Here is a 57,671-nt window from a genome sequence, read left to right as displayed (position 1 = left end):
AACAGCAATATCTCGATGCCGTTAGCAAGGGGCTGCAGGACATCAGAAAGTACAATGGTATGGCTCATGGTTTGTACGGTGGAGACGAGGCCCTGCATGGCAATAATCCAACCCAGGGTTCAGAACTTTGTACCGCGGTGGAGATGATGTACAGCCTGGAAAGTTCACTGGAAATTACAGGTGCTGTACACTATGCAGATCAACTGGAGAAAATTGCTTTCAACGCGCTCCCTACGCAGATATCAGATGATTTTCAGACGCATCAATATTTTCAGCAGGCCAATCAGGTCATGCTAACCCGGAAAATGCACAATTTCGGGGACAATCATGACGGAACAGATATCTGTTATGGATTACTGACCGGGTATCCATGCTGTGCATCCAATATGCATCAAGGCTGGCCAAAATTTGTTCAAAACCTTTGGTACACTACCGCGGATCAAGGTATCGCAGCGTTGGTCTATTCGGCAAGCGAAGTAACGGCAAAGGTAGCCGGCGGTACCGAGGTAAAGTTTAAAGAAGAGACAAATTATCCCTTTGACGAAACGGTAAAGTTTACTTTAAACACCAAAAAATCCGTTTCATTTCCTTTTCACCTCAGAATTCCGGCCTGGTGCAAAATGGCAACGGTTAAGGTTAATGGAAGGATTCATCAGCAAGCCGTTGGTGACCAGATCATCAAAATCAATAGGAAGTGGGCATCAGGTGATGTGGTGGAGTTAATATTGCCGATGCATATTTTCAAAAACCAATGGTACGAAAACTCTATATCTGTCGAACGGGGTCCTATTACTTACGCGCTTAAGATTTCTGAGAAATCCAGCAAAGTTTTAAATACTGTAGATCCACAGGTTTATGGTGAGTCCTACACTGAGGTCCGACCGGGCAGTCCATGGAATTATGGATTGTTTGACGTCAGTGATAGTAAGTTAAATGATAATTTTAAGGTAGAATTCACCGGTAAAAACTCAAGCTATCCCTGGAATCTTGATCATGCGCCGGTACAGATTAAGACCACAGGAAAGAGGATACCATCATGGAAACTATACAATGATATGGCAGGCCCCTTACCTTACAGCCACATTTATGGGCTCGAGGCAGCAAATGATGAAGAGGAAATTGTGCTGGTGCCGTATGGCTGTACAACCCTTAGAATCTCCCAATTTCCTTTGGTTGGCCGTAAATAGATTTTCAAAAGTCTAAAAAACAGCATACTTCAGCATGCATCGGATAACATGGGATCTATCGAATCAATACTGGCTTTATGGCGATTTCGTCTTGCCTGGATTCAACAGTATCAATTCAGGATAAATTTTTTATAAATATTTGAACGAACCAAGCTATTTGAAGTTCCTCCCGCCGTGGAAAGCAGTTTTGGTTTTTTCACTGGCATCTTCCCGCACCTGGGTCCTTTTGTTCTGGGAAGGATAGGGTGCGGTTTTTTCGTCGCCCCTCGCAAGGGTCAATACGGGCAATTCATCTGCTTCGCGCTGCACCAGCTTGCCCAGTATCTTTGTAAAATCAAAACACTTGCTTACAATCACATGCACGACCTGGCCCTCACGCTGCAGCCGGCCTTCGACCATAAGCAGCCTGGAATGCAGTATTTCCTTCCGGTAGGTTTCAAACAGCTTTTCAAAAACCACCAGATTGGAATATCCTGTTTCATCTTCGATGGTAATGAAACAGACTCCGCCCGCAGTTCCGGGGCGCTGGCGAACGAGCACCAATCCGGCTACTTTAACCAGTTGCCCGTCGGTTGAATCATGGTTGATGTGATGGCAGGTCCGGATGTTCAGCATATCCAGCTGCGGGCGGACAAAGCTTACAGGATGGGCTTTAAGCGATAAACCTACCGTGGCATAATCCTGCACCACATGTTCGCCCTTGCCCATAAGCGGTAACTCCACCTGTGTTTCCAGTGCACTTTCAGAGGCCTGACCTCTAAATAATTCCACCGGCATATCCTGCAGCGCGGAAACTTCCCAAAGTGCCTTGCGCCGGTCCATTCCCATTGACCTGAACGCATCTGCATCGGCCAGCCGCTCAAGCGCTGCAATAGATACGCCCGCATCGCGGAGTGCGGTAATACTGGTGTATCCACCAGCCCTTTCCCTGACCAGAATCTCCATTTCATCTTCCCGTATTCCGCTGATCTGCCTGAATCCCAAACGCAGGGTAAAGTATCTGCCGGATTTTTCTTCGAGCCTGTTGTCCCAGAGCGAATGGTTGACATCTACTTCCCGGACAGCTACCGTGTGTTTCCGCGCATCAATAACGATCTGGGCCGGCTGGTAAAATCCCATCGGCATACTGTTGAGCAGTGCGGCTGCAAAAACATCCGGGTAATAATGCTTCAGCCAACAGGAGACATAGACCAGCAGCGCGAAACTTGCGGCATGGGATTCTGGGAAACCATAGCTGCCAAATCCCTCCAGCTGCCTGAATATACGTTTGGCAAACTCGAGGCTATAACCTTTGGCCAGCATGCCGTCGATGAGTTTCTGTTCATACTGGTTGACCAGGCCCTTGAACTTGAATGTGGCCATACTTCGGCGCAGCCCATCAGCTTCAGCCGGGGTAAAGCCGGCAGCAACGATTGCAATCTTCATCGCCTGTTCCTGGAAAAGCGGTACACCGAGCGTACGCCCTAGAATTTCCTTCAGTTCGGGCGAGGGGTAGGATACGGGCTCTTCGCCATTTCTCCTGCGTAGATAAGGATGGACCATATCGCCCTGTATCGGCCCGGGCCTGACAATGGCCACCTCGATCACAAGGTCGTAAAACTCCCTGGGCTTCAGTCTGGGCAGCATGGACATCTGCGCCCTGCTCTCGATCTGGAATACGCCCAGGGTATCGGCCAGGCAGATCATGTCATAAACCTCGGGGTCGTCCTGTGGGATATTGGCCAGCGTATATTGTACACCATAATGATCACGGCAGAGGTCAAAAGCCTTTCTGATGCAGGTAAGCATACCGAGCGCCAGTACATCTACCTTTAAAAACCCGAGCGCATCGATATCATCTTTGTTCCATTCGATATTGGTGCGGTCCTCCATCCGGGCATTCAGGATAGGGCACAGGTCGGTCAGCTTCCCTTGCGTCACCACAAATCCCCCGGTATGCTGGCCCAACTGCCGCGGAAAGCCCATCATCTGCGCGGTAAGCTCGAGTGTCTTTTTAAGGTGCGGATCGTTTGGGTTCAAGCCTTGTTCGGTAAGCCGATTGCCCTCGAACCATTCATCGGTAAACTCCCATATCGAACCGGACAACCGGTTGATGGTGTCTACCGAAAGTCCCATGGCCTTGCCGACATCACGTATCGCGCTCTTTTGGTGCTGCTGGGTAACCGTAGCTACGATTGCCGCCCGGTTACGCCCGTATTTGTCATAAATGTACTGTATGATTTCTTCCCTTCGCTCATGCTCAAAATCCACATCGATATCAGGCGGCTCATTTCTGGCCGGGGAAATAAAACGTTCAAAAAGCAGGTCAAATTTCATCGGGTTTACCGATGTGATCCCTAAAACAAAACAGATTGCCGAATTGGCTGCTGAACCCCGGCCCTGGCAGAGGATCCCGCGTGATCTTGCTTCACGGACAATATCTTCCACAAAAAGAAAATAGTTGGCATAATCCATCTGCTTCACAAATTCCATTTCGTGGCCGATCATCTTAAGCACTTTATCCGGGATGGTTTCACCGTAAAATGCATGTGCGCCTTTCCAGGTAAGGTATTCCAGCTCTTCCAGGGGTGAACGGCCGTTTTTATTGATTTCCTCCGGATAAACATATTTAAGTTCATCCAGTGAAAAATTGCAGGACTCGGCGATTACCATGGTATTTTCAATGGCACTGGGGTATTTCCTGAACAAACGTTCCATCTCCGCCACCTCTTTCATATAGCGCTCTGCGTTCTGGTGCAGGCGGAACCCGGCTTCCTGGATCGTGCATTTTTCCCTGACGCAGGTCAGTACATCCTGTAATTCCCTGCGCGAAGGCGAATGGTAATGGATATCGCCCGTTGCCACCACCGGGATCCCGTAAGCTTTCGAAAGCTGCGAAGTGCGGAAGATCAGTTTATCATCATTTCCCATGTATGACCTGGTGGCGGCAAGATACAATTGGCCGCGCAGGGCTTCACGGTATTCTGCCAATGCCTTGACAAAACCTGGCTCATATTCAAACCTGCGGTTTAGCTCACCGGGCATCACCACCGTAAATATCATGCCCTTGCAATGGGCGTATACATCTGCTCTGGAGATATGGCAGGAGCCTTTTTCTGCCCGCATATTGCCCAGGGTAAGCAGTGCCGATAGTCTGCCATAGGCTTCCTTGTCTGTAGGGTAGGCCAGTAAGCTTGGTCCGTCCAACAGGTCCAGCCTGCATGCCGGAATCAGTTTTACGTTTTTGTCCCTGCATGCAGCATGGGCCCGTACGATCCCCGCCAGCGTATTCCTATCGGTAATGGCTATTTTCTTATACCCGAAAATCTCGGCCTGTCCGACCAGTTCGTGTGCGTGCGAGGCTCCCCGCAGGAAACTGAAATTTGATGTAACCTGTAATTCGCTGTATCCCATCATCTTCACTATGCAAAAAAACCATGTATAAACCATTTGTACTTTTGTTCCCCACCATAGTGCCCCGAACGGAAAAGCCAGTATCGGCCGCCCTGCTCGTCCTCCACCTGATAATAATCCCTGTGCACGCCCTGGTCCAGCCACCATTCGCGTTCGATGCGCTCGGGTCCATCGGCCTTTGTCACCAAGTGCTGCACGCCGTTATAGATAAAAAACTTTGGCGGGTGATCGGGGATAATCGCCATTACCTCTATCGGCACGGGCGTTTTGAGCAGCTCGGTAGGCCTGGGCTGGGTCACGCGCCAGGTAGTAGCCGGTTTTTCAGTTACCGAAAGCGCCTTTTGCACCGATCGTTCCGGCCAATACCGGGTTGCAGGCAGGTAGCGGTGGATGACCTGAAACCCTACTTTTCCGGCCACGCGGTCCAGCAGACGGATCAGGCTTTTATCATCAAGCCCGGGGGTTGATGTCCACATTTCTTCCTGTGGAACCTCCACATCATCCACTTTGGGTGCATCCATAACAAAAAGCTCTATGCCGAGCGCTGGCCGGATCTGGTCGATCTTCAGTTGAAAAAGCTTGAACAAATGGCTGATGCTATGCGTAGCCCCACTTGTACCGATATCCGCCTGCACCACTTTTCCGTCAATCCGGTGGCAGGTCAGTATGCCTGTACGCAAGCCTTTCCCCTCAGCCCGCAATCTATTGCACAGATTTTCCAGTAGTTTATGGATGGCGGTTTCTATTCCGTTCCGGGTTTTGATGGGTTCCAGACAGGCCAGCCTTTCGCTGAATGGCACAGGCACCTGCAGGGGAACGAGCACCTCGTTTTCTGTGCCGGTGGCCTGTGCCAGGCGGAGCAGAAAATCCTCTCCGAACCTTCTGCGCAGTACCGACCTGGGCATCCCGATAAAACTTTTGATCTGATAGAATCCCAGTTTGCGCAATTTTGCCAGCACTGGTTGCGTTAAACGCAGGGCATCGGGGACCAGGTCCAGCAGGGCATCGACTTGCCCGCCGGTCGGGATCAACGGCGTAATCTTGCCGTAACGGGACACCGCCCATGCGGCGCCTGGTGTATCGGCAATGGCAAGGCGTACGGTATAGCCTTTGCTTTTTAACCTGGAAACGATTTCTTTTAGATAGCCCCGTTCTCCGCCCCACAGATGCGTGCATCCGGAAACATCGAGCAGCAGTCCATCCATCCCGAATTCATCTATCGCGACTATCGGGGAATAGCGCACGCACCATTCGCCAAGGCCTTTGAGGAGGTTTTTGGGCCGCCCAGGTTTATCGTCAAGCACTTCCAGCCCCGGGCAGATGGCTTTGGCATCGGCTGCGCGCATGCCTGTTTCCACGCCAAAATTGCTGGCTATGGGGCTAACGGCGGTGATGATCATCCGGCCGTGATCGGGCGCAGCGAAAACAAAGGGTACGTTCTTTAGTTCTGGCCTGCGGATAAGCTGCCAGTCAGCCAGGAGCTGTCGGAACCATATGGAAACAAAACGCTTTTGCATGATTTCTATCCAATCTGCCTGCCCTCCAGTTCAGACCATACGGTTTGTTTTTCAACTTTCCTGACTTCTTCGAATTTTTCGCCTGCCCACTCCAGTATAAAACTTCCGGGCTTGCCATTTCGGACTTTTAGCAATTCAACCTGCCAGCGCGGGAAGCCAAGGCCGGGCATTCCGTCTTCGGTATGGGAAGGCAGTGGGCTGATCCTCCACCTTGCGGTAGCCACTGTACTTGCTGTTTTATTTTCGTCTTTGCGGAGGATAAAACCGGTAACGCCACTGGATTCTACCGCAAGTTGCAGCCTGCGTGATTCGATAAGGCTTAGGTTGCTGACCTCGGCCACTACTGCTGCAAGCCCTTCGCATTTCAATGCCTCTTCTGTGATCCATAGTACATCCTTTTCCGTTTGCACATCCATAAAAATGATGCGCTCTGGTGCTACATTGAAAAGACTAAGTGAAGCCGGAAACAACCGGCGCGAGGTACTGGCCCATACGCAGGCGGTACCATTTTCCATCAGCACGGCCAGGAGCCCGGCAATAAAGCCATCGCTTGCCGCTGAATGTTCCGGTAGTACGGTGATGAATTCATGGATCGCCTTTTTGGGGAATACGCTGCCGGGAAAAGAATTTTCTATTTCTCCAAGGCCGATGCGTTCAGTCTTTCCCGCGGACACGGGCTTAAAGCCCTGCCACAGCAGTATATCCTGTTGCAATTTTTGAAACAACTCCCTTTTGGCATCCATGACGCAATAAATTTTATGCTATTATATTTAGTATTTAAAATAAATAACAAACATAAAGCTAAAATTGTTGGTAATTTGTATGATGTTGAAAAGATTCTGTTTTTGGTGGATAAGTCGGGCGTGAGGATTCAGGGTGCTTATCGCTTTGGATATGATGCGGGATTATGGACACGATAGTATTTTTCCAAGAATAACTGGATTTCCCCAGTGGGGTATTGAGAGGTGGAAAGGATTCTTTATGCGTATTATGGTTGGAAGTTATGCTTTTTTTGACTGTCCCCTGCGGGCCGGGCCATTCGCTGTATCTTTTGTTCCAAAAGGATGCCGCTGCTGTCCCTGACAGGGTAAGGGGGGAGAAAAATAATAAATTGGGAAAGAGATTTTTTGCCTGGACACGGCAGGCTGATAAATGGTCATAAAGGCTCTTCCCCTAAATCATTGCATCAAAGATACGGTCGGATAAGCCGCATAAAGTCAAGACCAGGTTGTATAAGTTGAACTTGCTTGAAATGAATATCTGTCTTGCGTTTTGTTGAGATGGTAAAACCGGTCCCCATTTTAATATATGCGCATATTGTCTGAAAATTTTGTAACTTTCGATTATGAAAATTTCTTTATTAACTTTCTTTTGTCTGTTCTCTCTGTGCGCTTACAGTCAGGTGACATCCTTCCTCATTAATGATGATGAATTGAACAAGCCTTTAAAAGATTCATTGGAATCCATATTTAAATCCGACCAGTCTGTTAGATTCGCAGTCGCCGAAGCACTGGAAGCTAAAAAACCAAAAGAATATGTAGATAGTCTTAGAGAAGTCATGCGCCAGACCGATAACATCAATTTAAAACGTGTAAAAGAAATCATTAAAGAAAAAGGTTGGCAAAGTCCTCAAAAGGTTGGTATGACCGCAGCTCAGGGGTTGTTCTTGGTCATACAACATGCTGACCTGCAAACACAACTTGAATACTTACCGCTGATACAGGATGTTGAAAAAAAGGGTGGGATATTATCCAGCAACCTGGCTATTTTGGAAGACCGGATCAATGCCCGGCAGGGAAAAACACAAAGTTTCGGTAGCCAGCTATTTACTGATAGAAAATCTGGAAAGAAATATCCTTACCCGATTGCTGACGTTGATAATCTAGATAAACGCCGCAAATCCATGGGGATGACTCCAATGCAGACCTACCTGGAGGATTGGAATGTGGAAAGCTATAAAAAGGATCTTCCCATCATTGAACGAATATTCACAGCACAGGGCATACGATAGCAAAAGATGTAAACAAAAGGTTGCATCAATAATCTTTTTTCATTTGAAAATTTTTATTGGCTATGATCAAACATTTTTTACCCCGGTTTATCCTTGGGGCATTTGCGTTTTTTTTTCTTGGTCTTCAGTTCATTGAAACAGATAAAGGTGGTGGTAACAGCGGAATGGATATCAAATTATGGTTATTCATTTCTCTGGCTATCCTGTTGCTTGAAGGCATTTACCTGATCGGGGAGATGTTTTATCTATTTTCGAAATCTCGCTACAGACTGGCTTGGATTGATTTCTCATTGCTGTTGATTGGGGGGATTGTGTTTTTAATCCTGATGAGATTAACATAAATTAGCCGTCCGGTTAATTTGTTTTACAGTTGGATTTTAGTAGAAAGTAAGAAAGTCAGTTCAAAAGTAATTGTGAAAGGTTTAGGGTGATAGGTTTATGCTTCAGGACGTGTCATTATTATCTTTGGCTTATCAGGGTTGGTGCCATTCAAAAGTTCCTGTTTTGATGTTACACACTTATAGTAAAATCCGCTTGTTTTAAAAACCGTATTATTCTCCTGGCATCATTAGTCCCCATTGGTATAAGATCCAATGGATGATTAGATTTTCTTTCCATGCCAAAAACTTTGGAATATGGATAGCGGTAGCATAAGCGTATAAAAATTTTTGATCATGGCATTGATCATATATTTCCTTCACGAAAATCTTTTTTGTCTTCCTTGATTTTAAACTACCAAGCTCTTTGTCTATCGCTTAAATCATGATAATGGAGACGCTAACCGGACTTTCCAATAGAAACGGTAAAAAAGGCCGTGAATTTCGGGCACTCCATTCTCTGCGAGCGCATAATGTTCTGGCTGCGCAAGAACACCCTCCGGGACTTATAGCTCTCCGTTCTTTATGCACCCGTTTTTCAGGACTTTCTTTTTTTCCGTTTTTTCTTTTGAAAAGATTTTTTGGGAAAAGAGAGATGAACATAGTTAACAGGATTTTAGAACTAAAGACGGTATGGTGCAGCCGGAGAATTGCATTTTGGACTATGAAACATGATTTTCATCAACGCAGGGTGAACCGCATTGCAGGTGCGGAAGAAAGAGCTTCAAAGAATGAAGCTGAATCGGATAGGTTATATCAATTGAGCCAGAAAATGGCGGATGCGATCCCAATGGGACAGCCTATTCTCATAGGTCACCATTCTGAAAAGTCTGACCGAAGGTACAGGGAAAAGATATCGGTCGCAATGAAGCGATCGGTTGAGGCAGATCATAAAGCCGCTTATTATTCGGAGAAGGCGGCGGGCATCAAAAATAATGGTGCCATCTTTTCGGACGACCCAGAGGCGATCGTTAAACTGGAAGAGAAGCTGAACAGTTTAAAAGAGATGCAGGAGTTTATGAAGGCGGCCAATAAGTGTATCAGAAAAAATAATAAAAATGCTTTTCTGAATTTGAAGTTTGGGAATGACCGGATGTGGGATGAGCTTATACAGCCTAAGTTTGGGGGGCAGGGATTTGCTCAGTTTACCTTAACAAATAATAGTGCAAACATCAGGCGTATTGAAAAGCGGGTGTTAGCTTTAAAAAATCAGGGGCAGACCGTGGCAGTTGATATGGTGATCAAAGGGGTGCGCATTTTGGAGAACAGGGAGGCAAATCGCTTGCAGCTTTTTTTTGATGGCAGGCCGGTTCAGGAGGTTATCGCAAAGCTAAAACAGCACGGCTTCCGTTGGTGCAGGTCTGAAGGGGCATGGCAACGGCACATCAGTAATAATGCAATTTATTGGGGAAGGATCATAGCTGGAACGGTAGAAACTTAGGATGACCTTCAGGCGGTAGATTTGTATTGAAACCGTTTGTGGAAGGGCAGGGCGATGCAATCCGTTATGTCATTGGCCTGCCTGATACAAAGATTTTGAATGCCTTGCATTTTAACTCAATAAACCAATGGGAATTTGAAACGTAGTGTTTAATTATCTCCTGGAGGGACGAACTTAAAAAAATAATGATGAAAGTTATAGATCTTGCGGGAAGGCCGATCAGGGTAGACGATCTCGAAGTAGCAATCAAGCGGGCAGACATTTATAGAAACCAATATCATCAAGATCCAAGGTTTACAGAACTGGATAAAAGGCTACGTGCATATTGGGAGGATTTTTATCAGAAACTGATTCTGTTAAGATAGTGCAGGGAAATCGGTGACGGCCGTCCACTGGACGGCCGGAAGCCTCGCGTCTGCGGACACTCGGCTGCGGCATCTGTTAGCTTTTTTAGGAATGTTTGACACCTATCGGCTTTCGTATACATCACTGAGGCAGAAAAATATTACAGGTTCATCTACGAACGAAAGTTTACAAATCACACAGATTTAGCCGGGGAAGTTAAGCAAGGAATTCAGCGCTAAAATATTGCACTTAAAGAAGTGTCCGCGGTGATCCGTTTTGATTATTCCGCCGGGTTGTAAGTTATCTTAGTCTGAATTTCTTTTTGCTAAAAATTTTAGCATAAATTTGTGTTCAATAAGAGAAAGTTGGTTTATGATCAGGTCATTCGAGAACAGGGCAGAGCAGAAGATTTCCGGGTTTCAATCACCCGCGGCAGATTATTTGGAGGGAAGGCTTGATATTGCCGAAAAGCTGGTCATTGATCCCCATTCAACTTTCTATTTTCGGATGCAGGGTATGGAAATGCAGTCTTTCGGTGTTTTGGATGGCGATATCCTCATCACTGACCGGTCCCTGAAACCTGCCCATGGCGCATTGGTCATTGCATTTTCATCGGGTTGTTTTACCTGCCGGATCTGTCTGATGGATAAAAATGGCATTGTACTGAAGAATGACCACAATGTGCTCACTGAAACAGAAATCGGAGTTTTGCAGATTTGGGGTGTGGTAACCGCAGTATGCAGGAATGTGTTACCGAATGCATTAAAGATTGGGAGGTATAGTCATGTTTGCGCTCTGTGACTGTAACAATTTCTACGCTTCGGCTGAACGGCTGTTCCGTCCGGAGCTTAATGGTAAGCCCGTGGTGGTACTTAGCAACAATGATGGATGTGTGATTGCCAGGAGTGAGGAGGCGAAGGTTTGCGGCATTAGAATGGGCGATCCTGAATTTCTGGTGAGGGACCTCATTAAAAAGTTTGATATACAGGTCTTTTCCTCCAACTACGTACTTTATGGAGATATGAGTGAGCGTGTGATGCACAATCTGGGCAGATGGTTCCCCAGGCTGGATGTCTATAGTATTGATGAGGCTTTCGGATGGCTGGGAGGGGTAACGGACCTGCAGCATTATATCCCCAGGGTTAGAGAATCGGTTGTCCGCAATACCGGTATCCCGGTGTCAATCGGGGTTGCACCAACCAAAACCCTTGCTAAACTGGCCAATAAGCTGTCAAAAAACGCAAATGGTGTCATGGTACTGGACAGCGATGAAAAGATAACAGCAGCGGTAAAGGAATTTCCCGTTCATGACCTTTGGGGCGTAGGGAGGCAGCATTATAAAAAATTTGAAGCGCTGGGCATTCGTACAGTTGCTCAATTGAGGGAAATGCCAGAGATGTGGTTTAAGCAAAATATGACGATCATGGGACAGCGGATGTGGAACGAACTTTGGGGCAGGCCCGCTATTCCGCTTGATGCAGTGAGGGAGGTGAAAAAAGGAATCACGGTAAGCCGCTCTTTTAGAAATTATATCACGGAGCCCGAAATTCTTTCGGAGGCGCTGACACTATACGCAAGCCGTTTGGCAGAGAAGCTGCGTAGGGAGCAACTGCGTTGTCTCTATTTACAGGTGTTTCTTTACACGAACAAAAATAGGGAAGATCACCCCCAGCACTTCCCCAGTCATACCCATAAATTACTGATCGCCAGTAACAGTACAATAGATCTGGTCAGTATCGCAGTAAGGGTATCGGCAAAACTGTTCAGGGCCGGGATGAAATATCGCAAAGCCGGGGTGATTGCCACTGGCCTGGTACCGGAAAGCGAACTACAGCTTAATGCTTTTACCGCACATGATGGGGGTAAGAAAGATACAGTCTCTGCACTGCTCGACAAACTGAATCTTGCCTATGGCAGGGGAACATTGCGTATGGCCACTGAGGGGTACGAGAAAAAATGGCGGCTCAAGCATGAATACCTCTCAAAGGGTTATACCACCAGGTGGAGCGACATTATAATGGTTAAATAGGAACATTTAAAGGAACAAAGATATGTGCGGAAGAACATTGATTGGTGAAAGTTTGGCAATGGCTGCCAAGGCAGGGGTGTTGCTTGGCGGAGATGCAAGGGAAAAAGATACCAACCGCCCGCCCGGAACGGATATGCCCGTCATCCTGGATGCAAGACCAGGCAGGTTACACTATGTAAAATGGGGCCTGATACCGTCCGGTTCTAAAGAGGTACCTAAATTTTCTACCACTTATTGCCGTATAGAGACGATGTTTTCGCTGCCCAGCTATAAAAGTCTGATCGGAAGGAGACATTGCGTATTTGTGGTTGAAGGGTTTTATGAATGGGATCGTAGAGGAGATAAAAAACAGCCCTACTATTTTGAGCGTACAGACGGCGCGATACTATTACTCGCAGGCTATTGGGATAGCTGGAAAGACCCCAAAACCGGAATCGTTATACCGTCCTGTACGATGATCATGCAACCGGCCAATAAATATGTAGGAAAAATCCATGACCGCATGCCCTGCATCCTTACGCAAAGTGAAAGTGCAATATGGCTGGACCGTGAGCTGCCTGTTGATCAGCGGTTAAAGGTACTCCATCCTGCCGACAACTCTTTATTGAAGGGCTGGCAGGTTGATTCCAGGATCAACAATGCCCGTAACAAGCATGAAAACAACAACAGGCAATCAGGGCCTGACCTCACACTTTTTGACTAAAAATTTGCGTTTTGGTTGAGTGCAGTTAACATCCTTTATTATTTGGGTGGAAGATCATTGAGCTGCAGACTGCATAGGTGTCAACAGATACCCGGACTTAATCTCTGTTAAATTGAAGGATAAATTTTGATTTGTAATGGAAATGAATTTTGCAATTTTTAAACCTGCCCTTGAAAGGCAGATCCAAAGTTGGTTCTGGCTGAATAACTTCATGCGGCCCTGGATTCTCAGTCTCGAGAAACTGGTCGAGGTGCATGGGACAGATATTGTCATTGATTTGGTTGGATTTAATGAACGCTACACAGATCGTTATTTCAAAGGTCAGATTGATCAGGTTGCACCCCGTATGATAGATCGGGTTTTAAAGGACAATCTTGGTCATTTCTTAAAACATACCGGTTACCAAGGTTACGTGTTTCAGATTATCATCCGGGGGAGGGGGATGTCATATACCAAGACATTGAATGTCAAAAATCCGGATTGGGCATGAGTTCAAATAAATGCGTAAGTTGAAGACGCTGCATAATTGATCAGAGGGAACTACGGGTGGAATTAGTTTGCCGGCGGGATAATAATTATTTCGGATCATGATGTCTACCCAGATCTTTTGTAACCTTTGTAAATCCTATCACATTGTCGTCTTTATCATGGATAGCGGTAATCACTACGTTAGCCCAAAATGTGCTTCCGTTTTTTTTTACCCTCCATCCCTCATCTGTTGCCTTGCCGAGGGCTTTTGCTTCTTGTATTAGTTTTTGGGGCTTGCCTTCCTGAATATCTTTTGATGAATAAAATATGCTAAAGTTTCTGCCAACTATTTCCTCCTCGTGATATCCCTTAACGATTTGTGCGCCCCGGTTCCAGTTTTCAATATTTCCTTCTTGATCTAACATTAAAATAGCATAGTCTTCTATCTCCTGAACCATTCTATTAAACCTGGCAAGCTTTAGGTCTTTTTCATTGATGGTTTCATTCACTATTGCCTTTATTCGGCCATCCAAAGTAAAAGCTGCATCAGAAAGCATTTCGAACCATTTTTTATCTAGCCTCATCTGGCCATTAGAGCCTAGGTTGACCAGAGCCATGATTATTGTTAAGGGATGCCTTATTTCATGAGACTGAATGAACGCGATCTCCTGTAATGATTTGTTCTGTGATTCTGCACGTTGGAGTTGTTCCTTAAGCTGTTCAGTAGTCGATTGAATTTCCATCAAATACATCATCTGACGAGATAATATCCCAAACATCTGTAGTTGCTGAGGTGTTAGTTCTCCAACTTTCTGATCTAATAGGCATAGTGCACCGATACTTTCACCGCCTTGCGTAATCAAAGGGGCCAACGCAAAAAAACCTACATCCAGTTCCCCGGTAACCAGCGAATTACTACTTATCCTTTCATCATTACATACGTCAGAGACAATCATTATAGCCGAAGATTTTATGGCATTTCGGTAAAAATCGCTTTCCTTGACAATTTGATCTGGATGAATCCCTTTGGCAATCTTCACATAGTTCCGGCTATCATCGATCAAAGTGATAAAAGCGATTGACTTACTGCATATATCAGTAACCATATCTAGGATAGATTGGAATTCATAATTTCCAGCCAAATTTAAATCAATGAATCTATTAACCGTTCCTGGCGTAACAACATCTTCTTTCTTCATGCGCACCATTTTTTCCCCGAAATAAGCAAAAATTATACAAATTATTTTCAGAAAAGTATTAAAACGATTTAGCTCCCTTAAATGATAAATCTACATACCCCAGAAGTTAAAACCCTGATCATTTTTCTTCATTTGACACGCTGAACAATCTGATTTGACCAAACAAAAATAATTTTAAAACCTTTATATCACCAAGTTACGTACCTGATGAGTTAGTTGTTTATGAAAAAGATTCTTGTGATTGATGATAGTGATGAGATTTTAGCTATCTGCCAGTTTAAATTCTATATTCCTGTTTGATTTTCTTTCCGGGGAACTTGCAATCAATTATCTTTATCACCCTGATAATAAAGACAAACAATTTTTAATCCTCCTTGACATCAATATGCCCGGCATGGATGGATGGGCATTTTTGGAACATTTAAAGCAACATTCAACATTATCCTCGATTCATGTGGTAATTGTATCCTCTTCCAAGGAATCCAGCGATGGAATTCGTGCTGACGGGGTTAATCATGCTAAAATGGAAGCTATCCGAAGCATAAGACATGTCTAAACATTTAGTTGATCATTTTGTTAATTCATATAGGTCATGTTCTCATTCCTTTGTAAACCTTCGTGTATTAAAGCTTACCATTAGACCCTGTAGTACATGTTCCATATTTTAAAATATTTAAACCATGCGCATCCTATGGAAAATGTACTTTCCCAAAAGGCAAAAATTGTTGCCATGAATATTAGATTGGTTAGAGAATACAGAGGTTACACCCAGGGCTATCTCGCTTCAAAGCTTAGCATATCCCAAAATGCTTATAGCAAAATTGAACTTGGTTATAGTAAGTTAACCATTGACCGTTTATTTCAGCTGGAGGTAATCTTAAGGGTAGAGGTAGTACAATTGGTGATGTTAAATCATCGCGACTTAATCAAAACTATCGCTCAGGCCGAAAAACAAATGTAACATCAGGTTAGGGTTCATCGTAAAAAGATGATCGTTTAATGCTTGTCGGCAAAGGCTGCATTTATCTAAAAAAAACACGTTCGTAAGCGCTTTATATGCATTTACATACGGAATAAGAGGGGAAAACTTAAAATTTCTGTGTGTTTGAGAGATTTTTGCTGTAAAACTAAAGGTATTTAAGCTAATCGATTAGTAATTATCAAAAATCGGGAAAAAAATAATATTAACTATAATCGTCTTATTCAAACCTTTACAGATTCATCATGTTAATATCATGGCTTTACCTAACGTAAATCAAAATTTAAATCTTATATGGATCCTGAAGAAGTCAAGTTAAATGATTTTCAAAGAATTTTATTCGGAGAAGCTCCGGAGATCTTTTTAATTGAGACCCTGATCAGGACACTGCTCATGTATTTGTTTTTATTATTGATCATCAGGTGGCTTGGAAAAAGGATGAGCGGTCAGCTCTCCATAAACGAGATGGCTGTGATGCTTGTTTTGGGAGCCATCGTTTCCGTGCCGATGCAGTTGCCTGGAAGTGGACTGGCACAGGGCATGCTGCTTCTTGTATGTACCTTAACTTTTCAACGGGGAATGAGTTGGTTTGGGTACAAGAGTGCCACTTTTGAAAAACTATATATGGGCGAACCAATTATGCTCGTACGGGATGGTGTATTTGAGTTAGCCGAGTTACGTCAAAATAAGATCACCCGGCAAATGATTTTTTCACAACTCAGGCAAAATGGGGTAATGTCACTCGGTTGTGTAGAACGCCTGTATATGGAAACTTCGGGGATTTTCAGTATTTACTGTTTCCATCACTCAAAGCCGGGGCTGTCGGTTTTCCCTCCAACAGATCATATGCTTTGGACTGAACAGGATAAGCATGAGAATTTAATGGCCTGCAAAAATTGCGGTTACACGGAAGAGGTTGAAGCAATTCATAAATGTTCAAATTGTACGCACGATGAATGGATCGAAGCCGTGATAATAGCCAAATGATGAAGAAAGAAGATATACACTTATACGATTGGCAAAGAATTCTTCTTGGGGATTTACCAGCTGAGTTTTACGTAGAACTATTAATCAGGGTTACTTTTGTTTTTATCTTGTTAATCTTTTCGATGCGCGCAATGGGCAAGAGGATGGCCGCACAATTATCCCGTAATGAGATGGCAGCTCTGGTTTCCCTGGCAGCAGCAATAGGCCTTCCTATCCAATCGCCTGATAGGGGTATTCTACCGGCTCTGGTGGTGGCGTTGGTTGTGATAACGATTCAAAGGGTTATCGCAACAAGAGCGTATGGAAATCAGCTAATGGAACAATTTGCTCATGGCGATGTCAGTTTACTGATTGAAAATGGGGTAATTGATAAAAAGGAAATGCTTAGGGTCCGTCTGACTGAAGATCGGTTATTTGCCCAGTTGAGATCACATGGCATACGCCATCTTGGCGAAGTTCAAAGATTATATCTGGAGGTAGATGGCGAATTTACAATGTTGAAAAAAGATCAGCCAACTCCCGGGCTATCGGTATTGCCGGCTTTTGATGAAGAATTTCTAAACCGTCAGTCCCGGCAAAAGCATAAGGTTTGCATCAATTGTGGAGAGTTGCCGAATAATGAAAAAGAGATTAGCTGCTGCAATTGCGGGGGAGAAACGTTCACCAGTCCAATCTGCTGATGCAATATTTTATCCGATGAGCGAATTAAAATTGTGGATTTGATTGGCTGGGATGCAAATCAACATCAGGCTACGCCTGCATATATTATGTCATTTTCATTAACCAGTACTCAAGTTGGAGAAATGTCTTGCTTGCCTGCAAGCTAATGAAAATGCAATAAGACCATCAGAATTAATTTGTCCAGGTACCTACAGCATCTATTTTCGTTTAGGTCCTTAGTTCTGTGAGCAGGATTTACCCATATTGCTCACATTTGTAGCTTGTCGCGGATCGCATGTATATTGGCTGGGACGTCGTCAATTGAACACCCTGTTTTCTCTCCATTTGCCCGCCAATTTTTTGCTAGGGGATGGCGCTGTAAGTGATTGAATAGAGTGTTTTGGCTTTTCCTTCGCGAGGTTCAAAGCACTCTTAGTTAGGGCTCCGAATCCCTTTCTTGGTGGGTATATTAGTGGTTATGCTGATATACACTTCATAACGGTCATGATGAGTGGCCTGGATTATATGTTCTGTAGGATTGGGGTGGATAATGATATCTTCAACTTTGAGATGAGCGGTCTTTTATTGTTTTGACAGGATGATATGAATCTGCAATTTTGCAACTACTTTGAAAGGCGTTTGAAATTGCTTCATTTTTATCCATTTCTCTTTTTGCCATCTTATCAAGTAGACGCAATACACACTCTCTATTGATATATACTCCAACCATTTTTCCAATCATAAGCGCTGGCAGGATTAGATCACGTCGTCTGAAAAAAGGCTCAAAGACGTGAAGATAATTCTTCCTGGTTAACACTATACAGTATTTATTCGTCGTTTACCATTTAATTGCTTCTATACCAGAAGAATTGAATTGGTCCAGAAAAATTTTGAAAAAAATTCAAGACTTATCTTTTGATATTTTTTAATTTTTATCTTCTAGCTGATAGCTGGACCAGAAGAATCCCTTATTATCTGGCGGATTACTAATTTATTGCGATTTGACTAATCGTTATTTGCAACAGTAAATCAATTATGCCTCCCCATTTTACCATTCTATACCCCATTAAAGCACTAATAAATAATCTCCCTTCTTCAAGTTGAATAATGTCGCTAATAATTGCTGACCTGGTGTTTTGATCTTTCCTGCGAAGCAGTATTTTGTTCATTTCTCCGAATCCGGAATTTCCGCCTTCCGAATCTTTACTTTCTCTGAACCAATCTTTATCCACTACACCATTTCCATCTAATACCTTCGCGAGCAAATAAATACACTATCTTAAAAATAATTCCGACCCAAGAAAAATTGCACCCTTACTTTGTAAAGGGCTTTGAGCAGAAAAGTGGCGCAACATAATCGATTTTATAAACGATTCTTAATAAATGGATTGTTTATGGGGAGCGGACTATCTCGAATTAAATATTGTTCAAAGCGAATGCGGAAGCCATAATGGTTAATACAAGCTATTCAGGATTTCTAGAGCGGTATACGATTCCGTCCGCTGTCTAAATGCACACAGCGATTCACCACCTAACGTTCTCCTATCTTCTACATTTGAGCTCCTGTGGTTGGTCCATCGCATACCGCCCTTGATACTGATTATTTCTTCTCTGGAAAGAATAGCTAATTTTTTGCTAAGCTTTTCATGATTATTGTTTTATTTCAATTAATATAAATATAACACATGTAAAAGTTAATTAGATAGGTTGATTGACATAGTGAATCACATCCTTCGGCACATCTGTGGAAGACAGGTAATGCCGATGCTTCTTAATAAATACCCATTGTTTTTTGAGACGATGTTGTTTAGTTTCAGCTATCAAAAATTCTGAATTCTATCTAGTGATCGAATAGCACAAAGAGCAAAATTCTCAACAAAAGAGTGTTTAAATGCATTGTTTATAAATGTCTTTTATTTATTCAAACAAAAGACATTAGGCCTTGTTGAATTTATATATGCAAATATAGCAACCCCCTGATGAGAAATGATCAAGGGATTATATAAATAACTTAAAAACATCAAGATGCCGGAAAACAAGAAAAAAATTGAAAACCCATTAAACAAATATCCCCGCCCCCCGTTCATAAAGCAGCCACAGGAAGTGCCGGGACTAGCTTCAAAAATGGATCCTATTCCTGATCATGGTGAGGAATCATACAAAGGTTCTGGGAGACTACAGGGCCGGAAAGCGCTAATTACCGGTGGTGATTCCGGAATCGGACGGGCAGCTGCAATTGCCTATGCCCGGGAAGGCGCAGACGTGGTGATCAACTATTTGCCACAAGAACAATCTGATGCAGATGAAGTGCTCAGGCTTATCGCTGCAGCCGGAAGAAAAGGGTACGGTATACCTGGCGACATTACTTCGGAGGAATTCTGCAAAACATTAGTTACCCAGGCAGCAGAAAAGCTGGGAGGTATAGACATCCTGGTAAATAATGCCGGTTATCAACAGGCAATAGAATCCCTTGAGGAAATAAGCACTATCCAATTTGATACCACAATGAAAACCAATATTTATGCACCATTCTGGATTACAAAGGCTGCAATTCCCATACTTCCGGAAGGTGCGGTGATCATTGCCACCAGTTCGGTTCAGGCTTACGATCCCTCAGAAAACCTTTTCGATTATGCACAAACAAAAGCTGCAAACGTTGCGTTTGTAAAATCATTAGCAAAGCAACTCGGGCCAAAAGGAATCAGGGTAAATGGTGTGGCACCTGGTCCTGTATGGACGCCCCTACAAACCAGTGGCGGACAGCCTCAGGATGCGATTGTAAAATTTGGAGAGGTTACTGCGCTTGGGCGTCCCGGACAGCCCGCTGAGTTGGCATCAATTTACGTGCAGTTAGCAGATAGTACTGCCAGTTATGCTACCGGGCAGATATATGGATCTGCCGGCGGAAACGGTCACCCTTAAATTGGTTGACTATTATATTATGAATAAACCTGGTGCAGGACATGATGATTCATTCCAGTATCAGGTTTTTGTTATTCAATTTGGATTTAGTCACTAACTAGTTCATATCACACATCTGGCTGGGTACATAGGATGTTCAGTAAGATAGGTGTAAGGCTTTATTTCTTTTTATTTAGGGTTTCTGATATCATGGAGGCAATAAGGGTAGGATTTTCCAGCGGCATCAGATGACCAATAGTATCAATAGTTAAAATTTCTACATCGAGAGGTAAATTGGGTAGAGTTTGTTCTCGGGTCATCGCCCAATTGATTGCAGGATCATCTTTTGAAACAATAAGAGTTACAGGAACATTTAATTGCCTGGTATTATCAGCGATAGATTCACGTGTACCTTCATCAATCCACCATTTCCTGGCGTCCGCGGCTACTTCCAAAGGGGTATTAATGGCTACATCGGACCCTTCATCCGTTAATCTGATCACCGTATCCGCCTCAACTTTAGACTTTGACTGTTCTATATCCGGAATTTCCCGCATTTTTGCCTGTTCGCTTTCCGGAATATCTTCAAAGCTGGGTGGCGATGGTGCAACCAGGATCAAACCCCGTAACTGCTCATTTTTGTAATCATCCACAGCACACTGCAAAGCAATCTTACCACCCATCGAATGGCCTATCAAGATATAGTGGGTTACTCCTTTAGCGATTAACTCCTGCCGAACAAAATCTGCGTAACTATTAAGCGAAGATTTAGCAATCATAGCAGTGTTTCCAAAACCTGGCAAATCAATCGCAATACACGAATAATAGCTTTCCAGCTTTGAAATAACAAACTGCCAGCTCTTAGCCGAGCCGCCAAAATAGTGTAAGAGTACCAGAACAGGTTGTATGTGGTCTTCCCCGTTTTTTTCCATAGCACCTGATACAAAAGTGATGAACTTCTCTTCCAGTTCCCCATTGGTGATGATTTGCGTCAGTGATTAGTGCTGCGTCCCTCATCCAAACATACCAGTAATCATAATTACGTTCACCGCCAATTACTTCGGGTAGGGAAGTGGTGGCAGCTGCTGTAATCCCTCCGGTAGGTTCTTAAACCATCTGTTGCCATGCTCTGAGAGAGTACCGCACCTGGTTTTCATAAGGACCATGATAATCCAAGAGCATTTCCAGATTCTTCCATTTTTGGAGCATTGTCTGCAGCAATTTTCGCAGATCACCTTCGCTAACTTTATTTGCCTTTCCTAAGTAGGCCCAGCCACTTTCTCCCGCAGTAATTTCGAAACGGATGATATCGTTCTCTACGTACACCGGATGCGAAGTGTGAAGGTAAAGCCCGGATTTATCCAATCTGATGCGTGAGGTAGATATAGTCATTTAATCTTCTGCTGCGAGCCCATAATCTGGCCTGATCGTAATCTTGTTTTCGATAACTGATGGTGCATTGCTAAAAAGTTTACAAATGCCCTTAAAATTTCATCTAAAGGCATAAAATCGGTCATGGTCAGTCCCTTTCCTCCGATAGAAAAACACGAATGCAGTACGCTGCTTCTCCCATCAAATTGGCGAGTTAGAAATTTTTTATCTTTTGCACTGACCGACCAATAACCGCCCTGTTCATTATCGAGAAGTTTAGAGAATATGGCCTCAGTATCGAAACGCTCAGGGCAATACCAGTTAATGGTTCCCGCTTTATCTAATAGAGCGCAGCTTCTGCGATCGCTGATGATGGCCAGATCTTCGATCATGGCTTGTTCCGCCTTCATAAATTTTTTAAAGTTTGCCCTGGAATTAGGAATGATATAATTGGGGTTTCTTGTATTTACCGTGGAATACTGCCGATAAAATTATTCTGCAATTTGCTCATGATTATCTTATTGTGATGGATAACAAGAGATATCACAGCTTTGTTCTTAAGCATACAGCTTTATCTAAACCATTTATCTCTAAACTTCAAAAGCTTAGGATTATCCCATTCGGATATAAATTTAGAAGCGCTATCCGGTTTGTCTTACTGCTTACTGTTTCAGTCTTTTATAATGAAGAACTCGATATGAATAATCTTTTCAGCTTGACTTTGATTCTGTCATTAAAAAAATTAATTCAATTCATTTTATACCACATTTGTTGAAGCAATTTATTGTTGGCTTAATAAGAATAATTTCATTTTGGTGGTATAAAATGATAGTTTTGATTAAAGTCTTTACCACATTTCTACTATTTGAAAACTGCGCTTAGATTATTCGTATTCCTATCTTGTGTAAATTCGTTATTGTAATTTGTTGGAGCTAATTTAGAACACTAACCAACTAGTTATGATAGATACTTTTAATACGTTTGGCGGCATACTGATTATTATATTATTAGCCTTTTGTTTTATCAAGTTGTTAAAAAGTCCGAATAATAGAATTTGATAACATCACTACGCGCTTTTAAAAAAGAAGTTTTACCATTTTAACAAATTAGCATTCAAGTAAGAGCTTATTTTCCACACGATACTAATCAACACATAGCATGCAAGATATCAATATTAAGGATTCAAACGGATATATTTTTTACTCCGAAAACATAGAAGTCAAACAACCTAATGAAGATGAGGACAGCCGAGAGGTTGTTGAATCTATGGCAAGGGTAAACAAAATAATGTTTGAGCGCTACCGGCATGCAGTGCGTGACGCACATGCCAAAAACCATGGGATTTTACGCGGGGAACTCAAGGTCTATGATAACCTTCCAAAGCATTTAGCGCAGGGTTTATTTCGTGAGCCGAAGACCTATCCGGTTGTGATTCGTTTTTCAACCGCGCCAGGTATGATTGAGCCTGATAAGAAATCCTCTCAACGCGGCATGGCTCTAAAAGTCATTGGGGTGGACGGTGAGAAATACCTGCCTGAAGAAAAAGATGCATTGACTCAGGATTTTCTGTTAGTAAATTATCCGATAATTCCGGCAGGCACGGTTAAGGATTACCTTGACCAACAAAAGCAGATAGAAGATCATATTAATACACCAGAACTTATTCAATCCGTCCAGGGTGCCATGCTTGTAGCGGGCCGCAAAATTAAAAACCTCTTGGGACAAGAGGAGGAACCAAATCACTTTGCGACGCCAGGTTCTCATATTCTCGGTGATCGCTATTTTTCTATGGCAGCTATACGTTATGGGGACTATGTAGCAAAAATATCCATTGGACCCAAATCTGAAAATGTTCTGGCACTACATGGTAAAGAAATGGATGAGGAGTTAAGGAAGAATGAGCCTGAAACTTTTCTAACCACAATTGTAAAAAATTTCTTTGAACAACAGACAGGAGTTTATGAATTGTCTGCACAGCTATGCAAGGATCTTGAAAAAATGCCAGTCGAAGATGGGTCTGTCCAATGGATGGAAGAAGACAGCCCCTTCCAGCCAATCGCCAGTCTAACGATTTTGCCACAGGATAGTTTTAGCCCTGAAAGGAGAGTTTATGGCGATGATGTATTAAGTTTCAATCCTTTTCATTGTCTGCCGGAACATCGTCCGCTAGGAAATATTATGAGGGTTAGAAGACTCGCTTATGAAACCTCATCAAGCTATAGACATAAGATGAATGCCCAGCCAAGGATAGAACCATCAAGTATCGATGAGCTACCTGATTAACTTTTAAATTTATTTTTGTTTTATAGTACAGTTTTGTATATGTACGTACCGTCGGTAATATTTAATCATGTTAAAACAATTATAAATGAAGCTAAAATATGATAGCATAAAGGCGCTGGGCTTAGGGTGATCTGAGTTAATAAGAAAATGTATATCGGATTATAAGAATATGTTTTCTGGTACCGTATTGCAAAGTTTTATGTTTGAATTTTCGCTGTAACTTTAGTGGGGGGTGTATATAATATAATTGATAACAAATTAAGTTATAGCCCTTTCACTGTATGTGTAAAACATCTAAGACCATGAATCTACATTGGTCGAGAAGGGCAGACTTATCTTAATTCCTCATTCGACCGCTATGGGATGAACGGACAATAACATTATTGTTGGAGATATTTCTCTGTTTTGTGAGATATTTTATCTCATTGCCGTATTTTAAGCAAATAAATCAACAGCGCAAAGAAAAAATGTGCAGTAGAGAATGAATACTTTCGTTTTGTAAGACATTTTTATTTTTACCATAAGTATTGTATATAAACTGACAGCTGAAAAACAGATATATATAAGGATTGTATACCACTGCATCGAGCTTAAATTTTTTTAGTTATAATAATTATTTGAATACAATTATCAAGATTGATTGAGTATTTATGCTGTATATAGATATTTAAATATGGGGTTCATTTTTATTTTGCAGACTGAAAGCTAGAGATTGTTTTTAAGCAAAGAAGATGTTGCTAGATCTTTATTCGTTTAATATAGGTTTTTGCAGATTATCAATTGGAAAAGACTTATTATGAAAGGCATACGTATAGAATATGATATGAAAAAGCCCTATATTTCTATAGGGCTATGATATCTGTTTTATTGACATCCATCTTTAAAACTAAACCAAACCAAACTAACTGTTATTCGTACAATTAACTCAGTATATTGTTTTGAATATTTTTGTGAGTCTTATTTACTAAACTACAATAAAGTATTTTGTGGAGATTACGATTGTATATCTTATCAGATCGGTCTTCTCTACAAAAAACTTTCGCAAACTTTTTCCATAGGCCGCTCGCATCCATTTGTTAGAAGTGATAAAAAACCAATAGACCTTAATTTTTTAATATCCGATGGCCTAATTCTTACAATAAACTATAAATATCTCCTGTACGAGCAAATGTATTATACCCTATCTTCTCTAATGCAGCGCTATCTAGACCCATTTTTTGTAACTGGATATAAGGGGGATTTCCAATGATTGCATCAAAGCCAATGAAGTTTCCTTCATCATCCAACGTTTCTGGAAGCTCGAAACGCCATTCAAACGCGTTCCTATACATTACATTGTTAAGAATCTCTCCCTTTCTCTTTTAAGGTTTTATCTGCCTTCTCCTTCAGTTTTCTTAGATTGTCTTTTTCAGACTTTTTCGGTTTTTCATTGAATAAACGAAGATTTTCTAATCGTTGTTCTTCTTTTGATAATCACCAACTGCTTTGGATATCCTATCGTTTATTTTATTGTCTGATGTTGATTTAGCATTACTTTTTACCGTATCTATAAATTCCTCTATTCCTCTTTTTTTAATCTTCGAGTTAGTTGCCTTGTAGTCTTAAACCGCTTGTTTGTATTCTTCTATAGAGTAATTGATTTCCTTGTTTTTAAAAAACTGATTTCAAACTGTCATCTCAACCAAAACGACTAATCAGAGAGTTGCAACATTTAATAATTATGTCAATATTTGGAAGAGTTTGTAATTGTCGTTCATCCGTATAATAGGCATTTTTCAACAACTCAATCCGCAAGCGAAGTCGGCATATGTTAACGGAATTTGAATTGATATTTACTCCAAAAAGAGAATTCTCTATGACAGTTTGTTTTTCTTGGAATATTGATTTTTGTATTCTCAGGCTCTTAGGATCATTCCTTTGATGCTCGAACAAATCGCCATTAGCATCCGAAATATAAAGCTCATCATTTTCAATTTGAATTCTACAAGGTAGTGTGTTTCCATTCTGATCAGCCAAAATATGCATCTCGCTTTTTATAGCAAATTAAAATGCATGATATCAACTTTCTTGAAAAATTTTCCACAGTAATCTTTTACATCATCAAACGTCACTATATGATCACTTACCTTATCAAATAACAAACGTATATTATCCTGAAAGAATACGAAAATCAATCATAAACCATAAAAGAAGTTAAAATATGAACAAAATAATTTTAGGAATGCTGGCCCTTACTGTGCCATTTGCGGTAATGGCACAGAGCAATTACAGTATCACGGCACGAGTGGGCAAATTGAACAAGCCTGCAAAAGCTTATCTGCTGATCAAAACCGGAACCACTTCAAAGGTTGATTCCACTATGATTGTGGATGGTAAGTTCGAATTTAAAGGAAGTGTAGCTTCTATTACTGAAGCCAATATCAGGGTGGTCCATGATAACCGTCCGATGGTTCCGTCAAAACGTTCTCAGATGGATGTCAGGGCATTCCTGCTGGGCAACAATGAACAAATGGTACTGACAGCAAAAGATTCTGTTAAGAATGCAGTGATCGCCAGTTCTCCACTGAATACCGAAAGTGACCGTGTAGATGCTTTTTTGAAGCCTATCTATGATCAGTTTGGTGCTTTGGACAAAGAATTCAACGAGCAGCCGGAAGCGAAAAAACAGGATGAGAAATACCTGAAAACACTGGACGATCGTGCGAATGCCATCCAGAAACAGATGATCGATACCAAACTAGATTATGTACAGAAGAACCCCAACCAATACATGGCGGTAATGGCTTTCAACTCAGCCGTAGGCAAAGAGTTCGATGCCATCGCAATGGAAAAGATTTTTCTAGGCATTAACGAAACCCTGAGAAATACATACCTGGGTAAGGAAGTTGCTGCAAGGATCGCTTCTGTAAAGAAAACGCAGGAAGGGGTCGAGGCTCCTGAATTTGTGCAGCCTGATATCGATGGCAAAATGGTGAAACTTTCGGACTATCGGGGTAAATTCGTTTTTGTGGATTTCTGGGCTTCATGGTGCGCACCTTGTAGACGTGAAAACCCAAACTTGGTGAAAGCTTATGCACAATATAAAGACAAAGGTTTTGAGATCCTTGGGGTTTCCATGGATAAAGCTGCTGATAAAGCGAATTGGCTGAAAGCGATACAAGAAGATAAACTGACCTGGAAACAGGTCGGTGATCTTAAAGGTTGGGAAAATGAAGCCGGGATGCTATACGAGGTAACTGCAATTCCTATGAACTTTTTGATTGATCCGAATGGGAAGATCATCGGCAAATACCTGCGCGGTGAGGAACTTGAGAAAAAATTATCTGAAGTAATCAAATAGAAAGATACCAAAAGTAAATTTCTGTCGTCAAGCTCAAAATGATTCTAAACCAAAAGATCGATAGGTTACTGAACTATACTATATTCGAAGATTAATTTTCGTTCAAATATTTACAGAGTCAGAAGATACTTTATTGATCACAATCTAGGGAGAGCAGGTGATAAGTGTACTCCATTTTGGTGTGGGGCTTTCACCTGTAAACTTAGGCAGGGTTCAGAACCTGGGGGGAAATTGAATTATCTTATCGCGATAATATCGGAGAGTTTGGATAACCGGTCAGAGCAACTATTCTGATGTTAAAAAAAAAATTATTCAGAGATGGGCCTAAACAGGCTTTTTGTTTACCGGCAAGCCACAGGAAACAGTATTGGCGCTGGTTTTTCTTTATTTGAATGTCAGGTATTTAAGGTGCAAATGCGGAGATATCTTTACAAATTAGGCAACCAGTTGATTTCCAGTACTTACATACAATTATTAATCAAGGTGACCGAGTTTGTGAACAAGGATGGAGGAAAAGACAATTAGGTATTCAAATCATATCAAACCATATTGAACAGATAATGATAGCTGTTTATACTATTTAAAAAAAAAATAATCGTATAAATGACGTTTATTAATTTAAATATTTTATTTTTACCGATAGATTCTACACAGGGTGTAAGAATTTATGAAATTAAATGTACTCCCAAAAGTGTCGTAAGTACTGGTGTTGCCTTCTCATTACGCTTAATGAATCCGATAATGTATGACCACACGCAAAATGCTTAGTGTTAAATAGGATATTAATAAAATATTGCACCCAATGCCAAAGGCTGAGCAAATCAATAGCCCTAAGTAGTACTAATCCAAAATCACTATCAGAATTCACAGTTATTGTGTGATGATGATTGATAATGGCTAATTAAAAAACAGTTGATAAGAAATGACAAAAGTAAATCTATTATCTCTAGGTCTTTGCCTGCACGGATTTATTATTCAGGCTCAGGAAGAGATAGTTATTGCCAAAGGCAATCCTATTATTACCAACAAATATACTGCTGATCCTGCGGCTTATGTATATGGCGATTCGGTTTATCTCTATACTGGACATGATGTAGCCCCAAAGGGAAAGGAATATTACGAAATGAATGAATGGCTGTGTTACTCATCAGCTGACATGGTTACCTGGAAAGCCCATCCTTCGCCCCTGAATATTAAAAACTTTGCCTGGGCCAAGGGTGATGCCTGGGCTTCGCAGGTAATTGAACGGAATGGCAAATTTTACTGGTATACCGCAGTTGAACATGGTAGTATTTCAGGAAAGTCTATTGGTGTTGCAGTATCTGATAATCCACGCGGACCTTTTAATGATGCCCTCGGAAAGGCGCTGATTACAAATGATATGACTAAGGCAACAAATATTGGTTGGGACGATATTGATCCGACAGTAATTATTGATGACGGTGGACAAGCCTACCTATTTTGGGGAAACCAAAGATGCTATTATGTAAAGCTTAAACCAAATATGATTGAGTTGGATGGTTCCATTCAGGTAGTTAACATTCCAGAGTTTACAGAAGCCCCATGGATCCATAAACAAAAAGCCTGGTATTACTTATCATATGCCTCAGGTTTTCCAGAAAAGATTGTATATGCCATGAGTAAAAGTATAAATGGTCCTTGGGTTTACAAAGGCATTCTGAATGAAATAGCAGGAAATTCTAATACCAACCACCAGTCGATTATTGAATTTAAGGGCAAGTCTTATTTCATTTATCACAATGGAGCCGTCAATACAGATGGAGGAAGTTTTAGAAGGTCAGTTTGCATTGACTATCTCCACTACAATAATGATGGAACAATTAAAAGAATTGTAATGACCACTGAAGGTGTAAAGAAAGTCAAATGATAAAGCCATCTAAAGTTGAAACTAAGAAAGTTACAATCTGATTAATTTAACACCTTTCTAAACAAGCCAACTTTTAAGGGCTATGGTCTTAATTAATAACAAAATTTAGATTGTAATACTAATAATTAAATTGCATAGAGACCAATGTGAGGCACAAGATAGGATTATTTATTTCAAGCGCGATCCTCGGCACATTACACAGGTACACTTCTGCTTATAAATTTCGAAATCATAGAATGGCAAATAAGTTCATTAACTAACTCTTAACGGATTTCTTTTGAAAAGAATACAAATTATTACAAGGCAATCGAATTATAAAAATTAATAAGTGTTACTAGTACGCTTATTAATTTAAATCATTAAATTTACGATAACCAAATATAAAACAATGAATTTAGTTTTAATACCTCAGAATATTACTTACACAGCCTATCACGCGGCTTGCTTTCATTTGAAAATAAAATAAATTTCGAAGATAAGTAAATCAGAATTATACAAAACCAGATGCAACCAAATCACATTTTACTGAAATTATTTCGAAAACGGATGATGTTATTAATACTGTGAAGTATAAGTTACAATGTTGATGTTAAATTCGGTAAACATCAGAACCTGGATACCTATGCACCTGAATACATATTAACATTTTCAATGAATGTAGATTATTAGATTGATGTGAATTGAATTTGCGTTGCTTTTCGATAAGGGGAAATCGGATTGAATTTTCTTTGTGGTAAACAGAATGCAAGTTCTAATTTGATGTAGTAGGACATCAAATCTCTATTTATAATTATTGCAGGATAGAATTTGACAAATTCTGTCAAAATAGAAGTTGCTTAATTAGGGTGCTATTTATTAAATACCTAATATGTAGTTTGGCAATCCGGCGAATTTACTGACCTATTACTATACTTTAAACAAAAACCAAATATAACATGAGAATCCTGAAAATTTTCTTTTTATGCCTTATGGTATGGGGAATTCCCTATTACACATTTGCGCAACGCAAGATTTCCGGACAAGTACTGAGTGAACTCAATGAACCCCTAACCGGCGTAACCATTGTCGTTCCCGGTGCAGTCCCGAAAGAAATTACAACAACTGATGGTCAGGGACGCTTTGCCCTTAGCACAAGTAAGGGTATCTTCCTGGTAACCTACATCGGCTACAAAAACCAAACCATCACCATTGGCGACAAAACCCAGTTTACCATTAAAATGGAAAGCGACGACCAGGGACTGGAAGACGTAGTGGTTGTAGGTTATGGTAAGCAATCAAAACGGAACATCACCGGAGCAGTAAGTAACCTGAAATCGGAAGACGTGGTACGCACCTCATCAACTTCCACTGCAGGAGCACTTGCAGGTAAGGTACAGGGTATTTCTGTACGCGCTAAAGATGCTCGCCCCGGACGTGGTGCCAGTATTGAAGTCCGTAATATGGGTAACCCGCTATTTGTAATTGATGGTGTTGCGTACGGCGGCCAGACCGGAACAGACTGGGTAGGAACCCAAAATGCGTCAGGCGCAGATATCTTCAACTCTTTAAACCTCGAAGATATTGAAAGTATATCGATCCTTAAAGATGCTGCCGCAGCGGTTTATGGGTTCAGGGCTTCTAAAGGGGTAGTGTTAATCACCACTAAAAAAGGTTCAAAAGATGAAACCGTAAAAATCAATATCAATGGCTACCTGGGTTGGCAAAACCTTACCCGTTTCCCTGAAATGGCAAATGCGGCTCAATACACCAGAGGTTTGGTAGAAGCAGCGCAAAATGAAGGTCGCGATCCAAATACGATTTACACCCGTGCAGAACTTGCCAAATGGCAGGCCGGTACCGAACCAGGTTATCAGGGATATGACTATGCTGACATGATCATCCGTAAAGATATTCCTCAAAGATATATCAATGCAAACATTACCGGCGGTGGCAAAAAATCAAACTACTTTGTTTCAGTAGGTAACCTGCAACAGGATGCCATGATTAAAGATTTTAACTATAAACGGACGAATTTGCAAGCCAATCTGGAAGCAACGGTTCTGGAAGGTCTTACTATCGGTACGCAGATCTCAGCCCGTCAGGAGAAAACACAGGATGTGGGTTTACCTGGTGGAGATGGCTATTTCTCTTCTATCCTGGCGATTTTCAAAAACAGGCCAACAGTGGCGCCTTATGCAAACGATAATCCGCTTTATCCTAACCAAACCAACGAGTTCGCCTATAACCCAGCCATTTTTAGCCGTGATATTGCAGGATATAAAGACAATAGTTTCATGAGCGGGAATGTAAACATGACGGCAACCTACAAAACCAAATTTGGTTTATCAGCTAAAGGTATTGTGTCATACAATTACACCAATAACAAATTTGATGGATATCAGTATAGTTACGACGTCTACCGATATGAAAACGGCCAGTATGTACGCAGCAACGGAACCAATTCGAGATGGCGCTACAAAACCGATCGTGTAGCCGTAGCCAGATCCGCACAGTTTCAATTGGATTATACCAAGCAAATTGGCGACCATAACTTCTCCGTGATGGCAGGCTATGAGCGTTCTGATTGGGATAGAACACTCACCGCAATTGGCTCCAACCCGACCAATAACTACATTCCTTTGGTAAACACCATTTCCGAGCTCAGTGGCATTGGCGATGAGTGGTTGTACGAAGCAAGAGCTGGTTTTATTGGCCGTTTGAATTATAATTATAAAGGCAAATACCTGTTAGAAATCCTGGGTCGTTACGATGGCTCCTACCTATACTATTCAGGAAAAGAATGGGGACTTTTCCCTGGCGGAAGTTTTGGGTGGCGCATCTCCGATGAACCATTTTTCAAGCCATTGAAAGGTGTGGTAAATGATATGAAAATCCGCGTTTCAGTTGGTCAAACCGGATTGGAAGAAGGTGTGGGTATGCATGGCTACCTGTCCGGCTACAACTGGAACTCAGGAAACGCAGTATTAAACGGAACCTATTATCCGGGAATTCAGCCTAAAGGCCTTCCGGTACGTAATCTTTCGTGGGTAAAAAACACCAATTACAATGTGGGTATCGATGTAGGCATGTTCGATAATAAGTTAACATTCACTGCCGATGCATTTAAAATTATCCGTACAGGTTATCCAGGTACAAGATATGATGTGTTACTACCTTCTGAAATCGGATACACGTTACCGAATGAGAACTTAAACAGCAATGGCTACTACGGAGCTGAAGGTATTATCACTTATGCCAGTAAAGTAGGCGAATTGAATTATACAGTGAGCGGAAACTTTACTTTTTCAAGGTATAAAGTATTGGATTCATACAAACCACGTTTCAGCAATTCATATAACGAGTATACCAATTCAAATGAAAACCGTTGGGGAGGCATCTGGTGGGGCTACGAGGTGGTAGGCCGCTTCCAGTCTGAAGAAGAAATCCGAAGCTATGGCATAAACAATGATGGTCAGAACAACAGGACACAATTACCAGGTGACTTTATCTATAAAGATGTCAATGGTGATGGTGTAATCAATGATCTTGATCAGCGCCCGATTGGTTACCCTACAGGTTGGGCACCAATGATGTCATTTGGTGGACGTATCGGCTTAAGCTATAAAGGGATCGACCTGAACATTGATTTAGCCGGTGGCGCCATGCAGTCATGGAACCAGGATTATGAGCTCAGAAATGCCTTCCATGGTGGAGGAAACTCCCCTGCATATTTATTGGAAGACAGATGGCACCGTGCCGATCCTTATGATCCTACAAGTGCTTGGGTGCCGGGCTACTACCCTGCCATCCGCAACGGTAATTCAGGCCCAAATGGTAGAAACAACAGTTTTTGGTTAAAAAATGTAAGATACCTCCGCGTTAGAAATATGGAGCTGGCTTATAGTCTTCCTAAATCCATTGCCGAAAAAATCAAAGCACAGAAAATCCGCTTCTACGTAAACGGATCGAATATGATTTCATTCGACAACCTAAAACATTTCCAGATTGATCCGGAAATTGAAGCGCCCGCGGCAGTAGTATATCCGCAGCAAAGAGTATTTATGGCAGGATTCAACATCACATTTTAAATAAAGATTTAGATGAAAAAAATTTATATAGCTTTTGCACTGCTTATTGGTTTAACCATGCACAGTTGCAAACACGATGACTGGTTTTACCGCGAGTCAAAAACCACCATTACCGATGAACAGTTGTGGAATGACCCGAACTTAATTACTTCCCTGCTGGCGAATTACTACAATCGCTTACCATCACTTCATGGCGTATTCAATACCGGTGGAATGACAGAAATTGATGACGCCATGTGGTCGGGTACACGCGATCAAAACGGCAGGAACGATTTCCAGTATGGAAACGACTATGGCCGCTACTGGGATTATGGATTAATCCGCGACCTGAACCTTTCGCTTGAAAACATCAATGCATTAGGGGGTAAGTTAACACCAGCCCAGCAAAGCCAGTTTATCGCTGAAATGCGCTTTATTCGTGCTTTTGTTTATTTTGAAATGGTGAAACGCATGGGTGGTGTACCATTAGTAACCAAACAACTCATTTACGACTTTAGTGGCGACCCTACTCCATTACAGGTGCCTCGCGCTAAGGAATCTGAAGTTTATGATTTTATTTACAAAGAGTTGGAAGAAATCAAAGCTGATCTGGCTCCTAATAATGGCATAGCAACACGTGCGAACCGATATACTGCACTTGCATTAGAGAGCAGAGCCATGTTGTACGCAGCATCCATCGCCAAATACAACAGTTTGATGGCAGCACCAATCACCACTACCGGTGGAGAGGTAGGTATTCCTGCATCTATGGCAGCAGATTATTATAATAAATCGCTTACCGCTTCAAAAGAAATAATAGCAGGCCCTTATGCTTTGTATAATACCAATCCCGATAAGGGTGCTAACTTCTACGATATGCTAAATAAAAAGCCGGTAAGTGAGATAATCTTTGCAAAAGATTTCGCATTGGGTACCAAAGTGCACCGCTTTACTTATGATAACATCATCAAAAGTATGACAGAAGATAATGAGGCATCATCTGCAATTTCACCATCCCTGAGCCTGGTAGAAAGCTTCAATTATTTAGATGGAAGCGTAGGTACACTAAAAGACAAAGACGCAAACGGCAACTACATCGCCTATACCAATCCGGCCGATATCTTTGCCAATAAAGATGGTCGCTTATTCGGAACTGTCATTTATCCGGGTACTACTTTTAAAAACAATCCGGTAAGGATACAGGCAGGTGTGGCAGTATATACCAACGGCACTTATCAGTTAACCACCTCGACAGTATTAGGTGGCAACTATACCGACGGGCAGGTGTGGACAGGCTTTGACGGTCCTAAAGATGATGCTGTAGATGTAAGCAATACCGGCTTTTATATCCGTAAGATGGTAAGCGATGCCCCCGCCGCAAGTACCCGTGGAACATCAGCGGTAAACTGGTGGCCATGGTTCCGCTTGGGTGAAATTTACTTAAACGCCGCAGAAGCTGCTTTTGAGTTAGGTCGCCCTGAAGGATTAGGATATGTGAACACGGTTCGTGCCCGTGCTGGGTTTCCCGCCAACAGCTTAAGTGCATTGACAAACGACATCATCCGCAATGAACGCCGCGTGGAGCTTGCCTTCGAAGATCACCGTTATTTCGACCTGAAAAGATGGCGTATTGCACACATCGTATGGGATGGTACCGAAACTGATCCGAATGCAGTAGTAATGGGCTTATATTCATATCGTGTGGTAAGACCCGGTCATCCAGACAATGGAAAATATATTTTCGCACGCATACGCCCAACCCGCTTCCGCCGCGCAAGGTTATTCCGTATGGCAAACTACTACTCATCAATCGATCAGACAGTATTAAACAACAACCCGAAAATTGTTCGTAATCCATTCCATTAATCCTTAACATGATGAAAAATAAATTTTTAACGATAATAGCAACAGCCAGTTTATTTCTGGCTGGCTGTAGTGAATACGATAATTTTAATGCCCCTGAATTAACTTTATCAGGTAAGGTGGTATATCAGGGCAAAGCATTAGGTGTACGCAACAATGGTCCACAGCTGGAATTGTGGCAGGATGGCTATCCCCTAAAATCCCCTATTTATGTCTACATGAATCAGGATGGGAGTTTCTCGGCAAAGTTATTTGCAGGTCAGTATAAACTTACACGACGCCCTGATGCCCCATGGCTTCAGCAAGCCACCGATACCATCAGGATAAACCTAACAGAAAATAAAAATATTGATGTCCCGGTAACACCCTATTTCTCGATCACTAACGAAACCTTTACAAAATCCGGTAATACCATTAATACCAGTTTCGTAGTTAACAAAGTAGTACAAACAGCCAATGTAGAATTGGTTCGCGTTTACCTTGGCAAATCAGTATTAACCGACCAGGTACTCCGCGATGTACGGGTAGATGGAAATGTATCCTCATTGGTATTTGGTGCACCAACCAACCTGTCTGCCGATCTTCCTGACAACCTGAAAACCCTCGATTTTGTGTACGCAAGAGTAGGGGTTAAAGCTACGGTTACCAGCGAATATGTGTATTCACAAGTTCAAAAAATAGCATTGAGATGAGCAATTCAAATACGGATTATACAGGTTTGTTACCAATGTTTCCAAAATATTATCAATACTACCTAAAATTTAATAGAGATAGGGTCTAATAATTTAAGTTAAGGGCAAGCCATCCGGCATTGCCCCAACTTTTCATTAACTAAAATAAAACAACATTGGATTTTGTTATCAGGCAATGTTATTTTGGTACATATTCTTCTAATATTTTGGAAGAATTTCCCTTCTTAAATTACGCGCTATAATCTTACCCGATGGGTCGATCAGAAAATTTTGGGGGATGGCATTGATATGGTAAAGGATTCCTATACTGTTCTCAAACCCTTTCAAATCTGATACATTAGTCCGAGTTAAGCCATCATCCTTAATCTCTTTAAGCCATGCCTTTTTAGAATTTGCTGCATCAAGAGATACGCTTAAAACTTCAAAACCTTGGTTTTTATATTTCTTATACTGCGATGTAACATTGGGGTTTTCAGCCCTGCAGGGTGCACACCAACTGGCCCAAAAATTAAGCAACACATACTTACCTCGAAAATCGCTTAGGCTAACTGATTTTCCTGATTCGTCTTTTAATTTACAATCAGATCCCATTTGTTCTACTGAGATGGTGTTCGATAGTTCAACCAAATTCTTTTCCGGCAACACTTTGTTTTATATTTGCAGATAGCCCATTGAACAACTGCTCAACTTCTTTTACATCGATTATCAGGGTGGAATGGCCATGATCTGGTGCTGGTAATAGGTCTTTGTATGTATGAATCAGGGCGAGAGTCTCTCGGCAAAGTTATTTGCAGGCCAGTATAAACTTACATGACGCAATGTCGCCCTATGGCTTCAGCAAGTCACCCGTGCCATCAGGATAATCCTAACAGAGAACGAAAATATTGATGTTCTGGTAACACCAAATTTCTCCATCACCAACCAAACCTTTACAAAATCCGGCAATACCATTAACACCAGTTTTGTATTGAATACGGTGGTGCAAATAACTAATGTAGAATTGGTTCGTCTGTACTTGGGCAAATCAGTATTATCCGACCAGGTATATATGATCACAGTACTGAAATCTTTATGGAGAAGTGCAAACTTGGCTGAACGGATAGGATCTGTTTCGGAAAATGGGAGAAATTATATAACTTTAGACAATCTATGAGAAAAGAATTGATCGTTTTACTGACAGCAGTGATACATGCAATTTACGTAAACGCACAAAACCATCAAAATGGTAAAGATACCCAATATAAATTGATATGGAGCGAAGAATTTAACACATCGGGAACGCCGGACACCACAGTTTGGCAATACGAACGGGGCTTTGTGCGCCAGCATGAGTTGCAATGGTACACCCCTGAAAACGCCTATTGTAAGAATGGCAGACTGATCATCGAAGCTAGGCAGGTTCACCGCTCAAATCCGAACTATCAGCCGGAAAGTAATGACTGGAGAAAAAATCGTCCATTTATAGAATATACGTCAGCAAGCCTAAATACCCGGCATTCTAAAAGCTTTTTGTACGGACGTATAGTAATGCGTGCACGTATTGACACGGCTGCAGGTCTGTGGCCAGCCTTCTGGACACTGGGGATCAAAGGCGAGTGGCCATCTAATGGGGAGATCGACATCATGGAATACTACCGTGGTAAACTACTGGCCAACATTGCCCATGGGACTTCCAGACGATGGACACCGAGATGGTACAGTAAAACTACTTCCATCAGTGACTTACGCCAAAGCAACTGGTATAAAAAGTTTCATATCTGGAGAATGGACTGGGATGTTAAAGCCATCAGCCTATATATTGATGACAAACTGTTGAACAGGGTTGAGCTTAAAGTCCTAGTAAATCAGGATGGTTCTGACATAAATCCATACAATCAACCGCATTATCTGCTTGTTAACCTAGCATTGGGCGGCGACAATGGTGGTGATCCAAGTCAAACAAGTTTTCCAAGAAGGTATGAAATAGATTATATTCGGGTCTATAAGAAGTGATACACCTGCAAACGAAAAGATTTCAACGCATTTGTTGTTTAGCTACGGTAATGTGAGTAATATTTATCTGGATTAGAACCTATAATTATAAATGAAAGGAAGGGGATTTCATGAGTGTCTGGGGATTCTTTCATTTAAAAGATATGTAAACGAAAAAAATGATACTGGAATGGATGAATATGTAAAACGCTCGATGGGTAAACAAAATTTTACCGCATGTAAAAAGATAATTGACAATCTCAAATAATGATAAATATAAAGGAGCATTTGTAATAACAAAGAGGTTCAATAGAGATTTTAGCCACTGATATGACATATCTTTAGTCTAAGAAATTTCAATAAACGAAAAAAAAATGTAAATCATATTAAAATTAGTCGAATGTATACGAAAGATTAATTACGGCCTCACCCCCATAAGAAGATTGGTAGTTAACTTTACTGATTCTGCAACAATCTTATTATCTACATATATTTTTGATCTCACATTGAAACCTGGGTCCTCAACCATAATTGAACCCTTAAGACTTAACGTTTCACCTTTCTTAACATCCTTAACAATAATAGATGTTGACCATGACCCTATACCATTAAATATACTAAATAATGGCTCTATCGGTTTCTGGTCTGTTGAACTATAGGTAAGAGTGTTCGGACCTGGGTGGGCTCCTAACAGGGAAAAAACAAAATTACTTTCTGTAACGACTTCAAATTTTACTGTTGCTATTCGCTCTTGTTGAGGCACGTTATTGATCACGCTTTTTTTGCAACTCGAAAATGAAATGATTGAAATTAGTATAAAAAGTTTGTTTTTCCTGATAGATACTATACAGCAAAGGTATCAACTAAATTTTAATTTGAGAGTATGCTTCAATAACTAAATAACTCCAATTTGTTAGTTACGGTTTTATTTTATTTATAGTCTGTGTATTTCGGAAATACTATCCATCCCCGTACGTTCCAAACTGTTCAGTAGGCACTATGGATTTATAGTCTGAGGCTTACCGCATAGATCCTCTCAGAGATCATCAGATTCTTGTTACCCATCTATTACCACTTACTAAGTAATCCTGAAGAAAGGCTCCTTTTGCTTCGCAAAAGCCCTTACGAGCTACCAAAGGCACTCTAAGAATAGCACTTGGAAAATAGGTTAGCTGTCCGAGTTTGATTTTCTTTTGAAGCGGTTTTTCCTCCACCCAGAATCGATTTCGTTCATCAAACAACACCTTGTCCCAGAACACGCCTGGATACGCTTAAATCCGCTTAAAATCAACCGATTGAACACTTTTTAGCGAAAATCAGTGCCAGTTTGCGCCGTTAGATGTGGCCAGTTTGGAAAAAAAGCAGTGGCCAGTTTTGGAATAATCTACAGTTTGGCCATACAAATTACTATTATTAACACCCACTTAAAATTCTTATTTATTCAGCTTTTATGTAGTGGACTATAATAACCCCCTTCGGCGTGGTAATGCTACTTATCAACCTGAAGGTTGAAAATTTCGACGTGCTGTTAAAAAGTTTTTTGCCATCTCCCAGAAGGATTGGATGAATTTTTAGCTTCAACTCATCAACCAGGTCATGTTCCAGTAGTAGTTGGACGGTTTTGCTGCTGCCCCACACATGGATATCTCCGCCCTCAGCAGCTTTTATTCGTTTGATATCAGCGATGCCTTGAATAAATATTGTGTTCTTCCAATCAGAGCTTTTCCTAGTGGTTGATAGAACATATTTTGTCCCCTCATTGATACCCATCCAAAACTCTGCATGGTTGGGCCAATATTCTTCCCAAATATCAAACGTTTTTCGACCCAGTAGATAATCTGCAGGCTTCAATTCTTCTTTTACAACACTTTGATATATATCTCCTCGCTATATACAGCTGTCCAGCCACCATTTTGGAACCCGCCAGATGTATCTTCGGTAGTTCCCCCAGGTGCCTGCATAACTCCATCCAAAGAAATCATCGATAGTACAATTATTTTTCTCATAATATTTTATTACAAATAAATTTAAAGATATAGGATACTTTATTAGTTTTAAGGGTACAAATGCGACTTTCTTAGAGGGGAGATAAGTCAAAACGTACATAAATTATTTCAGAATCCACCAAAAGAATTTCGGACTTGCAGTGGAAAATTACAAAAACTTGAAAATAGTCAATTGCATTCGCTCTTATAATTGCAACTCTCAACAAGCTTTTTTGGCTTAAAAATCTTAAAAGCCTGCTTATCTATTATGCGAAAAAATAATATATTCATCTATGATGCTAATCTGAACTCCCTCAACAATTAGTATGAACGATGGAAGGATAATGCGCCAATTAACAGTTTTTCTAAAATAACTAGCTTATCTATGGCTAATTTAAATTGAGATAGCAAATTTGAAATTTATTCTTGGATGCTTATATTACGTACCATCAACCAATCTAAATAATTCTTCTACCAAAAAGCCGTTAATTCTAATCCCGGTGAGGTCGCAGTGTGCAATCTTACATGATTTAAATTACATCCGCTGATTACAGAGCCGTTAAGGTCGCATCTCTCAAATTTAAGCAGTTGTTGCCTCGCATCTGGATCATAGCTTGGATGACCTATTGGAGGAAGGCACATGCCATGGAAACAAGCACCATCCAATGGAGCGTCTTTTATTTGAACATTACTTAGCTTAGTGTTTATTATTATTAAAGACTTTGCCGATACGTCTTTGAGAGTTGATCCATCTAAGCATAGAGGACTGAATTCAGAAAAATTTAATATTGCTTCTTGTGCAATAATTTTTTTTCGCTGTCTTTTTGACTTCTATTGTTTTCATAATTAGCTATTTTGTGTAAATATATCCACTTATAGTCATATCAGGCAGGTGTAATCGAGACAAAAAGATCCAACATATGCGGCAATAAATCTGGCAACAATTTGCATCTGGTCTGCTATACAGTTTTACCATCCCCTTCTACAAATTTCCTTATACATTAGATAAAGGATAAGATTCCGAAATGAGCGAGTACCCCCATTATTATAAATGCCAGTTCATCTGTAATAAAGCATCCATTTAGAAGTTCACCTTTGGATATCGTGACTTAGCTCACAAGCTGCAACAGCCGGGTTGAACAACTTTTACCATCTGGCAATCCACCCCCGCTATCACTCAAATACCTGCAATATACCAATCCCAAAGTGTTTAATTCTGGGAATGGGATGCCAACTCATGAATAAGCTAATAAAAATTAATTTTCTGTCGCAGTTCTCAGTTTTAAAAGCAATCTTACCTTGCAACTTTGACAATGACTTTTTTATTGCTCGCTTTCGATGATTGTTAAAAAATTATTAGTTTTACAAAGAACATATTAATCACAAGACTATGAAATTTACTGATGTCATTCTGGCAATGGTACCAATTATTGCGCCTTTATTAACCTTTGCCGCATGCTTAGTTTATATACTGAGAGTAGTGACCTTGGATTCTGTATTGTTAATGACCGGTTCATTAGCCGCGCTCGTTATGAGTGTATTCTATACATATGCTCCCTTTTATGCTCAACAAAGAGCAATACCCTTTGAAGAAATGTCAGCATTGTTTACAGTTTTGGGAGTTGTTAGTATAATTGGAAATCTTATATTTGTTGCAGGCTTATTTTTAGTGTTTGATAAGGTTGTGAAACAATTAAGAGCCTCAAGGAATTAAGTGCCAGTCTTTATACAATAAACTTCACCTCATAATATTATACTATATGCTCTAACGCTTACTGATTATTCAAATAGTACTATTCTGACAACATTAAATACGATATAAGGTATAGCAGTTACAAATGTTTGTTGTCAAATTTAATCTATTCAACACGTTCTTGCTAAATTCATATTACCGTTGCCTCTCCTGAATAAGACTATCCTGAGTTATGAGCACTCTTGAGGTATTTGCCTGATTTTTGGTTCTTTCGCAGTGCATAGTTCTATTACTTGAAAAAATTGTGGTTAAGAAGAGTTATGGTATGGAACAAAAATCGGTGTTTTTGAAAAAAAATCACAGCAGATTGTGACAATGCAAGAAGTGCAATTTATGTAATCGTATTGTAGCGATTTATTACAAAGTGGCTATTAGTCTTCAATGATTTATAGCATGTTAACAGATATCTAATGAGTTATGCAGGGAAAATCTATCACCCAAATTGTTGGTTTTAATCAGGTGTAATTTTGGATTCAAATGCCTTGGAATAGTCTTCGCTTTTATCTGTGTTATCTTTTAAAATCAGCACGTTCCAGACAGCATATTGATTTGCTATTTCCATAGTGGGTATAGGCCACAATTGAATTAAGCTGAATTTTCCGAAATTCTTTCTTCAGCACGGCTTTCAGCACCTCATTTATAAATCGCTGCCCCTGATAAGCTGGCATAAGTCGAATCCTATCTCTCCTTCACGGTTTTGATCATCAGAATTGCGTAACCCTATTTGCCCAATAAATTTATCCGAATCTTGTACCGTAATAGCCTAATATTTGACTTTTAGTTTTGGGGTAATGTGCATTTTAAGGATTTCTAATGCACCTTAAGCGCTTTTTTCGTTATTGAACAAGCAAGCAATTCTGACTTATCATAATAGATTTATCAATCAATTATTTTCAGACTATTAGCAGGAACTTAAAACAATATTTTAACGCCTGTGTATATTGTAGATAAATTTAAATTTTCAAAATATGGAAGAACAAAAACCCAATCAGCAGGCTCCCCTGGGCCAGCATCCTTTTAATCAGCAACCATTTGGCCAGCATGGATTCGGAAATCCTATTCCTAAGAATTGGCTAGTAGAATCCATTCTTGTGACGCTGTTCTGCTGCCTACCACTGGGTATAGCTGGTATCATAAATGCGACCACAGTAAATACGAAATACGCTGCTGGTGATTATGCCGGTGCGCTGGCCGCATCTCAGGCAGCAGGTCGGTGGACTAAGATAGGGTTCTTTATAGGTATCGGGATTTTCGTGCTTTACATCTTGTTTTTTGTGGTTTTGGGGATAGGTGGCGCAATGATGGGAAGCAACTAATGAAAATATTGCTGTACATTTCCGCGGGTATTATATTATCATCACTAGCGATAGTGTACTATAAATATGATCCGGAAATGTATAGCTTTTTTCCAGAATGCCCTTTTCACAAATATCTTCAACTGGATTGTCCGGGTTGCGGTTCCCAGAGAGCGGTACATTCGTTGCTGAATTTACACTTTTATCAGGCCATGGATTATAATTTACTGCTGGTGCTCAGTTTACCTTTGTTAACACTCCAGTTGTTAACTAAAATTTATCAAAAGATAACCGGATTTGGTAATGGTTTAAGATTTTGGTATCATCCCAAAACTCCGGTGATTATTGCTACTATTGTTTTTTTATTCTGGATTATGAGAAATCTGCCAATTATGCCATTTAAATTTCTTGCCGCCTGAGGTATCAAATAAAATGACTATAAGTAGGAGGGATTTAAAATTTTGGAGGTCTCAGTTTTTAAATAATGTTTTGAGCTGGACGTTATTATACGATGAAATCAATAAGAGTTCCCCCGGTACAGTTTATGTGCCAAATCCCTTTAACCCTTTCCGGGTATTTCAGCAAAATGTTAATGACCAAAGGCCCAAATAAATTTATTTAACTGGAATAGTGCAGTCGACTTTGGTTTATCCTATGTTGTGATTAGATCTTGTCTTTTTTAATTATCAGATATATAGATTTTAGGTAATGACACGATACTTCTAGAACTTTTTGAATATTCTGTGCCTGTTTTTAGGGAATTCCTGGGTTGATTCAATCTACTAAACAGGGTGTTTTTAAAATACATTTATTTAATTACTGCAAACCTTCGCTAGAATGAGCTTTTCGATTTGATTACTTTCTTTTAAATTGAAAACGCTTTTAATATTTCCAAAATATTATTCCACCAAGTAAAATTCCACCTATATAGAAGAAAATAAGATATGCTCCTTTAACTGAATCTGCATTTTTAAGAAAAAATTTCACAGGATTTTTAGGTGGCTTCCCATATTTTTGATGGAAACCGACCTGGGCGTTTACCATTATACTGATAATCCCATAGGCCAAATTAAAAAGGGTAAATGCGGCTATTGACATCAAGATAATTTTCAGCCAGCTTTGCGTGAAAGTTTCATTATAAATCTGGCGTATGTGATCAAGCCAGATTTTCACGGGATAAATACTCACTATCAAAAATATTGGATAGCCAATTAAAATCGTCTTTGTTTTAAGCTTCGCATTCAAATAGCAATAACAATAGGTAAAAACAAATGTATAAATGATGTAACAGATAATCTTTAATGCCACGTTTGATTGCTGAAAATTTTGTAATAAATAGTAAAGGCAATTAAATAGCCCTATCAAATTGTTTTTATGTGCAAAGTGTATCTTTGAGGCACCCGTTAAAGGTTCAAAATTTAACCATAATATCACTGCAAAATTTGTAGGCTTTTCACCCTTGCTAAAAATACTCTTATTTTTTAAATGATTTGTACGAAAATGTAAACCTATATACACAATCATCAGGATAGGTATTTACGTTTATTTTCTGTACCATATACTTAAAAAATGATAGTATACGGCACCATCCATATAGATTGATTAAAATTTAAAAACTAAACATACTGATCTGCTGTGATAAATACTTTATCACAGCTTAATCTTTCTATGCATAGTTAAATATGCAAATTATAGAGTACTCATGACTTAAGTTTAATTGCATGTTTCAAAACCAGGTTTATTTTTCGCTAGCTGGCCAACCTTCCTATCTATATGTAAAAACATGAAACCTTCAACGACATTCCACATCATTCCAAAACTATAAAGTGACAGGCATAAATACACTGCAATATTTATTTTTTAGTAGCTATATTTGGACAATTGATGCTCCCAGTAGACGCCTTCTAAAGAAAATATAAGTTTTGGTATTTTAATTAGTGAAATGGGATGTTATGGAAGTTAGAATTGGAAAAATTATCTCAATAGATAAAACAACAGGGACTGGAATTATTGAGGATTCTAATTTTCAGGATATTGGTTTTTCTTTGGATTCATCAGAAACTGCTCTACTGCCTGGTCAATGTGTTACATTTGTTATTAAGTTTTGTGCATCTGGACTGGAAGCTTCGCAGGTAAAACTTGCCAGGGTTTAGTTTTTGAAAATTCACTTTTGATCGCTATTAGCAACCACCTTTGTAGAAGGTAATTTTGATTGTTTTCTGAGCAAGGTCATATGTATTTTCCAAGTCATTCATAAATTACTCTCAAAGCTATGCAGATAATCTTGAAGAATAAAGGCACTGTTTATACTGCTAAAAAGAAATCAACTAAGATCATCGCAGGGCAACGCAATAGTTATGACTTTATAAAATAGAGTGATTTTGTTATTGGGCCAATTACATCTTATAAATATTTTAGGCAGAAAGCGGGAACGTATATTGTAAAAGCAATAAAACAGGTGCGCTTGGTACTGCGCAAACTATCAGAGTAATCTGTGTTTTTCCCTTGCTCCTTAGCTTTACCATGGGCCCTGTGCCGAACTTCAGGTAGAGAAGTAATTTTAAAAAGTATCATTTTTCTTTTTGCGTTACTTGCTTTGGATCCTGTGGGGCAGCATTGCTCATCTACAATGTGAAAACCAATATTGAAAACATTTTTAATTTGATTTATTAAACTAATTGGATGATATGTAGTTAATTTGCCGGCAAGTTTTAATGGATTGAATAGCATAAATAAAAACAAATCAATTATTTACAGATCAGATTAGGTACAGCTGGCTCCAGGCATATGCATAAGAATCGTTTACCGAGAATTAATTTTACAATAGTCAAACTCGAATTAACGCATATCGTACTAATTGTTATAGTCCTGCTTCATATCACTGTTAAAAGTTGTATATGTCTGCTAACTGTCTTTAAAGACAACTTATTTGCTAAAATTTTTGAATAACTTATTGAAAATCTACTGCTTTAAATTAAACATTATCTCCTGATTTTGAAGCTATTTTAAAAACCTATAAAATATTGTCTTTTCAAAAGGGAAACTTAATGCACAAGTTCTGGAATCTGAAAACTAAAGGTTGCACCTTTTCCCAATTGGCTTTCGACGTCTATTACACCCTGATGCTGTTCAACAATTTGTTTGGACAAGTAAAGTCCGATCCCGAAGCCTGAGGTGGTTTTGCTTTTGCTATTTTCCACACGGTGATAGCTTTCAAAGATTTTATCCTGTTCAGCAAGCGAGATGCCAATTCCCTCGTCCTTTACTTGAACAATAATCTTATTTTCAACATTTCCGGCACAGACGCTGATAGTGCTACCACGGGGTGAAAATTTTACGGCATTGTTGATCAGATTAATAATCACCTGGCAGATTTTGTCACGATCGGCAGTAAGCAAAACATGTTCGGGACTCTGAAATTTAAGTTGATGGGAATGCAGATAAACACCGAATTCCTCAGCAATATCACACAGTAACTGATTTAAGCTAAAAGTACTTTTATTCAAGGTAATTTCACCTGATTCTAATAGTGACAAGCTTAAAAAACTATTGATCATCGAAGTCATCCTGGCAAGTTGCTGATCGGCTTTTTGAAGGGCGTGGTACTCTTTTTTCCTGCCACCATCCAAGCTCATTTTAATTAAGATGTCAATGTAAGCTTTTAGTGAGGTAACCGGAGTTTTGAGTTCATGGCTGACCATACCGATGAAATCATTCTTTCGCTGTTCGGACTCCTTGCGTTCGGTGATGTCAATAGTTGAACTCACATAACCTGTGAAAGATCCATCTATATTAAATCTTGGGAAGCCGCTGGCGAGCAGCCATCGATAGCCACCATTTCCATTGGGCATACGGAATTCCCAAATCCATTGTTTATGGTTGTTTAATGCATCAAAATAGATCTCTGACACCCGCTGTTTATCTTCTGGATGAATAAGCTCCATCCACCCAAACTCGAGGAGGTTGTGTTGAGGTCCCCCCAGGGCTTTCTCCCATGCTTTATTAAAATACACCGCTTTTCCTTCGCCGTCACTTAAAGCAATCATCACATCTGTACCTTCTGCCATCGTACGGAAGCGTTCTTCGCTTTGGTGCAGGTTATGGTTAGCTAGATTAATCTGCTCATTTTTTTCGCTTAAATCCGTATTAAGCTGCTCCACTCTTTGAATGCTTTTGTTCAAATCAGCGTTACGCACTTCCAAATTGTCGTGAGCGATCTGAAGTGAATTATTAGAAAGGGTCAGCGCATCATGCAGAAAGCGTTCTTTATCAGATTTTTCCTGCATTACCTTAGCATTAGCTAACGATTCGCTAACATTGGTCGCAGTGTTAATAATGGCGATTACTTGACCTGCAGCATTTTTCACCGGCCGGTATTCAAAGTCAAAATACTGCTCAATAAGCGCTCCATTGTTGTCTATCATCGCTGGAGTCGCTTTGGCGAGAAAAATCTCCCCACTGTCCCATACCTTTTGCAGGGTGGGAATGAAATTGGTGAATTCCGGTGCAGCATCGCTCAACAGCTGACCTGTAATTGAGTTATCTTTCTTCCAAAGTTTCATCATCGAATCGCTGATGAAACCTATTTGAAGTTCCCGGCTGACGTAAATGGCCGTAGGCTCTTTTGACTGGCTAAGTATATATAGATAGTCCTGTGGTGCTAAGGGATTTTCATTTGTATTCATTTGGTATACTGTTCTGCTTTCACCAAGCAGCTGTTATTATGGTAACGGTTCAATGCTTATCAAAAATTTTAACAGACTTACTATAAATATGTTTTGCCTTTTTCAACAATAAATTAAAATCAGGAATACATTAAGTGATGGTGGCCTAAATTTTAAATCTTTTGATGTAACATATTAATTAATGCCATGTATATGTTCAAGTCGGTTAAAACTCAAGAGAAATGTACTGCCTTTTCCCGGTTCGCTGTCTATCAAGATCTCACCATTGTGTTTGTCCATGATACGCTTCGCAATAGCGAGGCCTACCCCGGTACCTTCAATACCATGGGTTTCTTTTGCTCGGGTGAACAGCTCAAAGACTTTTCCTATATCTTCCTTTGCAATACCAATCCCGTTATCTGTAATGGAATATACTACCTTATTTTCAAACATCTTTCCATTGATGGATACAAAAGGATAAGCTGAATGGCCCGAGTATTTCACTGCATTGCCCACCACGTTTGAAAATACTTGAAAAATCATTAACTGGTCGCCAAAAAGGTCCGGTGTATCCTGAATGTCAATCACGAGGTTATCTGCACCGCTGGAAACCATTAAATCATGACGGATTTCATCCAGCATTTTCTGCATGTTGATGGCTTTGCCCTGAATTTTAGACTGTCCGACTTTTGAATACTGAAGAACCTCTTCAATCATGATCTGCATTTTGGCCGCGCCATTTTCTATCTTTTTGCCTATAGTGATAACCTTTTCAGCATCCATTAGATTTGCACGCTGGATAAGCTGAGCGAAGGCTTTGATGGTAGCTAGGGGATTTTTTAGGTCATGAGAAATGGTATAGCTGAAGGTGTCAAGTTCAGCATAAGCTAAACGGAGCTGTTCATGGATGACACGCAGCTCAGTAGCTTTGCGGTTGATGGCATAATTTACTTCGTCCCTCAAAGCAAGGACTGCCGTAATTTCATGTTGTTTCCATACCTCACTTTTCCCTGATACCTCCTGTGTCCATTCCTTGAAAGAGTTTCTCGGAGAGATATGAGTGAAGCCTTTTTCATCCCGGGTAATCTGCTTTGCCGGATCGCCTGCCCAGGTAACTTTTTTAATCGCTTCAGGGCGAAACCATAACATGTATTCACGCAGGTCTTTGCCCAGGCGGCAGGCTAGTAAACCGCTAAAGTTATGCTGCATCTCTTTGGCTCTTGAGAACTCATTAGGTAGTTCATTAGTAGCATAGTAGCCTTCGGAAGTGGTTTTTTGATGCAACCAATCCATTAAGCGTTCCATAAATTCGTCATCAGGAATATTTCCTCGGCTATGAAATTCCCCATTGTAATAAAGAACGGTTCCCGTTGCAGGGACAACTTCAACAAGACTCGTATCTTCATTGAAGAGTGCTTGTTCCACTGCTATATTTCTGAGTAGATAGCGTGTTATGGTTTCAATCGCGGTCCGGTGCTGGTTGCCAGCATACTGCTCTTCTTCCTGTTCACGGAAACTGATGGCAGATGATAAGACTTGTCCAACGAGTTTGGCACTTTCACGCTGTCCATAGTTGATAAATCTTGGTGTATAATTATGGCAGGCGATCAGTCCCCATAATTGATCGTGATTCATTATTGATATGCTGAAACTTGAAGCAACACCCATGTTTTTTAAGTATTGTATATGCATTGGTGATACAGCCCTCAAGGTACTATATGTTAAATCCAGCGGTATAGCTTTTCCATCTCGGCTTTTAGTCAAGAGCGCAGATGGCTCGTCCCAAACATCGGCAATGAGCCTGACTATATTGATTCTATAAAGCTCCCTTGCTTGTTTAGGGATGTCAGAGGCAGGATAGTGTAGCCCCATCCAACTTTCTAAGTTATCATTTTTTGTTTCCGCTACCACCTCACCGTGCCCATCGATATGAAACTTATAAATCATCACCCTATCATAGCCGATAATCTGCTGGACTTGCTGTGCCGCATTGCCGAGCAGTCGGCTGAGTTTTTTATCCGATAACATTTCCGAAAGGGATTTACCGATATGCCCATGCAGGCTTTGCTGTAAATCTGAACCAGCAGGCTCAAAATCGAAGATGTAGTGGCTATTATAATAATTGAGTATGATATTATAGGCTTTTCCATTGATCATGCCATTAAACTGGACAGAACCATTTGAAGTGGATTGCGTGCGGAAAAATTTGAGCATGCTGTATAGGCCACCATCTTGTTTTTCATCAAGAACATCAGTGTCTGACATAGATTTGCCAAGATATCCGCTGAGGTTATAACCGGTGATAGTGGAGAAGTTTTCACTATAGTAACTTAAGTAAAGCTGCTCATTAAACGCTAGCAAAAAGCCGTGACCTTGTATGGCTCCCGGGATGTGGATAGGTTCATCATCACAGGTTGTTAAATCTACTTTGCTCATATCTTAAACAATGAATTTGGTGCAGTATTATATCTGCGATGCAAGGTACGCTTAAATTAATATATGTATGCTAGGTACTCTAATTTCGATTAGGCTTTTGAAATTAAGTTTATTACGAAGTTCAGTAACAGCTAGATATAATCATCATCAATCAACAAAACGTTCTCAATGAATGGAAATAGTAAGATATCAAAGGTATTAGATTAATTAAATGCCCAAGGATGGATCATTATTATTCCAAAAAAGAGTATCTTAGTTTCAGGTATTTCCCTGTTGATAAACGGGAAATTGATATAAGTAGCTCGGTATCTGTAACTTTTGTAAAGCCTTTCCCATCACCATACTGTAAGATACACCTGAGTGGGAAAACATTGGGTCAATTGAAGCCCAAAGAGGTCTATATTGATGATGATTACCCTGACGTACGTATTTTCCTGTCAAAGATTTACTTCGCACTTACCGAATTATAACCTCGAGGATATGTGATAAACAACGCAAATATGCAAAATGCCCGTGGAACAGTAAACCTGAGAAATGAATTGATAAACTAACTTTCAAAGACCAAGGGGTTCGATATTACAGCTGATAACCTGCTTGTAGCTTATGGTTCCCAGATTGTATTTGCCTGGCGTCCCAATTACATTTTATTAAGGGGTCTAATGTCATCGTCGGATACTCAAATTATCTACGTGTAAACCAGGCTTTAGAGAATGCAGGTGCTAATGTGATTAGCGTCCCGGTAGATCAGCACGGCCTTGACACCAATCCAGTGAAAAAACATGAAGGAAAAAGAAGATTGATGCAATTTATATTATCCCCAACCATCATTTTCCGACTGCTGCCACGCTAAGCCTGGATAGAAGGGCGAACTATCCATCAGGTATTCTTTTATGATCATTGAAGATGAATATGACTTCTATCATACCTTGGTACCACTTTCTCCGATTTCAGCATACCCTGACGATGATAATATTATATACCTTGGGTCTTTCTTAAAAATACTTGAACCCTCTATTAGGATCGGCTTTTTGGTGGTATCAAAGGACTTTATTGACAGCTATACACCCCCTTAGAGAACTGGTAGACATTAGCTGGGACGAATATATGCAGGGCTCTGGCGGACCTTATAAATCACGGAGAGTTTGAAAGACATCTTAATAGGGCAAGGAAAATGCTACCGGCTTAGGCGGGATTATCTATATGATTTATTGGTCAGTAAGCTGTCCGGATATGTGGAATTCAATCTGCCTGGCTGAAGCCTTGCCTTTTTGGCTCCGGCTTAAGCCCAGCTATCCCATAGCAGACCTGCAACAAGGTGCGCGAACACATATTAACTGGATTCAGGCAGAGCAAAATGCCTTCAGGTTTGGATTTGGCTCAATGGATGAAAAGTAAATTATTAGTGCAGTGAATGTTTTGAAGCTGGAACTCGACAAAATAAAAAAAGGATAATCCAACAGTCACGATTTGGTGAAAGGTTTTCAATATACCTATTACCTGATTGATTCCAATTTAGATTTTTCTTTGTTTTGTGGGACAGTTTATAATCTATAATAGTCCTCTTATACATTAATATCTTCCATTAATTTGTCATTTCATTCTAAGTTGACGATTGAAGATAGCGTCCCTTATGTGCACTCACATTAATGATTGGAATTTTTACAAAAAACTTTGATATTAACATTAAAAGTAATTTCATGGATCATTCCAGTACCAGGTTTTTGTTATTCAATTTGGATTTAGTCACTAACTAATTCATATCACACATCTGGCTGGGTACATAGGATGTTCCGTAAGATAGGTGTAAGGCTTTATTTCTTTTTATTTAGGGTTTCTGATATCATGGAGGCAATAAGGGTAGGATTTTCCAGCGGCATCAGATGACCAATAGTATCAATAGTTAAAATTTCTACATCGAGAGGTAAATTGGGTATAGTTTGTTCTCGGGTCATCGCCCAATTGATTGCAGGATCATCTTTTGAAACAATAAGAGCTATAGGAACATTTAATTGCCTGGTATTTTCAGCGATAGATTCACGTGTACCTTCATCAATCCACCATTTCCTGGCGCCCGCGGCTACTTCCAAAGGGGTATTAATGGCTACATCGGACCGTTCATCCGTTAATCTGATCACCGTATCCGCCTCAACTTTAGACTTTGACTGTTCTATATCCGGAATTTCCCGCATTTTTGCCTGTTCGCTTTCCGGAATATCTTCAAAACTGGGTGGCGATGGTGCAACCAGGATCAAACCCCGTAACTGCTCATTTTTGTAATCATCCACAGCACACTGCAAAGCAATCTTACCACCCATCGAATGGCCTATCAAGATATAGTGGGTTACTCCTTTAGCGATTAACTCCTGCCGAACAAAATCTGCGTAACTATTAAGCGAAGATTTAGCAAGCATCGCAGTGTTTCCAAAACCTGGCAAATCAATCGCAATACACGAATAATAGCTATCTAGTTCTGAAATAACAAACTGCCAGCTCTTAGCCGAGCCGCCAAAATAGTGTAGGAACACCAGAACAGGTCGCTGCCCTGTATTCCCATTCACCGTATTTTCCGAACCGTTCATTTTAGAACGCATTTTCTACAGCTCCCCCGTCAATTCGGTAATTGCTGCCGTTTACAAAACTCGATAGCCCTGATGATAAGAATGCGATGACATTAGCTACTTCTACCGGTTTTCCTCGTCTTCCAACAGCCAGATTCGGACGTTTATTCTTCAAAAACCATTTTATTGCCTCTTCTTTATCGGTAGCTCTCTCTTTGGCAAGATCCTCCATCATGGCATCGGTCATAGGGGTTTCTATAAATGCCGGTGAGACACAGTTGAACAGAAGCCCTTCCCTGGAATATGATCTTGACAGGCATTTGGACAGATTGATGATCCCTGCCTTGCAGGCATTGTAAGGGGATTCATCTTCATAAGGCTGGTACGCGTTTTCAGATGAAACCAATATAACCCGACCCCAGTTATTTTCTTGTAAATGAGGAATAAATGCTCTACATAATCTTACGGCCCCCAACAAATCAACGTCAATGGTTTCCTGCCAATCTGTATCTGTTAAAGTTAAAAAGTCTCCTGCGGCGCCACGCGCACCGGCGCAGTTTATCAAAATATGTGCCGGACCATACTTTTCTTTAACCTGTTTGGCGAGTTTCAATACACTTTCGTTATCAGTGAGGTCTACCGTACAACAGGTAACTTCTGCATCAGGCACAACCGATAATATCTTTTCAGATGCTTTTTTAAGGCGCTCTCCTTCGAGGTCTGATAATACCGTTTTCACGCCGGCCTTTGCCAAGATAATAGCGGTTTCTAATCCGATGCCCGAATCTGCGCCTGTAATAACGGCTATTTTGCTTTTAATGTTTAAATCCATATATATTATTATTGTTTTATAGGTTTGATGATACTAGTATTTCCTTCTAATGCTTGTTTATAACCGTTAACTGCACAGATGAAAGAGGAATGAACAAATGTTTGCGGAAAATTACCAAGTAATTGACCCGTTGTCAGATCAGCCTCCTCAGAAAAATAGCCTAGGTCGTTGCTGTAAACAAGCACTTTATCCAGGATTTTTTTACACTGCTGAAGATCGCCTGCGATAGCGTAATAATGAGCCATCCAGCAACTTCCGGCCAGAAAGGCACCTTCTTTGTCCGAGTCAAACTCAAGCAGGTGTCTCCTGTAAAGATGCTCATCACAATAATTCCTTTCAAGTTCCTTGATAGTAGCCAACATGTTTTTATCTTCCACGTGATAAACTCCAAAAGGAACATATAATGCAGCAGCAAGATCTACATCTTCCGAGCCTGCATAAACGGCAAATGCACCTGTAGCGGTCAAACAGTGTTTAGATATAAATTCACGGATCATTGCTGCATTTTTCAGCCATCTGTTAGCTATATCCCGATCTGTCTGATAAGGTGCAATCAGTTCGAGCCCCCGTGCGGCAAATGCTTTGCTAGATGTATAATGCTGCAACTGTTCTTCTTCCCAGATCCCATTATCTTTTCGTTCCCAGTTTTTACAGATATAGTCAGCAATTTTCTCCACCGTGTCCCAATAAATCACTTTACCGGATTTCTGGTAAATGATGCTACAAGCAATTAGGATATTGCCTTCAGCATCCAACTGGAACTGATCTGCGGCCGAATTACCAATCTGTACAGGCTGGCTTTGCAAATATCCCTTTAGTGGAATTTCTCTTATCTCGGGCGAAACATTTGTTTGATTAACAGCATAAAAGCAGGATATGTGGTCTTCCCCGTTTTTTTCCATAGCACCTGATACAAAAGCGATGAATTTCTCTTCCAGTTCCCCATTGGTAATGATTTGTGTCAGTGACGAAGTGATTAGTGCTGCGTCTCTCATCCAAACATACCGGTAATCATAATTACGTTCACCGCCGATTACTTCGGGTAGGGAAGTGGTGGCAGCTGCTATAATCCCTCCGGTAGGCTCATAAACCATCTGTTGCAATGCTCTGAGAGAGTAGCGCACCTGGTTTTCATAAGGACCATGATAATCCACGAGCATTTCCAGATTCTTCCATTTTTGGAGCGTTGTCTGCAGCAATTTTTGCAGATCACCTTCGCTAACTTTATTTGCCTTTCCTAAGTAGGCCCAGCCAGTTTCTCCCGCAGTAATTTCAAAACGGATGATATCTTTGTCTACGCACACCGGATGCGAAGTGTGTAGGTAAAGCCCGGATTTATCCAATCTGATACATGTGGGAGATATAATCGTGTAATCTTCTGCTGCGAGCCCATAATCTGGCCTGATCGTAATCTTGTTTTCGATAACTGATGGCGCATTGGTAAAAAGTTTACAAATGCCCTTAAAATCTTCATCCAAAGGCATGAAGTCGGTCATGGTCAGTCCCTTTCCTCCGATAGAAAAATACGAATGGAGTACGCTGCTTCTGCCATCAAATTGGCGAGTTAGAAATTTTTTATTTTTTGCACAGACCGACCAATAACCGCCCTGTTCATTATCGAGAAGTTTAGAGAATATGGCCTCAGTATCGAAACGCTCAGGGCAATACCAGTTTATGGTTCCCGCTTTATCTAATAGAGCGCAGCTTCTGCGATCACTGATGATGGCCAAATCTCTTATCATGCTTTGTTCCATCATACGTATCTTAAGGTTTGTCCTGATAATAGGAATGATAATATTGGGTTTTTGTGTATATCTTGAAAAATAATGCTGATAAATTTGCTCTTCACTTTGCTCATGATGTTTAAATGTGAAGAATAACAGCAGAACCACAGCTTTGTTCTGAAGCGTCCGGTATTATCCAAACCTTTTATCTCTAAACTTCACCAAACACGAATTATTTTTTGTGAAAATGGATTTTCTCCAAACATTTTGATATTTGTTGTAGTGATCTAGATACCGTCGTTTGCAAACATCTTCTCATTACAGGTTTATTTTCAGGCGCGGCATCGCGACTTCAATAAGGCACCAATGCTGTTCAAAAAACCAAAAATGAGAAACGCCTTGATTCTAAGGGGATAAAATTTATTTTTTATTGACATCCATCGTTAAAACTAAACTAAACAAACTATATCTTCAGACATTATATACAGCAAATTGTTTTTAACAACATGGCTTTAAAGACTAAATTCTCACGCATTATTCGTGTTCGAGCTTAAGTGAGTGTTAAGAACAGGTTTCCGTGAACTTGTATAAGAGCGATATAGCCAGCTAAATCTTTAAAACGTTCAGCGTTTTTCAAACCTTACTTTTTCAAAAGTTTTAGTTACGCTTGATGATAAAAAGTTGTGCATATTCCCCAAGGCGCTTTAAATAGTTTAATTTCGCTTTTATAGAATTTATTAAGCGTTTTCCATATATCTCACTACCGTCTCATAGCAATTGTCTATTGTCATTAGCTAAACACTCTTTAGAATAAACGCGCATCTACTCTCAACACTCCCAAGAGGAACGGTAATCACATCATATCCCAATTCTATATAAGTTTCTTTCATTTTCCTATAAGTAAGTATTGCTTCATTCCAGCTCTGCTTTCGTTCCATATCGGTTTCATAAATTTCTGCACTTGGTGGAAGGATAATAACCTTCCTATTGTACATCGTAGCTTTCATCGTTTCATAATACTTTTCAGTTACAGGTATATTTTCCATTTTCATGTAACACAAAGTATCCGGCAAGCCCCGATCAAAAAAAGCAATGCTATCAGAATTCATATCAAGAATTTGATGATAAGCTTTTAATGATTTTTTGAACATCAATTGGGCATATCGCTGTTTATTTCTCCATGGAACACCATCGCCGTTGTGTGAAAGATGCGCTCGTTCTTGCTCAAAACCTGAACAGCAGTAACTTTGAAAGTATCGCGGCTGCTATACGTGATTATGAGCAGCAAATGTTTGGCTATGCAGGTGAAGCACAGGAAGAAACCGATAGAAATGAAGTAGCGATGCACCAGCCCGATTTTTCCTTTAAAAAGCGTTTCGCTACCTAAGATGGAGAGTTTTAGCGCAATATATTTTTTTGATAAACTGCAAATTTATGCGAGAACTAAGTCAGGAGAAAGAATCCACAGATATAGTTGCCGAAGCATCAAAAAAATGACTGCAAAAAATGTAATATTAAGTAAGGTTGGGGATTATCCCAAAAGTGGCTACCTTTTTTTCCTCAGAATGGCCACATATTACACTCTAAAATGGTTCATCATCACTTGGTGGTGGATTTCCATATTTAAGTCTTATAGGGTAATTTCCAATCTGGAAAAACCTCCGTTAGATTCATATTTATCTGATGTAATAATGGGACGTTGTGCCTGAATTTATTTTCTCTCGATCCATTTGTTTCACAAAATCATCGTAACTATACTCTTCTTGTTGATGCTCGGGTTTATTTTTTTCATCCAGATATTGACCATAAAAGCCACTGAAATCACCGCCATCGTAAAACCACCATCGCAAAAAGGATTTACCGGAATCGTTGAATATGGTAAATGCAGCAGTTTTTGTCTTCTGACCAAATATGTAGGCAGGTTCGTCTACTTTTAGAGTATAATATTTATTATCTCTCCTCCATATCTTTTGTGTTACCGTTGCTTCTTCGTTTCCGTTGTAGAAGTAGTGATAGTCAGTCTTTCCGAGCTTATCTGTTATTATATTCAAAAGTGCGTTCGTGTTTTCTTCGTCTTCCGTCAATAAAGTAACTGCAACGATGTTTCTATCCTCCTTGGAAACATACAGAATAATCGAATTTTTGGCAATGACTTTGCCTGCTAATGGAGTATTTGCAAAATATAATAAGTTGCTATTAAAAGATTTATATACTTCTAGCTGGTGGGATTGGTCTTTAGAATAAGTTAGAATTTCAGAATCCCTGGAAATAGAATCTAACGGGATTGGTAAATTGACCAATGACCAGTCAATTTTTTTATTACCGCATGAAGTGAATAAAGTAACAATCAGAACATGCATTAATATATTTTTCATGTTATTCAAATTAAAATTTACTATTTCTAATTTTCTCATAATTACCTCAATTTAAAACAAAAAGTTATATATCTCAAAGAAGAGATATATATAATTATATAATTACTATTTTTATTTATCAAATCTGTAAATGAAATTTCAGTTATATAATTCCATATTATGAACGGCCGGCTAAGGATACTTCTTTCTCCACTTTTTATATTCTTTCTGCTATTATTAGTGGTCAATGACTTTTTTTTGAAGGCATTATTTCACAACGAAATCACAGGGAAACTTTCCGATATTAGTGGTCTTTTTATTTTTCCGATCTTCTGGTCAGCGATCTTTCCAAAACAAAAATTTTGGATCTTTCTTTTTACAGGGTTTTCATTCGCAATTTGGAAATCTGAGTACGTATC

53 protein-coding genes (1 of these 53 running past the window's edge) are annotated in these 57,671 nt (G+C 40.4%); 30 read left to right on the top strand and 23 right to left on the bottom strand.

Going from position 1 to position 57,671, the window contains the following annotated elements; genetic code table 11:
• A protein-coding gene (locus PGN18_RS14245) for a beta-L-arabinofuranosidase domain-containing protein (RefSeq protein ID WP_335320208.1) crosses the window boundary here: on the top strand, nt 1-1,187 show its 3' portion. Its footprint begins 850 nt before the window's first position; 1,187 of the gene's 2,037 nt are visible here — the last part of the coding sequence; the start codon falls outside the window, past its left edge; its stop codon occupies nt 1,185-1,187.
• Nucleotides 1,188-1,340: 153 nt separating this feature from the next.
• Here PGN18_RS14245 and PGN18_RS14240 read toward each other — a convergent pair whose 3' ends face one another.
• Genes PGN18_RS14240 through PGN18_RS14230 form a run of 3 tightly spaced genes read right to left on the bottom strand, consistent with a single transcriptional unit; the run spans nt 1,341 to nt 6,840 of the window.
• On the bottom strand, nt 1,341-4,583 hold the full coding sequence (locus PGN18_RS14240; protein ID WP_335320206.1) for an error-prone DNA polymerase: 3,243 nt from the start codon (nt 4,581-4,583) through the stop codon (nt 1,341-1,343).
• Between the two features lie 5 nt (nt 4,584-4,588).
• Complete coding sequence (locus tag PGN18_RS14235; protein ID WP_335320205.1) at nt 4,589-6,097, bottom strand: Y-family DNA polymerase; 1,509 nt, start codon at nt 6,095-6,097, stop codon at nt 4,589-4,591.
• Between the two features lie 5 nt (nt 6,098-6,102).
• Nucleotides 6,103-6,840: an ImuA family protein gene (locus PGN18_RS14230; RefSeq protein WP_335320204.1), complete on the bottom strand. Its 738-nt coding sequence runs from the start codon at nt 6,838-6,840 to the stop codon at nt 6,103-6,105.
• Nucleotides 6,841-6,855: 15 nt separating this feature from the next.
• On the opposite strand from PGN18_RS14230, the gene PGN18_RS14225 reads away from it, so the two are divergent.
• The 9 genes from PGN18_RS14225 (at nt 6,856) to PGN18_RS14185 (ending at nt 13,493) form a co-directional block, all read left to right on the top strand.
• Complete coding sequence (locus tag PGN18_RS14225) at nt 6,856-7,017, top strand: hypothetical protein (protein ID WP_335320203.1); 162 nt, start codon at nt 6,856-6,858, stop codon at nt 7,015-7,017.
• A gap of 425 nt (nt 7,018-7,442) precedes the next feature.
• Nucleotides 7,443-8,108, top strand: a complete 666-nt coding sequence (locus tag PGN18_RS14220) for a DUF6624 domain-containing protein (protein WP_335320201.1) — start codon at nt 7,443-7,445, stop codon at nt 8,106-8,108.
• A 62-nt stretch (nt 8,109-8,170) separates the two neighbouring features.
• The gene (locus PGN18_RS14215; RefSeq protein ID WP_335320199.1) at nt 8,171-8,449 is read left to right on the top strand and encodes a hypothetical protein; all 279 of its coding nucleotides are present in this window, start codon (nt 8,171-8,173) and stop codon (nt 8,447-8,449) included.
• A gap of 631 nt (nt 8,450-9,080) precedes the next feature.
• Nucleotides 9,081-9,926 carry a DUF3560 domain-containing protein gene (locus PGN18_RS14210; protein WP_335320198.1) on the top strand — a complete coding sequence of 282 codons (846 nt, stop codon included), beginning with the start codon at nt 9,081-9,083 and terminating at the stop codon, nt 9,924-9,926.
• A gap of 185 nt (nt 9,927-10,111) precedes the next feature.
• Nucleotides 10,112-10,291 carry a hypothetical protein gene (locus PGN18_RS14205; protein WP_335320197.1) on the top strand — a complete coding sequence of 60 codons (180 nt, stop codon included), beginning with the start codon at nt 10,112-10,114 and terminating at the stop codon, nt 10,289-10,291.
• Between the two features lie 352 nt (nt 10,292-10,643).
• A complete protein-coding gene (locus tag PGN18_RS14200) occupies nt 10,644-11,072 on the top strand; it encodes a LexA family protein (protein WP_335320196.1) in 429 nt (142 codons plus the stop codon).
• Nucleotides 11,056-12,300, top strand: a complete 1,245-nt coding sequence (locus PGN18_RS14195; protein WP_335320195.1) for a Y-family DNA polymerase — start codon at nt 11,056-11,058, stop codon at nt 12,298-12,300. The genes PGN18_RS14200 and PGN18_RS14195 overlap by 17 nt, the downstream gene beginning before the upstream one ends.
• A gap of 22 nt (nt 12,301-12,322) precedes the next feature.
• Nucleotides 12,323-13,003, top strand: coding sequence for an SOS response-associated peptidase (locus PGN18_RS14190; protein WP_335320194.1), 681 nt, complete (start codon nt 12,323-12,325; stop codon nt 13,001-13,003).
• 136 nt (nt 13,004-13,139) lie between these two features.
• Nucleotides 13,140-13,493: a hypothetical protein gene (locus tag PGN18_RS14185; RefSeq protein ID WP_335320192.1), complete on the top strand. Its 354-nt coding sequence runs from the start codon at nt 13,140-13,142 to the stop codon at nt 13,491-13,493.
• Nucleotides 13,494-13,578: 85 nt separating this feature from the next.
• Here PGN18_RS14185 and PGN18_RS14180 read toward each other — a convergent pair whose 3' ends face one another.
• The gene (locus PGN18_RS14180) at nt 13,579-14,670 is read right to left on the bottom strand and encodes a PAS domain S-box protein (RefSeq protein WP_335320191.1); all 1,092 of its coding nucleotides are present in this window, start codon (nt 14,668-14,670) and stop codon (nt 13,579-13,581) included.
• Between the two features lie 286 nt (nt 14,671-14,956).
• On the opposite strand from PGN18_RS14180, the gene PGN18_RS22450 reads away from it, so the two are divergent.
• The 4 genes from PGN18_RS22450 (at nt 14,957) to PGN18_RS14165 (ending at nt 17,316) form a co-directional block, all read left to right on the top strand.
• Entirely contained in the window at nt 14,957-15,226 is a 270-nt protein-coding gene (locus tag PGN18_RS22450; protein WP_442955364.1) for a response regulator, read from the top strand.
• A 96-nt stretch (nt 15,227-15,322) separates the two neighbouring features.
• Nucleotides 15,323-15,631, top strand: a complete 309-nt coding sequence (locus tag PGN18_RS14175) for a helix-turn-helix domain-containing protein (RefSeq protein WP_335320190.1) — start codon at nt 15,323-15,325, stop codon at nt 15,629-15,631.
• A gap of 312 nt (nt 15,632-15,943) precedes the next feature.
• Nucleotides 15,944-16,636, top strand: a complete 693-nt coding sequence (locus tag PGN18_RS14170; protein WP_335320189.1) for a DUF421 domain-containing protein — start codon at nt 15,944-15,946, stop codon at nt 16,634-16,636.
• Nucleotides 16,633-17,316, top strand: coding sequence for a DUF421 domain-containing protein (locus PGN18_RS14165; RefSeq protein WP_335320188.1), 684 nt, complete (start codon nt 16,633-16,635; stop codon nt 17,314-17,316). The genes PGN18_RS14170 and PGN18_RS14165 overlap by 4 nt, the downstream gene beginning before the upstream one ends.
• A gap of 966 nt (nt 17,317-18,282) precedes the next feature.
• Here PGN18_RS14165 and PGN18_RS14160 read toward each other — a convergent pair.
• Entirely contained in the window at nt 18,283-18,561 is a 279-nt protein-coding gene (locus PGN18_RS14160; RefSeq protein WP_335320187.1) for a hypothetical protein, read from the bottom strand.
• 760 nt (nt 18,562-19,321) lie between these two features.
• Here PGN18_RS14160 and PGN18_RS14155 point away from each other — a divergent pair.
• Nucleotides 19,322-20,218, top strand: coding sequence for an SDR family oxidoreductase (locus PGN18_RS14155; protein ID WP_335320186.1), 897 nt, complete (start codon nt 19,322-19,324; stop codon nt 20,216-20,218).
• A 158-nt stretch (nt 20,219-20,376) separates the two neighbouring features.
• Here PGN18_RS14155 and PGN18_RS14150 read toward each other — a convergent pair whose 3' ends face one another.
• The 4 genes from PGN18_RS14150 to PGN18_RS14135 are packed head-to-tail and all read right to left on the bottom strand — an operon-like array spanning nt 20,377 to nt 21,978.
• Complete coding sequence (locus PGN18_RS14150; RefSeq protein ID WP_335320185.1) at nt 20,377-21,129, bottom strand: alpha/beta fold hydrolase; 753 nt, start codon at nt 21,127-21,129, stop codon at nt 20,377-20,379.
• The gene (locus tag PGN18_RS14145; protein ID WP_335320305.1) at nt 21,059-21,289 is read right to left on the bottom strand and encodes a glycoside hydrolase family 15 protein; all 231 of its coding nucleotides are present in this window, start codon (nt 21,287-21,289) and stop codon (nt 21,059-21,061) included. The genes PGN18_RS14150 and PGN18_RS14145 overlap by 71 nt, the downstream gene beginning before the upstream one ends.
• 15 nt (nt 21,290-21,304) lie before the next feature.
• The gene (locus PGN18_RS14140; protein ID WP_335320184.1) at nt 21,305-21,589 is read right to left on the bottom strand and encodes a hypothetical protein; all 285 of its coding nucleotides are present in this window, start codon (nt 21,587-21,589) and stop codon (nt 21,305-21,307) included.
• Complete coding sequence (locus PGN18_RS14135) at nt 21,586-21,978, bottom strand: trehalase-like domain-containing protein (protein WP_335320183.1); 393 nt, start codon at nt 21,976-21,978, stop codon at nt 21,586-21,588. The genes PGN18_RS14140 and PGN18_RS14135 overlap by 4 nt, the downstream gene beginning before the upstream one ends.
• Before the next feature lie 748 nt (nt 21,979-22,726).
• On the opposite strand from PGN18_RS14135, the gene PGN18_RS14130 reads away from it, so the two are divergent.
• Nucleotides 22,727-23,851, top strand: a complete 1,125-nt coding sequence (locus tag PGN18_RS14130; protein WP_335320182.1) for a catalase family protein — start codon at nt 22,727-22,729, stop codon at nt 23,849-23,851.
• Nucleotides 23,852-24,815: 964 nt separating this feature from the next.
• On the opposite strand, the gene PGN18_RS22445 is transcribed toward PGN18_RS14130, so the two are convergent.
• Both PGN18_RS22445 and PGN18_RS14125 read right to left on the bottom strand, forming a co-directional pair.
• Nucleotides 24,816-24,938 (bottom strand): hypothetical protein, encoded by a 123-nt coding sequence (locus tag PGN18_RS22445; RefSeq protein WP_442955363.1) that lies wholly within the window; start codon nt 24,936-24,938, stop codon nt 24,816-24,818.
• Nucleotides 24,939-24,984: 46 nt separating this feature from the next.
• Entirely contained in the window at nt 24,985-25,182 is a 198-nt protein-coding gene (locus PGN18_RS14125; RefSeq protein ID WP_335320181.1) for an Eco57I restriction-modification methylase domain-containing protein, read from the bottom strand.
• 869 nt (nt 25,183-26,051) lie between these two features.
• Here PGN18_RS14125 and PGN18_RS14120 point away from each other — a divergent pair.
• The 6 genes from PGN18_RS14120 to PGN18_RS14095 all read left to right on the top strand — a co-directional run bounded on the left by PGN18_RS14120 (nt 26,052) and on the right by PGN18_RS14095 (nt 35,680).
• Nucleotides 26,052-27,191, top strand: a complete 1,140-nt coding sequence (locus PGN18_RS14120; RefSeq protein ID WP_335320180.1) for a TlpA disulfide reductase family protein — start codon at nt 26,052-26,054, stop codon at nt 27,189-27,191.
• A gap of 318 nt (nt 27,192-27,509) precedes the next feature.
• Nucleotides 27,510-27,716, top strand: coding sequence for a hypothetical protein (locus PGN18_RS14115; RefSeq protein WP_335320179.1), 207 nt, complete (start codon nt 27,510-27,512; stop codon nt 27,714-27,716).
• A 397-nt stretch (nt 27,717-28,113) separates the two neighbouring features.
• Nucleotides 28,114-29,079 carry a glycoside hydrolase family 43 protein gene (locus tag PGN18_RS14110; RefSeq protein ID WP_335320178.1) on the top strand — a complete coding sequence of 322 codons (966 nt, stop codon included), beginning with the start codon at nt 28,114-28,116 and terminating at the stop codon, nt 29,077-29,079.
• A gap of 935 nt (nt 29,080-30,014) precedes the next feature.
• Nucleotides 30,015-33,146, top strand: a complete 3,132-nt coding sequence (locus tag PGN18_RS14105; RefSeq protein WP_335320177.1) for a SusC/RagA family TonB-linked outer membrane protein — start codon at nt 30,015-30,017, stop codon at nt 33,144-33,146.
• A gap of 12 nt (nt 33,147-33,158) precedes the next feature.
• Nucleotides 33,159-34,991, top strand: coding sequence for a RagB/SusD family nutrient uptake outer membrane protein (locus PGN18_RS14100; protein WP_335320175.1), 1,833 nt, complete (start codon nt 33,159-33,161; stop codon nt 34,989-34,991).
• An 8-nt stretch (nt 34,992-34,999) separates the two neighbouring features.
• Nucleotides 35,000-35,680, top strand: coding sequence for a DUF3823 domain-containing protein (locus PGN18_RS14095; RefSeq protein WP_335320174.1), 681 nt, complete (start codon nt 35,000-35,002; stop codon nt 35,678-35,680).
• A gap of 198 nt (nt 35,681-35,878) precedes the next feature.
• On the opposite strand, the gene PGN18_RS14090 is transcribed toward PGN18_RS14095, so the two are convergent.
• A complete protein-coding gene (locus PGN18_RS14090) occupies nt 35,879-36,322 on the bottom strand; it encodes a peroxiredoxin family protein (protein WP_335320173.1) in 444 nt (147 codons plus the stop codon).
• A 519-nt stretch (nt 36,323-36,841) separates the two neighbouring features.
• Between PGN18_RS14090 and PGN18_RS14085 the strand changes: the two genes are divergently transcribed.
• Nucleotides 36,842-37,672: a glycoside hydrolase family 16 protein gene (locus PGN18_RS14085; RefSeq protein WP_335320172.1), complete on the top strand. Its 831-nt coding sequence runs from the start codon at nt 36,842-36,844 to the stop codon at nt 37,670-37,672.
• A 1,416-nt stretch (nt 37,673-39,088) separates the two neighbouring features.
• On the opposite strand, the gene PGN18_RS14080 is transcribed toward PGN18_RS14085, so the two are convergent.
• Together PGN18_RS14080 and PGN18_RS14075 are read right to left on the bottom strand one after the other, a co-directional pair.
• Entirely contained in the window at nt 39,089-39,502 is a 414-nt protein-coding gene (locus tag PGN18_RS14080) for a dihydrofolate reductase family protein (RefSeq protein ID WP_335320171.1), read from the bottom strand.
• An 8-nt stretch (nt 39,503-39,510) separates the two neighbouring features.
• The gene (locus PGN18_RS14075; protein ID WP_335320170.1) at nt 39,511-39,657 is read right to left on the bottom strand and encodes a hypothetical protein; all 147 of its coding nucleotides are present in this window, start codon (nt 39,655-39,657) and stop codon (nt 39,511-39,513) included.
• A gap of 1,369 nt (nt 39,658-41,026) precedes the next feature.
• Between PGN18_RS14075 and PGN18_RS14070 the strand changes: the two genes are divergently transcribed.
• Nucleotides 41,027-41,350, top strand: a complete 324-nt coding sequence (locus tag PGN18_RS14070; RefSeq protein WP_335320169.1) for a hypothetical protein — start codon at nt 41,027-41,029, stop codon at nt 41,348-41,350.
• A gap of 548 nt (nt 41,351-41,898) precedes the next feature.
• Here PGN18_RS14070 and PGN18_RS22440 read toward each other — a convergent pair.
• A complete protein-coding gene (locus PGN18_RS22440; protein WP_442955360.1) occupies nt 41,899-42,057 on the bottom strand; it encodes a GNAT family N-acetyltransferase in 159 nt (52 codons plus the stop codon).
• Nucleotides 42,058-42,357: 300 nt separating this feature from the next.
• Here PGN18_RS22440 and PGN18_RS14065 point away from each other — a divergent pair, with 300 nt between their 5' ends.
• Nucleotides 42,358-42,705 carry a CD225/dispanin family protein gene (locus PGN18_RS14065; protein WP_335320168.1) on the top strand — a complete coding sequence of 116 codons (348 nt, stop codon included), beginning with the start codon at nt 42,358-42,360 and terminating at the stop codon, nt 42,703-42,705.
• Nucleotides 42,705-43,103, top strand: a complete 399-nt coding sequence (locus PGN18_RS22435; protein ID WP_442955359.1) for a DUF2752 domain-containing protein — start codon at nt 42,705-42,707, stop codon at nt 43,101-43,103. Before PGN18_RS14065 ends, PGN18_RS22435 begins: the two co-directional genes overlap by 1 nt.
• 463 nt (nt 43,104-43,566) lie before the next feature.
• Here PGN18_RS22435 and PGN18_RS14060 read toward each other — a convergent pair whose 3' ends face one another.
• The gene (locus tag PGN18_RS14060) at nt 43,567-44,208 is read right to left on the bottom strand and encodes a hypothetical protein (RefSeq protein WP_335320167.1); all 642 of its coding nucleotides are present in this window, start codon (nt 44,206-44,208) and stop codon (nt 43,567-43,569) included.
• A gap of 428 nt (nt 44,209-44,636) precedes the next feature.
• On the opposite strand from PGN18_RS14060, the gene PGN18_RS14055 reads away from it, so the two are divergent.
• A complete protein-coding gene (locus PGN18_RS14055) occupies nt 44,637-44,837 on the top strand; it encodes a hypothetical protein (RefSeq protein WP_335320166.1) in 201 nt (66 codons plus the stop codon).
• Nucleotides 44,838-45,728: 891 nt separating this feature from the next.
• Here the strand turns inward: PGN18_RS14055 and PGN18_RS14050 are convergent.
• Both PGN18_RS14050 and PGN18_RS14045 read right to left on the bottom strand, forming a co-directional pair.
• Nucleotides 45,729-47,369: an ATP-binding protein gene (locus PGN18_RS14050; protein ID WP_335320165.1), complete on the bottom strand. Its 1,641-nt coding sequence runs from the start codon at nt 47,367-47,369 to the stop codon at nt 45,729-45,731.
• Nucleotides 47,370-47,543: 174 nt separating this feature from the next.
• A complete protein-coding gene (locus tag PGN18_RS14045) occupies nt 47,544-49,784 on the bottom strand; it encodes an ATP-binding protein (protein ID WP_335320164.1) in 2,241 nt (746 codons plus the stop codon).
• A 221-nt stretch (nt 49,785-50,005) separates the two neighbouring features.
• Here PGN18_RS14045 and PGN18_RS14040 point away from each other — a divergent pair, with 221 nt between their 5' ends.
• Together PGN18_RS14040 and PGN18_RS14035 are read left to right on the top strand one after the other, a co-directional pair.
• Nucleotides 50,006-50,254 carry a hypothetical protein gene (locus PGN18_RS14040; RefSeq protein ID WP_335320163.1) on the top strand — a complete coding sequence of 83 codons (249 nt, stop codon included), beginning with the start codon at nt 50,006-50,008 and terminating at the stop codon, nt 50,252-50,254.
• Between the two features lie 760 nt (nt 50,255-51,014).
• Nucleotides 51,015-51,179: a hypothetical protein gene (locus tag PGN18_RS14035; protein ID WP_335320161.1), complete on the top strand. Its 165-nt coding sequence runs from the start codon at nt 51,015-51,017 to the stop codon at nt 51,177-51,179.
• A gap of 416 nt (nt 51,180-51,595) precedes the next feature.
• Here PGN18_RS14035 and PGN18_RS14030 read toward each other — a convergent pair whose 3' ends face one another.
• The 4 genes from PGN18_RS14030 to PGN18_RS14015 form a co-directional block, all read right to left on the bottom strand.
• On the bottom strand, nt 51,596-52,363 hold the full coding sequence (locus PGN18_RS14030; RefSeq protein WP_335320160.1) for an alpha/beta fold hydrolase: 768 nt from the start codon (nt 52,361-52,363) through the stop codon (nt 51,596-51,598).
• 1 nt (nt 52,364) lies between these two features.
• Nucleotides 52,365-53,174 carry an SDR family NAD(P)-dependent oxidoreductase gene (locus PGN18_RS14025; protein WP_335320158.1) on the bottom strand — a complete coding sequence of 270 codons (810 nt, stop codon included), beginning with the start codon at nt 53,172-53,174 and terminating at the stop codon, nt 52,365-52,367.
• A gap of 8 nt (nt 53,175-53,182) precedes the next feature.
• Entirely contained in the window at nt 53,183-54,916 is a 1,734-nt protein-coding gene (locus tag PGN18_RS14020; protein WP_335320157.1) for a glycoside hydrolase family 15 protein, read from the bottom strand.
• Nucleotides 54,917-55,692: 776 nt separating this feature from the next.
• Nucleotides 55,693-56,049, bottom strand: a complete 357-nt coding sequence (locus PGN18_RS14015; RefSeq protein ID WP_335320155.1) for an AAA family ATPase — start codon at nt 56,047-56,049, stop codon at nt 55,693-55,695.
• Nucleotides 56,050-56,078: 29 nt separating this feature from the next.
• Between PGN18_RS14015 and PGN18_RS14010 the strand changes: the two genes are divergently transcribed.
• Nucleotides 56,079-56,285: a hypothetical protein gene (locus tag PGN18_RS14010; RefSeq protein WP_335320153.1), complete on the top strand. Its 207-nt coding sequence runs from the start codon at nt 56,079-56,081 to the stop codon at nt 56,283-56,285.
• A gap of 289 nt (nt 56,286-56,574) precedes the next feature.
• On the opposite strand, the gene PGN18_RS14005 is transcribed toward PGN18_RS14010, so the two are convergent.
• Nucleotides 56,575-57,312 carry a hypothetical protein gene (locus PGN18_RS14005; protein ID WP_335320152.1) on the bottom strand — a complete coding sequence of 246 codons (738 nt, stop codon included), beginning with the start codon at nt 57,310-57,312 and terminating at the stop codon, nt 56,575-56,577.
• Between the last annotated feature and the right edge of the window lie 359 nt (nt 57,313-57,671).

The organism is Pedobacter terrae (genome assembly GCF_036946585.1).
Classification (GTDB): domain Bacteria; phylum Bacteroidota; class Bacteroidia; order Sphingobacteriales; family Sphingobacteriaceae; genus Pedobacter; species Pedobacter terrae_C.
Note: the sequence above shows the minus strand (reverse complement) of the source record. Positions and strands in the feature narration are given on the sequence as shown.

Excerpts from the sequence above, each read along its gene's own strand:
- PGN18_RS14120 (WP_335320180.1), top strand. The coding sequence starts at position 26,052 with ATGAACAAAATAATTTTAGGAATGCTGGCCCTTACTGTGCCATTTGCG.
- PGN18_RS14110 (WP_335320178.1), top strand. The coding sequence starts at position 28,114 with ATGACAAAAGTAAATCTATTATCTCTAGGTCTTTGCCTGCACGGATTT.
- PGN18_RS14200 (WP_335320196.1), top strand. The coding sequence starts at position 10,644 with ATGATCAGGTCATTCGAGAACAGGGCAGAGCAGAAGATTTCCGGGTTT.
- PGN18_RS22435 (WP_442955359.1), top strand. The coding sequence starts at position 42,705 with ATGAAAATATTGCTGTACATTTCCGCGGGTATTATATTATCATCACTA.
- PGN18_RS14030 (WP_335320160.1), bottom strand. The coding sequence starts at position 52,363 with ATGAACGGTTCGGAAAATACGGTGAATGGGAATACAGGGCAGCGACCT.
- PGN18_RS14010 (WP_335320153.1), top strand. The coding sequence starts at position 56,079 with ATGGAACACCATCGCCGTTGTGTGAAAGATGCGCTCGTTCTTGCTCAA.
- PGN18_RS14220 (WP_335320201.1), top strand. The coding sequence starts at position 7,443 with ATGAAAATTTCTTTATTAACTTTCTTTTGTCTGTTCTCTCTGTGCGCT.
- PGN18_RS14185 (WP_335320192.1), top strand. The coding sequence starts at position 13,140 with ATGGAAATGAATTTTGCAATTTTTAAACCTGCCCTTGAAAGGCAGATC.
- PGN18_RS14170 (WP_335320189.1), top strand. The coding sequence starts at position 15,944 with ATGGATCCTGAAGAAGTCAAGTTAAATGATTTTCAAAGAATTTTATTC.
- PGN18_RS14065 (WP_335320168.1), top strand. The coding sequence starts at position 42,358 with ATGGAAGAACAAAAACCCAATCAGCAGGCTCCCCTGGGCCAGCATCCT.
- PGN18_RS14050 (WP_335320165.1), bottom strand. The coding sequence starts at position 47,369 with ATGAATACAAATGAAAATCCCTTAGCACCACAGGACTATCTATATATA.
- PGN18_RS14060 (WP_335320167.1), bottom strand. The coding sequence starts at position 44,208 with ATGATTGTGTATATAGGTTTACATTTTCGTACAAATCATTTAAAAAAT.
- PGN18_RS14135 (WP_335320183.1), bottom strand. The coding sequence starts at position 21,978 with ATGAAGGCGGAACAAGCCATGATCGAAGATCTGGCCATCATCAGCGAT.
- PGN18_RS14155 (WP_335320186.1), top strand. The coding sequence starts at position 19,322 with ATGCCGGAAAACAAGAAAAAAATTGAAAACCCATTAAACAAATATCCC.
- PGN18_RS14045 (WP_335320164.1), bottom strand. The coding sequence starts at position 49,784 with ATGAGCAAAGTAGATTTAACAACCTGTGATGATGAACCTATCCACATC.
- PGN18_RS22440 (WP_442955360.1), bottom strand. The coding sequence starts at position 42,057 with ATGCCAGCTTATCAGGGGCAGCGATTTATAAATGAGGTGCTGAAAGCC.
- PGN18_RS14130 (WP_335320182.1), top strand. The coding sequence starts at position 22,727 with ATGCAAGATATCAATATTAAGGATTCAAACGGATATATTTTTTACTCC.
- PGN18_RS14020 (WP_335320157.1), bottom strand. The coding sequence starts at position 54,916 with ATGATAAGAGATTTGGCCATCATCAGTGATCGCAGAAGCTGCGCTCTA.
- PGN18_RS14225 (WP_335320203.1), top strand. The coding sequence starts at position 6,856 with ATGCTATTATATTTAGTATTTAAAATAAATAACAAACATAAAGCTAAA.
- PGN18_RS14230 (WP_335320204.1), bottom strand. The coding sequence starts at position 6,840 with ATGGATGCCAAAAGGGAGTTGTTTCAAAAATTGCAACAGGATATACTG.
- PGN18_RS14005 (WP_335320152.1), bottom strand. The coding sequence starts at position 57,312 with ATGAGAAAATTAGAAATAGTAAATTTTAATTTGAATAACATGAAAAAT.
- PGN18_RS14235 (WP_335320205.1), bottom strand. The coding sequence starts at position 6,097 with ATGCAAAAGCGTTTTGTTTCCATATGGTTCCGACAGCTCCTGGCTGAC.
- PGN18_RS14040 (WP_335320163.1), top strand. The coding sequence starts at position 50,006 with ATGGATCATTATTATTCCAAAAAAGAGTATCTTAGTTTCAGGTATTTC.
- PGN18_RS14205 (WP_335320197.1), top strand. The coding sequence starts at position 10,112 with ATGATGAAAGTTATAGATCTTGCGGGAAGGCCGATCAGGGTAGACGAT.
- PGN18_RS14115 (WP_335320179.1), top strand. The coding sequence starts at position 27,510 with ATGGGCCTAAACAGGCTTTTTGTTTACCGGCAAGCCACAGGAAACAGT.
- PGN18_RS14180 (WP_335320191.1), bottom strand. The coding sequence starts at position 14,670 with ATGAAGAAAGAAGATGTTGTTACGCCAGGAACGGTTAATAGATTCATT.
- PGN18_RS14210 (WP_335320198.1), top strand. The coding sequence starts at position 9,081 with ATGAACATAGTTAACAGGATTTTAGAACTAAAGACGGTATGGTGCAGC.
- PGN18_RS14150 (WP_335320185.1), bottom strand. The coding sequence starts at position 21,129 with ATGGAAAAAAACGGGGAAGACCACATACAACCTGTTCTGGTACTCTTA.
- PGN18_RS14215 (WP_335320199.1), top strand. The coding sequence starts at position 8,171 with ATGATCAAACATTTTTTACCCCGGTTTATCCTTGGGGCATTTGCGTTT.
- PGN18_RS14165 (WP_335320188.1), top strand. The coding sequence starts at position 16,633 with ATGATGAAGAAAGAAGATATACACTTATACGATTGGCAAAGAATTCTT.
- PGN18_RS14070 (WP_335320169.1), top strand. The coding sequence starts at position 41,027 with ATGAAATTTACTGATGTCATTCTGGCAATGGTACCAATTATTGCGCCT.
- PGN18_RS14240 (WP_335320206.1), bottom strand. The coding sequence starts at position 4,583 with ATGATGGGATACAGCGAATTACAGGTTACATCAAATTTCAGTTTCCTG.
- PGN18_RS14195 (WP_335320195.1), top strand. The coding sequence starts at position 11,056 with ATGTTTGCGCTCTGTGACTGTAACAATTTCTACGCTTCGGCTGAACGG.
- PGN18_RS14125 (WP_335320181.1), bottom strand. The coding sequence starts at position 25,182 with ATGTATAGGAACGCGTTTGAATGGCGTTTCGAGCTTCCAGAAACGTTG.
- PGN18_RS14190 (WP_335320194.1), top strand. The coding sequence starts at position 12,323 with ATGTGCGGAAGAACATTGATTGGTGAAAGTTTGGCAATGGCTGCCAAG.
- PGN18_RS14100 (WP_335320175.1), top strand. The coding sequence starts at position 33,159 with ATGAAAAAAATTTATATAGCTTTTGCACTGCTTATTGGTTTAACCATG.
- PGN18_RS14035 (WP_335320161.1), top strand. The coding sequence starts at position 51,015 with ATGTGGAATTCAATCTGCCTGGCTGAAGCCTTGCCTTTTTGGCTCCGG.
- PGN18_RS14025 (WP_335320158.1), bottom strand. The coding sequence starts at position 53,174 with ATGGATTTAAACATTAAAAGCAAAATAGCCGTTATTACAGGCGCAGAT.
- PGN18_RS14175 (WP_335320190.1), top strand. The coding sequence starts at position 15,323 with ATGTTCCATATTTTAAAATATTTAAACCATGCGCATCCTATGGAAAAT.
- PGN18_RS14140 (WP_335320184.1), bottom strand. The coding sequence starts at position 21,589 with ATGACTATATCTACCTCACGCATCAGATTGGATAAATCCGGGCTTTAC.
- PGN18_RS14015 (WP_335320155.1), bottom strand. The coding sequence starts at position 56,049 with ATGTTCAAAAAATCATTAAAAGCTTATCATCAAATTCTTGATATGAAT.
- PGN18_RS14105 (WP_335320177.1), top strand. The coding sequence starts at position 30,015 with ATGAGAATCCTGAAAATTTTCTTTTTATGCCTTATGGTATGGGGAATT.
- PGN18_RS14075 (WP_335320170.1), bottom strand. The coding sequence starts at position 39,657 with ATGAGAAAAATAATTGTACTATCGATGATTTCTTTGGATGGAGTTATG.
- PGN18_RS14055 (WP_335320166.1), top strand. The coding sequence starts at position 44,637 with ATGGAAGTTAGAATTGGAAAAATTATCTCAATAGATAAAACAACAGGG.
- PGN18_RS14095 (WP_335320174.1), top strand. The coding sequence starts at position 35,000 with ATGATGAAAAATAAATTTTTAACGATAATAGCAACAGCCAGTTTATTT.